The following is a 55679-nucleotide window of genomic DNA, read 5'->3' as shown; positions in this document are numbered from 1 at the left end:
AGCCCGTCGGGCTCGAGACGGAGATGCAGCGTTCCTACCTCGACTACGCGATGTCCGTCATCGTCTCGCGTGCGCTGCCCGACGTCCGGGACGGCCTCAAGCCCGTCCACCGCCGCGTCCTGTACGCCATGTACGACGGCGGCTACCGCCCCGAGCGCGGCTTCTACAAGTGCGCCCGCGTCGTCGGCGACGTCATGGGCAACTACCACCCGCACGGTGACTCCTCGATCTACGACGCCCTGGTGCGCCTCGCCCAGCCGTGGTCGATGCGGATGCCGCTGGTGGACTCCAACGGCAACTTCGGCTCGCCGGGCAACGACCCGGCCGCGGCCATGCGGTACACCGAGTGCAAGATGGCGCCGCTGTCGATGGAGATGGTCCGCGACATCGACGAGGAGACCGTCGACTTCACGGACAACTACGACGGCCGCTCCCAGGAGCCGACCGTCCTGCCCGCCCGCTTCCCGAACCTGCTGATCAACGGATCGGCCGGCATCGCGGTCGGCATGGCGACCAACATCCCGCCGCACAACCTGCGCGAGGTCGCCGCCGGCGCCCAGTGGTTCCTCGAGAACCCGGACGTCTCGCACGAGGAGCTGCTGGACGCGCTCATCGAGCGCATCAAGGGCCCGGACTTCCCGACCGGCGCGCTGGTCGTCGGCCGCAAGGGCATCGAGGAGGCGTACCGCACCGGTCGCGGCTCCATCACCATGCGCGCGGTGGTCGAGGTCGAGGAGATCCAGAACCGCCAGTGCCTGGTGGTCACCGAGCTGCCGTACCAGGTCAACCCGGACAACCTCGCCCAGAAGATCGCCGACCTGGTCAAGGACGGCAAGATCGGCGGCATCGCCGACGTCCGCGACGAGACGTCCTCCCGCACGGGCCAGCGCCTGGTCATCGTCCTCAAGCGGGACGCGGTCGCCAAGGTCGTCCTGAACAACCTCTACAAGCACACCGACCTCCAGACCAACTTCGGCGCCAACATGCTGGCCCTGGTCGACGGCGTGCCGCGCACCCTCTCGCTGGACGCGTTCATCCGCCACTGGGTGACGCACCAGATCGAGGTCGTCGTGCGCCGGACCCGCTTCCGGCTGCGCAAGGCCGAGGAGCGCGCCCACATCCTGCGCGGCCTGCTGAAGGCCCTGGACGCCATCGACGAGGTCATCGCGCTGATCCGGCGCAGTGAGACCGTCGAGGTCGCCCGCGGCGGCCTGATGGGCCTGCTGGAGATCGACGAGATCCAGGCCAACGCCATCCTGGAGATGCAGCTGCGCCGGCTGGCCGCCCTGGAGCGCCAGAAGATCGTCCAGGAGCACGACGAGCTGCAGGCGAAGATCAACGAGTACAAAGAGATCCTCGCCTCCCCGGTCCGCCAGCGCGGGATCGTCAGCGAGGAGCTGGCCGCGATCGTCGAGAAGTACGGCGACGACCGCAAGACCAAGCTGATCCCCTACGAGGGCGACATGTCCATCGAGGACCTGATCGCCGAGGAGGACATCGTCGTCACGGTCACCCGCGGCGGCTACATCAAGCGGACCAAGACCGACGACTACCGCGCCCAGAAGCGCGGCGGCAAGGGCGTGCGCGGGGCGAAGCTGAAGGAGGACGACATCGTCGACCACTTCTTCGTCTCCACCACGCACCACTGGCTGCTGTTCTTCACCAACAAGGGCCGCGTCTACCGCGCCAAGGCCTACGAGCTGCCGGACGCCGGCCGGGACGCGCGCGGCCAGCACGTGGCGAACCTGCTGGCCTTCCAGCCGGACGAGGCGATCGCCGAGATCCTCGCGATCCGCGACTACGAGGCCGTCCCGTACCTGGTGCTGGCCACCAAGGGCGGTCTGGTCAAGAAGACGCCTCTGAAGGATTACGATTCGCCTCGCTCCGGCGGCGTCATCGCCATCAACCTGCGGGAGCGGGAGGACGGCAGCGACGACGAACTGATCGGCGCGGAACTCGTCTCGGCCGACGACGATCTGCTGCTGATCAGCAAGAAGGCGCAATCGATCAGGTTCACCGCCTCGGACGACACCCTGCGCCCCATGGGCCGCGCCACCTCGGGCGTGAAGGGCATGAGCTTCCGCGAGAGCGACGAACTGCTGTCGATGAATGTGGTGCGACCCGGTACGTTCGTGTTCACTGCCACCGACGGCGGGTACGCCAAGCGGACCCGGGTCGACGAGTACCGCGTCCAGGGCCGCGGCGGCCTCGGCATCAAGGCCGCCAAGATCGTGGAGGACCGCGGATCGCTCGTGGGCGCGCTGGTCGTCGAGGAGAGCGACGAGATCCTCGCGATCACGCTCTCGGGCGGAGTGATTCGCACGCGAGTCAGCGGGGTCAGGGAGACGGGCCGTGACACCATGGGCGTCCAACTGATCAACCTGGGCAAGCGCGATGCCGTCGTCGGTATCGCACGTAACGCCGAGGCGGGACGCGAGGCGGAGGAAGTCGACGGCGACGTGGCCGTGGACGAGACCGCCGAAGGTGTCGCGACCACCGGCACGGACGAGGGTGAGGTGCCCTCGGCCGAGTAGCACGAGGAGTGAGTCATCGTGAGCGGAGCCACGGGCGCCGGATCGTCCGGTACCTCCACTGGTACGGAATCGGGCGGCGGCCGTGGCTCCGCCGCGCGTGCGACGGACTCGCACACCACCAACCTCAACGCGATCAAGTCGTCCGCGACCGACTCGCACTCGCCCACGCACAAATCCCAGGGGGGAACGGTGACGGACACCCGAGGCCCGCAGACGCAGGGCCAGCCCGCGGCCGGCCGGCAGGCGGGCTCCCCGCTGCCCGGTGAGCGGCAGTCCCAGCAGCACACGGGCCCGTACCACCCGCCGCAGGCCTACCAGGCGTCCGCCGGGGCCGGGGACCGGTCCGGCACCGTGCGACGGCCGCGCACGGGCGCCCGGACCACCCCGCGCACGCGCAAGGCGCGGCTGCGCGTGTCCAAGGCCGACCCGTGGTCGGTGATGAAGGTCAGCTTCCTGCTCTCCATCGCGCTGGGCATCTGCACCGTCGTGGCGTCCGCCGTGCTGTGGATGGTCATGAACGCGATGGGCGTCTTCTCGACGGTCGGCGGGACGATCTCGGAGGCGACCGGCTCCACCGAGTCGAACGGCTTCGACCTCCAGTCCTTCCTCTCCCTGCCGCACGTCCTGATGTTCGCGACGATCATCGCCGTCATCGACGTCGTCCTGGCGACGGCCCTGGCGACCCTCGGCGCGTTCATCTACAACCTCTCGGCGGGCTTCGTCGGCGGTATCGAGCTGACGCTGGCCGAGGACGAGTAGGACGTCCCGACGACGTGTGGGACGTCTCCCGGCGAGACGTCTGCCGGGAGGCCCGCAAGCGGTGTCAAACCTCCGCCGACGGCCTCCCGGCAACCGATTTTGGGACTGCCCCCCTCGTGCGCTAATCTTCAGGAGTCAGCGCGCGGGACATACACCGCAGAGCACGGCGGGGCTATAGCTCAGTTGGTTAGAGCGCATCCCTGATAAGGATGAGGCCACAGGTTCAAATCCTGTTAGCCCCACAGCAGCAGAACGAAGAGAGCGGGCGTCCCTGGTGGGGCGCCCGCTCTCTTTGCGTCGGGGTGCTCGTGGGCCGCTTGCCCGCTTGCCCGCTTGCCCACGTCCGCACGTGCGCCGCTCGTCCACTCGGCTACGTCCGGTCGTCCCGACGTACCGCAGGCCGCAGGCACGGGAGCGCGCGGACGTCCTGCTGGAGGCGGCGGGGAGCGCTGCTGCCCTGCCGGGGCGCCGTATCCCTGGGGTGTGCGGGCCGGCGGGGCCGTCGGCGGGTGCTGGCTGCCCTGGGGGAGCACCTGTAGCCGGTCATGCCCGTCATCCCGGTCACGTCGTCCTGCCTGTCCCGCCCCAGCCGGTTCGGTCGGTCTCGCGGAGGTCGGTGTCGGGCTGTTCGCGGGCATGGGAAGGCCCCGGTCGGCGGGCCGACCGGGACTCGGTGTCGCTGGTGGTGCGGTGGTGCGGTGGTGTTGTTTCGGTGGTGCAGTACGCGGATCGCCGTTACGTCATGGGTGCTGATGCGGGCCCCGGGGGCGCCGGGGCGGCCCTGTCAGCGCTGGAGCGGGATGTTGGGGCGGGCTGGAGGTTCCGCGGGGTCGCACTCGGGATCGGTGGCGAGCGACGGGGCGTCTGCCGACGGGCGATGGCGGCAACTCGGGGACTTTCCGTGAGCCTCGGCCCGGATCCGCTGTTTCATCGTAGGAGGCAGGGCATGGGACCTGGACCTGGGCCAGGAAGCTGTCGTCTGGGCCGGCACCCTCGCGGTGGTGCTCTTGGGCGCCGTCTCGGGCTGCGGAGCGGCCGTGGCCGCCGTGGCGGTCGTGGTGACGAGTCCGAGCGCCGTGCAGAGCGCGAGGAAGGCGGTGACGATGGCTGTCCACAACTTCATGACCTTGTGCTGGTCCATGGCCCCTCACTTTCGGGTTGGGCGATTTGCGTACTTTGCTCATCATGTGTATGAGCGCCGCGAAGTGGTGGACCGACGCCCGTGGCGCGGGGATCTTCGGATGAACACCACTCGGATGGACGCATGAGCGGCGGAAAGCCGCGGAGCCGGGAGGGAGGCGGCCCGGCAGCACCGTCCGTGAGGGTGTGATCACCCTCCGATCGGCCTGGTTCGACGGGTGTCTACTGCGTTCCCGTACCGGACAGTTGAGGGCCGATGCAGGTCACCGATCGATATCGGTCGGTGTGTATAGTCGGGCGGCAGAGGTCCCCTACGTCAAGGAAAGACGAGGTCGCGCGGTGAAGAAGCTTCTCCTGGTCGCACTGGCCGCCATCGGCGGGCTCCTCGTGTACCGCCAGATCCAGGCGGATCGCGCCGAGCAGGATCTGTGGACGGAGGCGACCGACTCCGTGCCCACCGGTTCGTGAGCAGCGACATCCAGTACTGAACAGAGCAGACCCCGGCCGCCGTAGCGGTCGGGGTTTTGTGTGTGCGGGTGCGGCTTCCGCCCGGGTCACGTGTTGCGGACCCGGGCCGTGTGGGATAGCCCCCGCTCCGGGAGGCGGGTGTTTCGGACGCTCGGGCCGAATGCGCGGACGGCGCAACGCCCGCCGGGGCAGGATGGCCGACGTCCGGAAGGCGGCGGCTGAAGCGAGGGGGCGCGGGATGAGACGGCCCAAGGCTGGACGGCGGGCTCCTGCGGGACGGCCCGGCAGCGTTCCTCGCGGTGGGCACGCGCCCCGGGACCGGGCGGGCCATCGAGATCCGGGCAGCAGCCGTCGAGATCCGGGCAGCGATCGGGACGTGGGCGAGCCGCGGGGACTCCGGGCGTGGGGCGCCATCGGCCCGCGTACGGCCGTCCGCGCGCGGGTGTCGGCCGTGGCGGCGGCCCTGGGGCTCCTGGCCGCCCTCACCGCCGCGGCGGGGCCGAGCGCCGCGGCGGCCCAGGTGCCTGCCCCGTACGCCGTCGCCGCCGGGACGCCGGGCCCGTACGCCTTCGCCGACGGCGTCCCGTCCGTCGCCGGAGCCGCGACCACCGCGGACGCGGTACGGCTCGCCCCCGGCCGCACCTACCGCAGTTCCCTGCCGAGGAACGGGAGGCTGTACTACCGCCTCGACCTCGACGCCGCGTCCGCCGCCTACGTCTCCGCCACGGCCGTCCCCGGCCCCGGCACCACCGTCTCCGCCACGGACGGCCTCAGGGTCTCCGTGCACGATGCCCACGGCGGTTCCTGCTCCTACCAGGCCACCCGGTTCGGCACGAGCCGCAGCCCGCACCCCGTCGCCGCGTGGGGAGCGCGCGAGGCCGCCCCCGGCCACGCGCTGTGCCGGGGCGCCGGCGCGTACTACGTCCTCGTCGAGCGCATCACCGCCACCGGCTCCTCGCCGGACACCTGGCCCCTGGAACTGACCACCGCGTCGGAGCCGCCCCTCGAGCGGAGCGGAGCGACGGCCGCGCCCCGGTCCTGGGACTCGGCCTCCCCCGAGCCGGTCACCGGGAAGGCCGTGGAGCGGGCGGGCGGCGCCGGGTTCGAGCGGGCCACCCCGGTCGGGCAGGGGGTGTGGCGGGGCCGCGTCCGCCCCGGCGGGACGCTGTTCTACCGGGTGCCCGTGGACTGGGCGCAGCGACTGGACGCCACGGCGGACCTCGCGGGTGCGGGCGGCGGCAGCGGCTACGCCGACGGTGCGCTGACGCTGTCGCTGTACAACCCGGTGCGCGGCTCCGTGGAGGAGGCGTACGCCGGTTACAGCGGTCGGCGCACGGCCGCGGCGCTGGCGCCGCTGCCGCCCGTCGCCTACGCCAACCGCTACGGCTTCGCCGACCAGGTCAAGGCCATGCGGTTCGCGGGCTCCTACTACCTGGTCGTGCACCTCGCCGCCCAGACGGCGGACGCGTTCGGTGACGGGCCCTACGAACTCACCCTGCGGGTGCGGGTGAGCGGTGCCGCCGGGGCGGGCCCGGGGTACGCGGGCCGGTCCGAGCCGGGAGGCCTGTTCGAGGTCGCCGCCGGGGACCGGGGAGCGGCGAGTGCCGCCGGCGGTGCCGGGGCGGTGGGCGGCTCCACGGGGCTACGGGTGCTCGCGGCGGGCGGGATCGGCACGGGGACCGCCCTGCTGGCCGTCCTCGGGGTGTGGACGCTGACCGCCCGGCGCCGGGCGGGGGCGGGCGGCCCTCACAGCCGGGTCAGCGCCCACAGGCCCACGGCGTAGCAGGCCAGGGCGAGAACGAGCAGGGGGACGGCCACCGCCACGGGCGGACCCGGGCGGCGCGGACGCTCGGCACGGTGCCGTGAGATGCCCTGCGCGGGAACGGCGGCCTGCGGGGGCTGGGCGGTGTACGAGGAAGTACGGGCATCGGCGTGCGGCTGCGTCACCGCAGTGGGCGGGCCGTCGTGAGGCCGTGGTGCGCGCGGGCCGGGGGAGGGCAGCAGCGCATGGGTGAGGTCGGGGGGCAAGACGTGGACGGAAGGAGGGCCGCCCGCGGGCGGCCGCAGGGGAAAGTCACCGGTGCCCGATGCCGTGGCGGGCCGCCCGGCCCCTCCGGGGGACGAGCGGGCGTCCTGCGGCCCAGCGTCCTTCGGTCCAACGCCGTGCGGCCCAGTGTCGTGCGGCCCAGCGTCCTTCGGTCCAACGCCGTGCGGCCCAGCGTCCTTCGGCTTCTCGGCCACGGCAGAGGCCGCGGGGCCGTTCGGGCCGAAACCCGGGGGAAGGGGGCCGAGTTGGTCGAAGATCTCGATCGGCTCGTCGGTCGGGCCCGGCTCCACAAGGAGCTCGACCGCCGCTGCCAGTGCCTTGCGCGCCCCTGTGGCGGTGCGGAAGCGGGCCTGCGGGTCCGGCTGCAGCAGGCCGGCCACGACCTGCCACAACGGCTCCGGGACGCCCTGCGGCGCGCTCGGCGTCCCGTGCTCGGCGAAGTGCTCCACGAGCGCCCTGGCGTCCGGTTTGGCGCCCTGCAGCAGATAGAGGGCGACCAGACCGGTGGCGAACAGGTCGGCGGGGAAGTCCGGCTCGGCGCCCATCATCTGTTCGGGTGACAGATAACCCGGCGTCCCGACGACCAGGTTCGTCTCGGTGAGCCGTGGTTCGCCCAGCCGCGTCGCGATGCCGAAGTCGGACAGCCGCAGCCTGGGACGCCCGGTCCCGGTGGCTTCCAGGAGCACGTTGGCGGGCTTGACGTCCCGGTGTACGACCCGCTCCGCGTGCACCGCGGCGAGCCCCGCCAGCAACTGGTCCAGCAGGGTGCAGACGAACACCGGGGGCAGCGGTCCGTAGTCCCCGACCAGATGGACCAGCGAGCCACCGGCCACCAGGTCCATCGTGAACAGGACCTTGTCGTCGTCGGCGGCCCAGCTGGCCGGGGCGAGCACATGCGGGTGGTCGATCCGCATCGCCTGTTCCCGCACGAAGCGCAGCAGGGAATGCGCGTCGCTCTGCTGGAGGACCTTTGCGGCCACATACCGGTGGCGGCGGTGGTCCCAGGCGCGCCAGACCGCGCCGACCCCACCGCGTCCGATCGGGTCGGCCAGCTCGTACCGGCCGGCGAAGACCTCACCCATGGCTGTGCGTCGCTCCTCCCCCAGGGGTCCCCCCGTTGCTTCCCCCGCGGCGCGCGGTACGACCCCTCCCGGCGGGGTCAGTTCTGGTGGGACTGGTAATGCGCCACGGCGTCGGAGGTGCGGCCCGCCCCGTACACCCGCAGGAAGTCGGCCAGTTCGGGGTGGGTGGGGGCGAGGCTGTCCGCGGCCTCGATGATGTCGCCGGCCGCGGCGACCGAGCGGAGCAGCGACTGGATCTCGCGGACCACGCGCTTGACGGTCGGCGCCCCTGAACTGCTCGTCGTCTGGGTCGTGTTGCTCAGCACCGAACCCCCCTGCGACCTCTTGATCTCTTCCATGCGCTCGCTCGCCTCGGCCGCGCTGACGCTGCCGTCGGCCACCTGGCCCGCCAGTTCCTGCAGCAGCTGCACCCGCTGGACCACCGCCGGGTTGCCGATCTTCGCCCGCTGGCCGCTCATCAGCTGCGACAGCATCGGTGCGGACAGCCCCAGCACCCCCGCCAGACGCGCCTGGTTGAGCCCGAGATCGTCTATGAGCTTACGGAAGAGCGCCCCCAACGGCTCCCCGTACCAGTTCCGCTGCAGTTCCCGCGCTCTTGCGGTGGCTTCCTGCTGTGCGGCGTCCATTGCGTCTCCCCATCGCTTCCCCAAGTACCGCGGTTCGCTGTAGCGAACCACGCGGAGCATCTTACGGAGAGTGGTCGGCCACGGGGACCCCCAATCTTTTTACAGATCCGGGGGGTGACCCGGTACTCTGGTCTGCGGCACCCGACCGGTGGGCGGTTCCTCCGGCCGGATGTTCCTCTTTCGGGGCCTTAGCTCAGTTGGTAGAGCGCTGTCTTTGCATGGCAGATGTCAGGGGTTCGACTCCCCTAGGCTCCACGGACACCAAGAAGCTCCCCCTCGATCCGGAACGTACGGATCGAGGGGGAGCTTCGTCGTGCCACCCGTGTGAAGCCGGCCGGGGCCGTGGCGAGGCCGGACCAGGTCAGCCGTTCTCGTCGCGGTCCGCCTGCTCCTCGGCCTCCTTAACCTCGACCTCGGGGTCCAGCACGCTCTGGCCGCTGCCGTCGACCGAGGAGAGGCGGCCGGCCTCCGGAACCTCGGTGGCGGCCGGCGGCTCCACCAGCCAGTCGGGATTGGCCTGCTTGTCCCACCACTTCCACGCGGCGAAGGCGCCGCCCGCGAGAGCACCGGCGATCACCAGCACCTTCGCGACGCGGCCGACCCGCGCCTTCCGGCTCCGCCTGCGGGCCAGTTTCTGGATCTTCTGCGCCGGGACCTGGCCGCGCAGCGCGACCAGCGCGGCCGCACCGCGCGCGGCGGCCTCGTCCGCGACCGGCGCCGCGGCGGCCATCGCCTGCTCGATCCTCGGCCTGGAGTACTCGGCGGCCTGCCGGGCGGCCTTGCGGGTGCGCTCGGCGGCTTCCTGGGCGGCCTGGTCGAACTTCGGCGGCACATAGGTCATGGCCTGCGTGCGGGCCTGTTCGAGCCGGGGCGCGACGTAGGCGCCGTACTGGACGCGGGCCTGGTCGGCGGCGAGCGACACCCTCGGCGCGAGCCGTACGCGTGCCTCGTGCGCGTAGTGCGCGGCCCTCTCCTTGGCGGTGTCGGCGTAGGGCGCCACCACTTCCGCGGCGTGCAGCACGCTGTCCTTCGCCGAGCCGGTCGCGGCGCGCACGCTGTCGATGCGGGTCACGGGTTCCTCCTCCTCGGTGGCGTACGGTAATCCGACTGTCCACCCTTTTACGGATCATGCCTGTCAACGAGCCCGGAGGCTTGCGAGAGAGCGCATCCGGGTCATGTGCGCCGCCTCGAATCAGGACGGCTCTTCCGGCCGAGCGGCGTCGGGAGCCGACGACCGACGACCGACCGACGACCGACGAACATGGACACGAATCGTCTGGAACAGTGGATGAAAGGGAACAGGTAGGGGATAAGGGACAACAGGAGCTTGTCGACGACAATGCCACGGATCGTCGCACCGCGCTCCCGTCCCGTGACGACTCGCCCCGATTTCCGCAACCGATTCCTTCGGATCGCCGCCCCGAAGCGGCCGCCGGGCGACTCAGGACGCGCGCCGTGCGAGGATCGGGGAGTCACAGGAAGACAACGGAAGGCAGATCGTGGCTCAGCAGCTCTACGCCACCTTGAAGACCAACCACGGCGACATCAAGGTCCGGCTCCTGCCGGACCACGCCCCGGAGACGGTCCGCAACTTCGTGGAACTCGCCACGGGCCAGCGCGAGTGGACCAACCCCACCACCGGCGAGAAGACCACGGCGAAGCTCTACGACGGCACCGTCTTCCACCGCGTGATCAGCGGCTTCATGATCCAGGGCGGCGACCCGCTGGGCAACGGCACCGGTGGCCCCGGCTACCAGTTCAAGGACGAGTTCCACCCGGACCTCTCCTTCAACAAGCCCTACCTCCTGGCCATGGCCAACGCCGGCCCGGGCACCAACGGCTCGCAGTTCTTCATCACCGTCGCCCCCACCGCGTGGCTGACCCGCAAGCACACCATCTTCGGTGAGGTCGCCGACGAGGCCGGCACCAAGGTCGTCGACGCCATCGCGGGCACGAAGACCAACCCGCGCAACGACCGTCCCGTCAAGGACGTCGTCATCGAGTCGGTCGTCATCGAGACCCAGGGCTGAGCCGAGGGCCACGCCCCGGCAGCCCTCCCCGGGCGACCGGCCCGGGAGGACAGCCCTCCCCGGACGACCGACGCCGGGGGAACCAAACGCCCCGCTCGTCCGTAGGGATGAGCGGGGCGGTGTGTTGCCCACGGTGAGCCGTACTGTGCCCCACCGAGCCGTACACCGCCCGTGACCAACGTGAGGGGACCCCATGGACCAGGCGCCAGGCAGCCCGCAGGTCGGGCAGGACGGCCCGGGCGCGCCCACCTGCTACCGGCACCCGGACCGGGAGACCGGCATCCGCTGCACGCGCTGCGAGCGGCCGATCTGCCCCGAGTGCATGGTCAGCGCCTCCGTGGGTTTCCAGTGCCCCGACTGCGTCCGCAGCGGCTCGGGCACCGGCCAGTCACCCACCGCCTCCCGGCCACGCACCGTGGCGGGCGGCACGGTGACCGCCGACCCGCGGCTGTTCACGAAGATCCTCATCGGGATCAACCTGGCCTTCTACCTGGTCCAACTGTCCGTGGGGAACTCCTTCACCGAGCGGTTCGAGTTGGTGGGCCAGGCCTACCTCCCCACGCTCGGCTCGGTCGGCGGCGTCGCGGAGGGCCAGTGGTACCGGTTGCTGACCGCGATGTTCCTGCACGGCGGCTACCTCCACATCGCGTTCAACATGCTCAGCCTGTGGTGGGTCGGAGGCCCGCTGGAGGCCGCCCTCGGCCGCGCCCGCTACCTTGCGCTCTACTTCGTCACCGGGCTGGCGGGCAGCGCCCTCAGCTACCTGGTCGTCGCCCCGAACCAGCCGTCCGTCGGTGCCTCGGGCGCGATCTTCGGCCTCTTCGGCGCGCTGGCCGTGCTGATGCGCAGGCTGCGCTACGACATGCGTCCGGTGATCGCGCTGCTCGTGATCAACCTGCTGCTCGCCTTCCGGGGCGGGATCGCCTGGCAGGCCCACATCGGCGGCCTCGTCGCCGGGGTGGTGGCCGGGTACGCGATGGTCCACGCGCCGCGCGAGCGGCGCAACCTGGTGCAGTACGGGACCTGTGCGCTGGTGCTGGTGGCCGTCGTCGTGATGACGGTGATCAGAACCGGCCAGCTCACCTGAGGAGTCCGGCCGGGCCCGGAGAACGGGGCCGCGGGACGCCGTTCCGTACGGTTGTCCACAGTGCGTGCCGCATCCTGTGCACTGTGTGCGGGAACAGCTGTGCCCCCTGTCGCTCACCTGTGTCTGTGCAGGTCAGGCAGGGGGCGGGAGGGCCGGCTGTGGGTGGTGTGACAGTCTTACCGGGGTCAACGGGGGATGGGTTATCCACAGATCGTCGTGTTTTCCCCAGGCTTGGTGTGGAAATTTCTACCAGGCTGTGGATAACTCAGCGGATACCCGTGGGCAGAACTGGGTTCACCCCTTGGCGGGCCTTACTTCCACTGCGTGGAGACGCCGAATCCGGCGGCGATGAAGCCGAAGCCGACGACGATGTTCCAGTTGTCGAGCGCGTCGATGGGCAGCGAGCCGTCGGTCACGTAGAAGACGACGATCCAGGCCAGGCCGATGACGAACATGGCCAGCATGACCGGGGCCACCCAGCCGCGGCTCTCCAGTTTGATCACCGTGCCCTGCTTGGCGGGCGGCGGCGTGTAGTCGGCCTTCTTGCGGATACGTGACTTCGGCACGAGGGTCTCTCCTGTCGATGCGCTGCGTGGCCGCGCAGGGAACTGGACTGGCTCCGGGGCAGCGTACAAGGGGACTGCCAGGGGAGAACCAGCGCTCCCCCGGGCGTCCGTTAGCGTAGTGCTTCCGCGGTGCCGAAGGAGATAAGGGTACGTTGAGCAATTCCGCCGACTCCCCGGGGACGGGTGCCGACCCCGGCCGCACACGCCGTTTCCCGCCCGCGCGAATCCTCACCGTGGCCGTCTTCGCCCTCGCCGGACTGCTCTTCATCACCAGTTTCAACACGGCCAAGGGCACCAACATCCGCACGGACACCTCGCTGCTCAAACTGTCCGACCTCGTCCACGAACGCAGCCGCAAGAACAAGGAACTGGACGAGTCCAACGCGTCGCTGCGCGGCGACGTCGAGTCCCGGGCCCAGAGCGACGGCGGCAGCACCAAGGCGCAGGACGAGAAGCTGACGGGCCTGGAGGACGGCGCGGGGACGCGGCCGCTGAAGGGCAAGGCCGTCACCGTCACCCTCAACGACGCCCCGCCGAACGCCACCGCCAAGCTCCCCGGCTACCCCGAGCCGCAGCCGGACTACCTGGTCATCCACCAGCAGGACCTCCAGGCCGTGGTCAACGCGCTGTGGAACGGCGGCGCCAAGGGGATCAAGGTCATGGACCAGCGGCTGATCTCCACCAGCGCGGTGCGCTGCGTGGGCAACACCCTGATCCTCCAGGGCCGCGTCTACTCGCCGCCGTACAAGATCACGGCGGTCGGGGACCCCGGCAGGCTGCAGAAGGCCCTCGCGGACTCCCCGGCGATCCAGAACTACATGGTGTACGTCAACGTCTACGGCCTGGGCTGGAAGGTCACCGAGGACGGGGCGGCCACGCTGCCCGGCTACACCGGCACGGTGGACCTGCACTACGCCCGGCCCGTGGCGTAGCCGGCCAGGGTGATCCGGTCCGGAAGGCCGGAATCCGAGGGCATCGCGCCGTTAGTCTGGTGCGGTACGGCGTGAATCCGGTGCCGTGGGGAGACGGAAGGGACGGCATGTACGGCTGGATCTGGCGGCATCTGCCGGGCAACGCGTGGACGAAGGCCCTGATCTCACTGGTGCTGGCCCTGGCCGTGGTCTACGTCCTGTTCCAGTACGTCTTCCCGTGGGCGGAGCCGCTGCTTCCCTTCAACGATGTGACGGTGGACAACCAGTGAGTGCGCGGATTCTCGTCGTCGACAACTACGACAGCTTCGTCTTCAACCTGGTCCAGTACCTGTACCAGCTGGGCGCCGAGTGCGAGGTGCTGCGCAACGACGAGGTGTCGACCGCGCACGCCCAGGACGGCTTCGACGGTGTACTGCTCTCCCCCGGCCCCGGCACGCCCGAGCAGGCCGGCGTGTGCGTGGAGATGGTCCGGCACTGCGCGGCCACCGGCGTGCCCGTCTTCGGGGTCTGCCTGGGCATGCAGTCCATGCAGGTGGCGTACGGCGGTGTGGTGGACCGGGCGCCCGAGCTGCTGCACGGCAAGACCTCGCCGGTCGAGCACGCGGGCAAGGGCGTCTTCGCGGGGCTGCCCTCCCCGTTCACCGCGACCCGTTACCACTCGCTGGCCGCCGAGCCCGCGACCGTCCCGGCCGAGCTGGAGGTCACGGCCCGTACGCCCGACGGGATCGTCATGGGGCTGCGTCACCGGGACCTCCCGGTGGAGGGCGTGCAGTTCCACCCCGAGTCGGTGCTGACCGAGCACGGGCACCGGATGCTGGCCAACTGGCTGGCGGAGTGCGGCGACGCGGGTGCCGTGGCGAGGTCGGCGGGGCTCGCCCCGGTGGTGGGCAGGGCCACGGCGTGACCGCGCTGCGCCCCGAGCGCGAGTCCGGCGCCGACCGCTACGGCACGGAGGCCTACGCAGCCTCCGGGGACCCGTACGCGGTGGCGCCGTACGACTCGTACGGCTCGGTGGCGCCGTACGGCACGGGCGGTCCGTCGGCGGACCCGTACCGGCTGCCCACCGACGACGAGACGATGGCGCTGCGCGTCGCCGATCCGGCCGGAGCGGCAGGGACGGCGCCCGGGGCTCCGGGGCACTCGGTGGGCTCTGCCGCCCGTTCCGGGGCCGGGGTGGCCGGTGTGCCGTACGGGGGTCGCGCGGCCCGCAGGAAGGCCACCAGGAGCCGTCACAGCCGTCACAGCCGCCGCCGGGGCGCCGGGTCGGCGGCGGCCGGGCCTTCCTCGGAGGACGGCGGGCCGTCGGCGCCGCTGTCCCGGGTGGAGGCCCGTCGGCGGGCGCGGGAGCGCAGGCCCGGTGCGGGCGTCGTCGTCAGCCGGGCCGTGGGCGAGCTGTTCATCACCACCGGTGTGCTGATGCTGCTGTTCGTCACGTATCAGCTGTGGTGGACGAACGTCCGTGCGCACGCGCAGGCGGGCAGCGAGGCGCACCAGTTGCAGGACGACTGGGCGAGCGGCAAGCGCAGTCCGGGCGCGTTCGAGCCGGGGCAGGGATTCGCCATCCTGCACATTCCCGCGCTGGACGTGGTGGTGCCGATCGCGGAGGGCACCAGCAAGACGAAGGTGCTGGACAAGGGGATGGTCGGGCACTACGGCAAGGGTGACCTGGACACGGCGATGCCGGACGCGAGGACGGGCAACTTCGGGCTCGCGGGCCACCGCAACACCCACGGGGAGCCCTTCCGGTACATCAACAAGCTCAAGCCGGGCGACCCGATCGTGGTGGAGACGCAGGACGCGTACTACGTGTACAAGATGACGTCGACGCTGCCGGTGACCTCGCCCGGCAACACCGCCGTCCTGAACCCGGTGCCCAGGGGGTCGGGTTTCACGGGACCCGGTCGCTACATCACGCTCACCACGTGCACACCGGAGTTCACCAGCAAGTACCGCTTGATCGTCTGGGGCAGGATGGTCGAGGAACGGCCGCGCAGCAAGGGGAAGCCGGATGCGCTCGTCAGTTAAAGGGCAGAGGGAACAGTGGCAGCGACCGCGGACGACACGGCAGAGCACACAGAGGACGGCCCCGCACCACGCCCGCGCCGCCGGCGCGGCGGCCGGCTGGCCCTGGCCGTCAGCGTGTTCGGCGAACTCCTCATCACGGCGGGTCTGGTCCTCGGCCTGTTCGTCGTGTACTCCCTGTGGTGGACGAACGTCATAGCGGACCGCAAGGCCGACCGGCAGGGCCACAGGATCCGTGACCAGTGGGCGCACTCCGCCCCCGGCGGGCCCGGCGCGCTGGACACGAAGGACGGCATCGGCTTCCTGCACGTGCCGTCCATGCACAACGGCGAGGTGCTGGTGAAGAAGGGCACCTCGACGGACGTCCTGAACGACGGTGTGGCCGGCTACTACGTGGACCCCGTCAAGGCGGCCCTGCCGGAGACCGGCAAGGAGGGCAACTTCACCCTCGCCGCCCACCGGGACGGCCACGGTGCGAAGTTCCACAACATCGACAAGGTGGAGAAGGGCGACCCGATCGTCTTCGAGACCCGGGACAAGTGGTACGTCTACAAGGTCTACGACATCCTCCCGGAGACCTCGAAGTTCAATGTCGACGTCCTCGCCCAGGTCCCGAAGGAGTCGGGCGTGAAGAAGCCGGGCCACTACATCACGCTCACCACCTGCACACCGGTCTACACCTCGCGGTACCGGTACGTGGTGTGGGGCGAGCTGGTCCGCGTGCAGAAGGTCGACAGCAAGCGGACGCCGCCGGCAGAGCTGCGCTGAGGTGGGCGGGAACGCGGGAGGATTTCGTGCTCTAGCATGGCGGAGGCCCGAAGTCGCAAGCTAGGGATGCGACTTCGGGCCTTGTGCTGCCGCCTGTGGGCTCTACTTCAGGACCGTGAGCATTTCGCCTGCGTCCCACCTTTCCAGCAGGGTGCGGTGCACGGCGGTGATCCCGGCCTCGGCGGCGATGCTCAGGGCTTCCGGTGTGAAGCGGCACGTCGCGACGTAGAGGGCCACGTCCGAGGCGTACAGCACCTTGGCGGACCCGACGAACTTCTGCAGCTCGGGGCTGGTGATCCGCAGGTGGGGCGCGAACCTCTTGCACTGGACGGCGAGACGCCGGCCGTCGGCCGTGAGAGCGGTGATGTCGACGCCCCGGTCTCCGTGGCGCCCCAGGACGGCTACGTCGGTGCAGCCGTCGCGGCGCAGGAGCATGGCGATGTGGTGCTCGAACTCGCGGCCGGTCATGGCGTCCATGGCGGCCATGACTCCGGCGAGAGGGCGGTCCTGGCGGGGGCTTTCCAGCCGGCGCAGGCGGGTGTGGTGCTGCCGCAGCCGCCGCTCGATGTGCTGGACGCCCGTTCGCAGGACGATCAGCTCCCGCTGGTGTTCCCCCGCTGTCTCGATCAGGGCGTTGAACATGGGGACGACGGTCTTGCCGAGGATGTGAGTGATGCGCTGGTCGATGCGGTCGTCGATGCGTGCGTCGAGGGTGGCGATGTCCGGCTGCGGTGAGTTTTCCACAGGCTGTGTGCGGGCCAGGTATTCCATGTCGAGGAGGTACACACGCGCCTGACGTGCGACTTCGCTGTCGCGGAGCAGCATGGCGACGTTGAGGACGGCTCGGCGTGGGTACAGCGCCAGTGATCGGGAACGTGACTGGATCCCACTGACCTCCTTGAAGGAGGTCAGTTCTGTACCTGACAGGACGCGGTACCCGTTGGCCACCAACTCTGTCCGGTGATCGAGCACCAGAGACTCGATGGCCTTCCGGCTCACCTCGAAGTAGGTCGCCACCATCGCCGTCGTCACGTGCATTCCGTCCGGGAGGAGTGACAGGGCCTTCACCCGGTCGAGTACGTCCGTGCGGTCCATGACGCTGTGGCGCAGGCTCCTGGATTCCAGGAGTGCGGAGTCGGTGATCACGGTCTGCCCTTCTGTTCGTGTGCTGAGCACATGGCCAGGGCAGAGCGTTCGGAGTCCCCACCCCATCGGATCAACGAGGGTTCGTGGGCGAGGACACGAGCGAGGTGCGGGCAGGTGTGCGACAGGGCCCCGGCTGCTCTCGGGTGGAGCGCGGCCGGGGCCCGGGTGTCACGGGTGGCGGTGGGGGTCAGCCGAAGAGGCCGCCGTGGTTGTCGCCGCCGTTGCCGCCGTTGCCGTGGTTGTTGCCGCCGCCGCCGTTGCCGCCGATGGTCGTCAGCGTGATCTGTGTACCGGCGGGGTCGTCGACCTGCTGGCCCGGCTGCGGGTTCTGCTGGACGACGTAGGCGTTGTCGTTGTCCCCGCTGCCGTTGAACTGGATGTTGGTGAAGCCGGCGGCGGTCAGGATCTGCTTGGCTTCCGCCACCCTCTTGCCCTGCACACCCGGTACCTGCGTCTTCTGCTGGACCTGCTTGCCGACCTGGATCGTCACCTTGGAGCCCTTGTCGACCTGCTGGCCGGGGCCGGGGACGGTGTTGATGACCTTGCCGGCCTGGTTGGGGTCGCTGTTGTCCACCTCGACGCATTCGCCGGCGAGGTTGTTCGCCTGCATCTGCTGCTTGGCGGCGTCACAGGTCTGGCCGGTGACCGTGGGTACGGTGGCCTTCTCGGCGGCCTTGGCGACCGTCAGGGTGATGGTCGAGCCCTTCTCGACCTCCTGGCCCAGGCGCGGGTCCTGCTTGAGCACCGTGTCCGGATTCTCCGCGGACTCCTCGTACTGGACCTTGACCGTGAGGCCGTAGTCCTTGCCCTCGAGCTGGCTCTTGGCATCGTCGAGGGACTGCCCGATGACACTCGGCACCGCCACCTTCGGCGCCCCGGTCGACAGCACCAGGTTGACCGTGTCGCCCTTCTTGATGTCGGTCTTGGGCGCGGGCTCCTGGGAGCAGACCTTGCCCTTGGGCTGGTCGTCGCAGGTCTTCTTGGTGAAGGCGAGTTTCAGGCTGATGTTGTCCGCGGAGGTCTGGGCCTCGTCCCTGGTCTGGCCCACGAAGTTCGGGGCGGGGATCGTGCCGCTGGCCGAGCTGTGGCCGGTGAAGACGTACTTCCCGATCAGGATGGCGCCGACGAGGACCAGGACGGCGGCGACGATCAGGAGGATCGTGGAGGTGTTGGACTTCTTCTGCTGCTGCCGGCCGCGCCGGTCGGGGCGTTCGTCGTAGCCGTAGCCGCCGTCGTCCGGGTTCATGGGCGGCAGCATCGTCGTGGCGGCGGCCCCCGGGTCGGAGCGCAGCGCGGTCGTCGGCTGGTCGTCGGGGTAGCCGCCGTAGCCGACCGCGCCCATGGCGGCCGTGGCGGCGACGGGCTGGCCGTCGAGGCAGGCCTCGATGTCCATGCGCATCTCGTCGGCCGACTGGTAGCGGTAGTCGGGGTCCTTGACCAGGGCCCGCAGCACGATCGCGTCCATCTCGGGCGTGATCTCGGGGTCGAAAACGCTCGGCGACTGCGGTTCCTCGCGGACGTGCTGGTAGGCGACCGCGACGGGTGAGTCCCCGACGAACGGGGGCCGGACGGTGAGCAGTTCGTACAGCAGGCAGCCCGTGGAGTACAGGTCCGAGCGTGCGTCGACCTGTTCGCCCTTGGCCTGCTCCGGGGAGAGGTACTGGGCGGTGCCGATGACCGCGGCCGTCTGGGTCATGGTCATGCCGGAGTCGCCCATGGCGCGGGCGATGCCGAAGTCCATGACCTTGACCTGGCCGCCCCGGGTCAGCATGACGTTGGCCGGTTTGATGTCGCGGTGGACGATGCCGCTGCGGTGGGCGTACTCCAGGCCCTGGAGGATGCCGATGGTCATCTCCATGGCCCGCTCGGGGAGCAGCTTGCGGCCGCTGTGCAGCAGCTCACGGAGTGTGGATCCGTCGACGTACTCCATCACGATGTACGGGATCGAGACCCCGTCGATGTAGTCCTCGCCCGTGTCGTAGACCGCGACGATCGCGGGATGGTTGAGCGAGGCGGCCGACTGGGCCTCTCGGCGGAACCGGGCCTGGAAGGAAGGGTCGCGCGCCAGGTCGGCGCGGAGCGTCTTCACCGCCACGGTGCGGCCCAGGCGGGTGTCATGCGCGAGGTACACCTCCGCCATGCCACCACGGCCGAGCACGTGGCCCAGCTCGTACCGGCCGCCGAGGCGACGCGGCTCTTCCATAGCTACCTACCAGCCCTCTCCGTCGGTCCCGGCGGGCACCGCTTGTGCCGCCGGAGCTTCCGTCCGGGCCTACCGTACCCGGCTAGTTCTGTGGGACCCGGCCAAGCCCGTCACCCGATACAGGACCGGTATCGCACTGTGCACCGTTGTGAAGGTGCCGTGACGGATGTCACCTCTTGGAGTTGATGACCGCCTGCATGACGCTCTTCGCGATGGGGGCCGCGAGGCCGCCGCCGGAGATTTCCTCGCGGTTGGCCTGCTCGTCCTCGACGACCGCGGCGACCGCGACCGGTGAGCTGCCGTCGCTCGTCTTGGCGTAGGAGATGAACCACGCGTACGGCTTCTCGCTGTTGTCGACGCCGTGCTGGGCGGTACCGGTCTTGCCGCCGACGGTGACGCCGCTGATCTGGGCGTTCTTGCCGGTGCCCTCCTTGACGACCGTCTCCATCATCGACTGGAGGATCTGGGCGTTCTTCGAGGACAGCGGCCGGCTCAGCTCCTCCGGCTGGGTCTGCTCCAGGGTGTCGAGGTTCGGCGACTGGAGCTTGTCGACCATGTACGGCTTCATCAGCTTGCCGTCGTTGGCGACCGCCGAGACGACCATGGCCATCTGGAGCGGGGTCGCCGCGGTGTTGAACTGGCCGATGGAGGACTGCGCGACCTGCGAGGGCTCCATGTTGTCGGAGAAGACGGAGGCGTTGGCGCGCACGGGGGTGAACTGCTCGCTGGTGAAGCCGAACTTCTTGGCCTCCTCCAGCATCTTCTTGTTGCCCAGGTCAGCGCCGATCTTGCCGAAGACGGTGTTGCAGGACCAGCGCAGCGCCACCCGCATGGTGGCGTTCTTGCAGGGGATGTGGCCCTCGTTGGGCAGTGGGGTACTGGTGTGCGGCATGATCCACGGGTCCGGCGATTCGGTGGGCTCGTCGGCCGAGGTGTACTTGCCGTTCTCCAGTGCCGCGGCGGCGGTCACGACCTTGAAGGTCGAGCCCGGCGGGTAGGTCTCGCGCAGCGCCCGGTTCAGGGTCGGGTCGTTCGGGTCGTTCTCCTTGAGGAGCTTGTTGCGGGCCTTGCCGTCCGCCGCGGAGGTGCCGGCGAAGGAGCCGGGGTCGTACGACGGGTAGGAGGCCAGCGCGAGGATCTTGCCGGTGGACGGTTCGAGCGCTACGACGGCGCCCTTGCCGCGGCTCTTGAGCCCGTTGAACGCGGCCTTCTGGGCCGCCGCGTTGAGCGTGGTGACCACGTTGCCGCCCTGCTTCGGCTTGCCCGTGATCATGTCCAGGGTGTTGCGGAAGAAGAGCCGGTCGTCGTTGCCGGTGAGGATCTTGTCGTCCAGGTTCTCCAGCTGCGTGGTGCCGAAGGCCTGCGAGGCGAAACCGGTGACGGGCGCCCACATGGGGCCGTCCTTGTAGGTCCGCTTGTACTTCAGGTCGTCGAGCGCGTTGGTCTTGGTCTCCACGGACCCGGTGATCGGGGAGCCGCCGACGATGATGTCGCCGCGCGGGGTGGAGTAGCGGGCGATGGTGACGCGGCGGTTGTTGTCGTCGTTCTTCAGGGCGTCGGCCTTGGCGTACTGGAGCCAGTTGTCGCGGATGAGCAGCGTGAGGACCAGCAGGCCGCAGAAGATCGCGATCCGGCGCAGGGGCTTGTTCACGGGCGGACCACCTGGGTCATCTCGGCGTCGGGGTTCGAGGCGGGCGCGGGCGCCGGGCGGCGCGCGGTGTCGCTGATCCTGATCAGGATGCCGATCAGGGCCCAGTTGGCGATGACGGAGGAACCGCCGTACGCCAGGAACGGCATCGTCATACCGGTCAGCGGGATCAGGCCCATCACACCGCCGGACACCACGAAGACCTGGAGCGCGAAGGCGCCGGACAGGCCGACGGCGAGCAGTTTGCCGAAGGGGTCGCGGGCGGCGAGTGCGGTGCGGATGCCGCGCTCCACGATCAGGCCGTAGAGCAGGAGGATCGCCATCAGGCCGGCCAGGCCCAGCTCCTCGCCGAAGGTGGCGAGGACGAAGTCGGAGTTGGCGGCGAACCGGATGAGGTCGGAGTGGCCCTGGCCGAGGCCGGAGCCGAGGGTGCCGCCGGAGCCGAACGCCCACAGTGCCTGCTGGAGCTGTTCGGAGTGGCCCTGCACGCCCTTGTGGCTGAGGAGGTACTCGTGCATCGGGTCCAGCCAGGCCTGCACGCGCTGGTGCACGTGCGGTTCGACGCTGGCCACGCCGAAGGCGCCGACCGCCGACATCAGCAGACCGAAGACGATCCAGCTGGTCCGCTCGGTGGCGACGTACAGCATGATGACGAACATTCCGAAGAACAGCAGCGACGTGCCGAGGTCGGTCTCGAAGACCAGGATGAGGATCGAGATGACCCAGACGACCAGGATCGGTCCGAGGTCGCGGCCGCGCGGCAGGTACAGGCCCATGAAGCGGCGGCTGGCCAGGGCGAGTGCGTCCCGCTTCACCATCAGGTAGCCGGCGAAGAAGACCGCGAGGACGATCTTGGCGAACTCGCCGGGCTGGATCGAGAAGCCGCCGACGTGGATCCAGATCTTGGCGCCGTAGACGGGCAGGCCGAGGCCGGGGACCAGGGGCAGCAGCAGCAGGACCAGCGCGCCGACCATCGAGATGTAGGTGTAGCGCTGCAGGACGCGGTGGTCCTTGAGGAAGATCAGGACGACGGCGAAGAGCGCGATGCCCATCGCCGTGTACAGCAGCTGCGTGGGTGCCTTGTCACCGGCCTGCTTGATGTACTGGAGCAGTTTCGACTGGTCCAGCCGCCAGATGATGACCAGTCCGAGGCCGTTGAGCAGGGTGGCCAGCGGGAGCAGCAGTGGGTCGGCGTAGGGGGCGAACTTGCGGACGACGAGGTGGGCGACGCCCGCCATCAGACCCAGGCCCAGGCCGTAGCTCAGCAGGCCCGCGGGCACCTGGTTGTTGATGGCCAGGCCCACGTTGGCGTAGGCGAACACCGGGATGGCGACCGCGAAGACCAGCAGTGCCAGTTCGGTGTTGCGGCGGCTCGGCGCTCCGATGGCGCCGATCGTGGACGTGTGGTGCGTGGGCGAGTTGGTAGTACTGCTCATCGTGTGACAGGGCCTCTCACGGCTTGCCTACTGCTTACCGCACAGCGAGACGACCTTCTGCTCTTCCTCCGAGAGAGTGGGGCCGGGGCTGGATGTGGACGCGGTCGCGGTCGCGGACGTGGACGGAGACTTGGACGACGGGGACGAGAGTGTCTTGGACGTCGTCTTCGACGTCGACGAGTTCGGGGCCGACGGGTTCGACGTCGTCTTGGACGTGTAGGAGGCGGGGGTGGTTCCCGTGGTGCCGCCGTTCCTGCCCTTGCCCGTCTTGCCCTGGTCCGGTTTGTCCTGGTCCGTCTTGGCGCCGTTCTTCGCCTCGGCGGCGCGGCGCTCGGACTCCTTGCGGCACGCGGAGGCCTGCACCGACAGTTCGTCGACCTTCTTCTGCGCCTCCGGCAGGCCGCCCTCGGCGATCGTCGCCTTGACCTGCTTCTGCTGGTAGGGCGGCAGGTACTTGAGTTCGATCTCCGGGTGGTCCTTCTCCACCTTGGACAGCTTCACCCAGGCCAGGTCCTGGCTGATGCCGCGGTAGAGGGCGACGTGCTCCTCGTTGGTGCCGACGTAGTACTGGGTCTGGGTCCAGCGGTAGCCGCCGTAGAGGCCGCCGCCGATGACGGCGAGCGCGAGGACGCTGTACAGGGAGACCTTCAGCCACCCGCGGCCCCTGCGCGGCTTGACGAAGTCGTCGTCGCCGTAGCCCAGGCCGTCGGTGGAGATGAAGCCGGTGGTGTCGCCGGATCCGGGCGGTCCGAACTCGCCGCCCCCGCTGCCCTGCCCGGGGACCTGGCGGCCGAGGCCTGAGGCGCGGCCGGCCGGGGTCTGCATGATGCCGTTGTCGTGCAGGTGGTGCTGGTTCTCGGCGACCGCGCCGACCACGACCGGGGTGTCGGAGAGCTGGGCGGCGAGGGTGTCGCCGGTGTCGAGGTCGAGGACGTCGGCGACGATGACGGTGATGTTGTCGGGGCCGCCGCCGCGCAGCGCGAGCTGGATCAGTTCCTGCACGGTCTCCTGCGGGCCCTGGTAGCTGGCGAGGGTCTCCTCCATCGTCTGGTGGGAGACGACGCCGGAGAGGCCGTCGGAGCAGATCAGGTACCGGTCGCCGGCCCGCACCTCGCGGATGGACAGGTCGGGTTCGACGTGCTCGCTGCTGCCGAGGGCGCGCATCAGGAGGGCGCGCTGCGGGTGGGTGGTGGCTTCTTCCTCGGTGATGCGTCCCTCGTCGACGAGGCGCTGCACCCAGGTGTGGTCCTGGGTGATCTGGGTGAGGACGCCGTCGCGCAGCAGGTAGGCGCGCGAGTCGCCGACGTGTACGAGGCCGAGGCGCTGGCCGGTCCACAGCAGGGCGGTGAGCGTGGTGCCCATGCCTTCGAGCTGGGGGTCCTCCTCGACCATGGCGCGCAGCTGGTCGTTGGCGCGCTGCACGGCCGTGGCGAGCGAGGTGAGGATGTCGGAGCCGGGGACGTCGTCGTCGAGGGCGACGATGGTGGAGATCACCTCGGAGGAGGCGACCTCGCCGGCGGCCTGGCCGCCCATGCCGTCGGCGATCGCGAGGAGGCGGGGGCCGGCGTAACCGGAGTCCTCGTTGCCCTCGCGGATCATGCCCTTGTGCGATCCGGCGGCGAAGCGCAGTGACAGACTCATGCGCACCTCGCCCGTCGGCTCCGGGTACAGCCGATCGTGTCGAGCCACACTGCCCACCCTCCGGTCGGGAGCGCGCCGCGGCCCTGGGTGCAGGCCGCCGCTGCGTGCTCGCTCCGCTCGCTCATGTTCGTACTACTTCCGCAGCTCGATGACGGTCTTGCCGATGCGGATCGGCGCGCCCAGCGGGATCGGTGTGGGGGTCGTCAGCCGGGACCGGTCCAGGTAGGTGCCGTTGGTGGATCCGAGGTCCTCGACGATCCACTGGCCGCCCTGGTCCGGGTAGATCCTGGCATGGCGGCTGGAGGCGTAGTCGTCGTCCAGCACGATCGTGGAGTCGTGCGCGCGGCCCAGGGTGATCGTCTGGCCCTGCAGCGCGACGGTGGTGCCGGTGAGGGTGCCTTCGGTCACCACCAGCTTTGCGGGGGCGTTGCGGCGCCGGCCGCTGCCCTGCTGGCCGCGCTGCGGCGGCGGCGCGGCGGCGGTCTGGCGTGCCGCTTGCCGGCCTGCCTGTCGCCCGGTCTGCTGGGGCCGTGCGGCCTCCCGGCGGGACCCCCGCTGGGTGACGCGCGTACCGAACAGGTCGCTGCGGATGACCTGCACGGCCACGATCACGAACAGCCACAGTACGGCCAGGAAACCCAGCCGCATGACCGTGAGGGTCAGCTCTGACATTGCCCCCGGTTCACCCTTCGGCTTGCCTATAGATAACGGTGGTGCTGCCCACGACGATCCGCGAGCCGTCGCGGAGCGTAGCGCGGGTGGTGTGCTGCCCGTCCACCACGATGCCGTTGGTGGACCCGAGATCCGCGATCGTCGAGGGCGTTCCGGTCCGGATCTCACAGTGCCGGCGGGAGACGCCGGGGTCGTCGATCCGCACGTCGGCCTCGGTGCTGCGGCCCAGCACCAGCGTCGGGCGGGAGATCTGGTGGCGGGTGCCGTTGATCTCGATCCAGTAGCGGGTGCGGCCGCCGGCGGCCGGGGCCTGCGGGGGCCGGGCGGCGGCGGGCGGCGGGTAGCCGTACCCGCCGGGCGGCGGCGTGGCGGGCATGGGGGGTGCTGCCGCGGGCGGCGCGGCGGGCGGATAGCCGTAGCCGCCCTGGGCGCCGGGGCGGCCGGGCGCGGCGGACGGGCCGGGCGGGGACGCCTGGGGCGGGGACTGGGGGGCCTGCTGGCTGCTGGTGGAGGCGAGCGTGCGGCTGCGCACCCGGTACAGACCGGTGTCGAGGTCGTCCGCCTTCTCCAGGTGGACCTTGATCGGTCCCATGAAGGTGTAGCGCTGCTGCTTGGCGTAGTCGCGCACCATGCCGGCCAGCTCGTCGCCGAGCTGTCCGGAGTAGGGGCTGAGCCGCTCGTAGTCGGGCGCGCTCAGTTCCACGATGAAGTCGTTGGGTACGACCGTGCGGTCGCGGTTCCAGATCGTCGCGTTGTTGTCGCACTCGCGCTGGAGCGCACCCGCGATCTCCACGGGCTGGACCTCGGACTTGAAGACCTTTGCGAAGGTGCCGTTGACCAGACCTTCGAGGCGCTGCTCGAACTTCTTCAGGACTCCCATGGGGCACCTCCTCCGTCGTGGCCGTCGTTTCGGGTCTTGCCGGTGTTGCCGATGTTGCGGGTCTTGCCGTCGTGCTGATGCGTTCTGCTTGCCTGGTACTGCTTACTGATCGTATCCACGCGCCGGTAAATCGGCTGGTTCCCCCTGTCGGCCTCGTCGACGGGTCGTCGGCGTCTGCTGCCTCGGCGGCTGGTAGCGCTGAGTACTGCTCCGTACTCCTCCGTACTTGTGCCGTACTCCTGCCGTACTTCTGCCCAGGATCGTAGAGGCGGCCACGGACCAGTGTCCCGCACCCGGCGGCGGACCCGCCCCGGCTCCTGGGGAGACGGGCCGGACCGGTACGAGGTTGATACGTGAACAGGCACGGGTTGATACGTGAGCGGCGGGCGGCCGGGCCGGCGGGGCCGCGGGGCCGGGGCGGGCAGGTCGGGCCGGACAGGGGCGGAGGGCCCCGGGCCTGGGCACCTGCCCCGGGAAAGGGGTGTGAATCCACCCTGCGCGGCGTGCTAATGTTCTGCATGTCGGAAGGCGCCGGGCCCGAAAGGGAGCGGAGCCGGAGGACACACCCAATGCGCGGGTGGCGGAATAGGCAGACGCGCTGGATTCAGGTTCCAGTGCCCGCAAGGGCGTGGGGGTTCAACTCCCCCCTCGCGCACAGCTGAAAGCCCCGCAGGTCTCTGACCTGCGGGGCTTTCGCGTTCCCCCGGTCGGCGCCTACTCGGCCTGCTCATGTCACGTACTGCGACCGCCGGCCTTGTGAGGAAGGTCTCAGGAGGGGCAGGTCACTCGGCGCGCCACAGGGCGGGGACGTTGGGCGGCTCCCAGCCCGCCATCGAGGTGTGGGCCTGGACACAGGTGTAGCCGGCGCCGTTGTACGTCACCCGGTCGCCCGCCGTGTAGGAGTGCCCGGGGGCCCAGGTGCCGCCCGGCGGGTCGGTCGGCGGGTCGGTGGGGCCACCGGGTCCGGGTGTCCCGTCGACGTTCAGCACGAAGTCGAACGTGCCCTCCCTGCCGTTGCCGGCGCCGCGCACGTTCATCAGCAGCGCGGGGTCGAAGAGGGTGTCCGTGTTGTTGCGTGGCTCACCCGGGAAGTACAGCTGGGTCGTGAGCACCGGCTGACCCGGCGCCTGCGCCTTGACGTGGATGTGCCGGGTGCGGCCCGGGTAGAGCCCCGGGACGATCGTGGTGAGGGAGAAGGCTCCCTTGGCGTCCGTGAACTGGTGGCCGCGCAGGGTGAAGCCGGCCATGTCGTAGTTCCCGGCGTCGTCCGCCTGCCAGAAGTCCAGGAGGACCCCGGGGAGCGGGACGCAGTTGCGGCCGAAGACGTAGCCGCTGACGGTCAGCGGGGTGCCGTTGGTGCCCGAGGTCACCAGGTTCGTGCGCAACGGGGAGTTCGGCTTGAAGTAGGGGCCCTCGATCTGGTCGTGGGTCGGGCCGTCGCCGTCGCCGCAGGTGGGGGTCGCGGACAGGGAGCTCCCCCGGCCGGCGGAGTCCCGGGCGAGGGCCACCGTGCCCGTGAGCAGCGGGATGGCGGCACCGGCGGCGACGGCCGCCTTCAGCAGGCTCTTGCGGCTGATCACGCGGTCGGCCGCGGGGCCGGGGCCGGGCCGGGGACTGGGGCCGGGGCCGTCCGGAGCGGTTGGTGTCATGGCGGGTTCCTCGGTCTCCTCGGTGGGGGAAGAAGGACGGGACGTGCATGACAGGAGCGCGCCCGCCGCGCGGGGCAGGCTGTGTCTTGTCGGGCGGACGCGCTCCGTTGGTGATCGCGGACGATCGCGGACGACTGTAATCGCGCTGGTGGCGGGTGGAGGAGATACCGGTCGGCCCTCTGCACGGCGTTATGCAGCGTGGTGGGAGGGGGCGGTGGGGGGCGGTCGCGCGGGCGCGGGGGCGAGGTTGTGGTGTGCGGTGGGGTGGATGAGGTGTGCGGTGGGGGCTTCGGTGCGGGTGCCGGGGGCTTCGGTGTGGTGGCTGCGGGGGGCGCGGGTGGGTGGGGCGGGGGTTCGGTCTGGGGGGTACGGGTGGGAAGGGGGGTTCGGTCTGAGGTGTACGGGTGGGGTGAGGGTCCGGGCCGGGTGTGCGGGTGGGGTGGGGTTCTGTCTGCGTGCAGCGGTGGGCCGGGGTTCTGTCTGCGTGCAGGGGTGGTGCGGGCCGCTTCGCTGTAGCGTCGGGGCGCGCCGCGTGGGCGGGCAGGGCAGCAACGGGAGCGGGAGGGGCGGTTCTTGATGACCGAGGGCAGTGGGGCCGGGGCGGGATCGGGTACGGCGGCGGCCGGAAGCGACGAGGGCCAAAGCGGGGGCGATCCCGGGAGCGGGGCGGCTGCGGGGCGGGTGCCGGGGGTGCCCGGGTTCGCGCGGTGGCCCGCCGGCGGGTCGCCCAAGGCGGAGGGCAAGGCACTGCGCCGGCGCGTCGCACGGGCCGCGCACGCCGTGTTCGAGGCGGACGCGGGCCGGCCGGACGCCGTCACGGCCGTCGAGGAGTCCAACCATGGGCGGATACCCGACCTGATACCGATCAGGGTGGGCAGGATGGCGGCCACGCCGTTCGCCTTCCTGCGCGGCGCGGCCGGCCTCATGGCCTACGACCTCGCACGCACCCCCATGACCGGTGTCGCCGCCCAGATCTGCGGCGACGCCCACGCGGCCAACTTCGGTCTGTACGGCGACGCCCGCGGCGGCCTCGTCATCGACCTGAACGACTTCGACGAGACCGTGCGCGGTCCCTGGGAGTGGGACGTCAAGCGGCTCGCCGCCTCCCTGGTGCTCGCGGGCCGCGAGGCGGGCTGCGACGAGGACAGCTGCCGCGAGGCGGCCCAGGACGCGGTGGGAGCCTACCGGCGCACGATGCGCCTGCTGGCCCGGCTCCCGGTCCTGGACGCCTGGAACGCCATCGCCGACGAGGAACTCGTCTCCCACTCCGACGCCCACGACCTGCTCGGCACCCTGGAACGGGTCTCGGAGAAGGCGCGGGCCAACACCAGCGGGCGGTTCGCGGCCAAGTCGACCGAGCGGGCGGAGGACGGCGGGCGGCGCTTCGTGGACGCCCCGCCGGTGCTGCGGCGGGTGCCGGACGCGGAGGCCGCGGCGGTGGCGGCGTCGTTGGAGCAGTACCTGGCCACCCTCCCCGAGGACCGTCTTCCGCTGCTGGCCCGGCACGCGGTGCACGACGTCGCGTTCCGGGTGGTCGGCACGGGCAGTGTGGGCACGCGGTCGTACGTGGTGCTGCTGCTGGACCACCGCGGTGAGCCGCTGGTGCTCCAGGTGAAGGAGGCCCGGCCGTCGGCGCTGCTGCCGCACCTGCCGGAGGCTTCCGGGGCCGGAGAGGCCGGCTCTGCCGAGGTGGTCCACGAGGGCCGGCGCGTGGTGCTCGGGCAGAAGCGGATGCAGGTGGTCAGCGACATCTTGCTGGGCTGGACCACCGTCGACGGGCGGCCCTTCCAGGTACGGCAGTTCCGCAACCGCAAGGGCAGCGTCGACCCGGCGGCGCTGCCCGCCGACCAGATCGACGACTACGGCCGGATGACCGGCGCGCTGCTGGCGCGCGCCCACGCTCACAGCGCCGATCCGCGGCTGATCGCCGGCTACTGCGGCAAGAACCAGGAACTGGACGAGGCGATCGGCGCGTTCGCCGTCGCCTACGCGGACCGCACCGAGGCGGACCACGCGGACCTGGTCGCGGCGGTCCGCACGGGGCGGGTCGCGGCGGAGATGGGCGTCTAGGGCCGAGGCGGAGATGGGCGTCCAGGGCCGAGGCGGAGATGGGCGTCCAGGGCCGAGGTGGAGATAGGCGTCCAGGGCCGAGGTGGACCGGGCGCGAGGCCGGGGACCCGAGGGGGAGGGGGCTCGGTCTCGGTCTCGGTCTCGGGCTTGGGCTTGGTCTTGGTCGGTGGGCGGCGCGGGGGTGCCTCGCGTGTGGGGCCGTGGGGGTGCCTCTCGGACGGGGCCGTGGGGTCTCGGGCGGGGAGGCCGACGCGGGCATCGGGGTCTCGGGCGGGGAGGGCGGGCGTCCGCGTGGCCTACGCTGGTCGGGTGACGACTCCGGAAGCTGAGCAGGGTGGCGTCGCCGGAGCGGACCGGGCGACGTCCGAGAACGCTGCCGCGCGGCCCGAAGAGCGGTTGGAGCGGGCCGTCAGGGCCGCCGAGCAGGCGCTCATCGAGTTCGAGATCGCGGTGGAGACCTTCCGGGTGGAGATCGAGAACTTCTCCCGGCTGCACCACCAGCGGCTCGGCCCGCTCTACGCCCGCCTGGAGGAGCTGGAGGCGCAGATCGCCGAGGCGCGCGCCGCCCGCAGCGGCGATCCCGAGGACCTGCGCAAGGCCCAGGAGGCGCGGGCCCGGCTGGCGCCGATCCCCGGTGTGGAGGACCTGCTGCACGGCTGGATGGACGGGGACGGCCTGTTCCCGGAGGCCGTGGCGATGCTCACCGACCAGCCCGTGCGGCCCCCGCAGCGGGTGCGGCCCAGCGAGGAGGCCCGCGGTCTCTACCGTGACCTGGTGCGCAAGGCCCACCCCGACCTGGCCCAGGAGGAAGGCGAGCGGCAGCGGCGCGAGGAGTTCCTCACCCGGGTCAACGCCGCCTACGCCCGGGGCGACGAGAAGGAGCTGCGCGAGCTGGCCGAGGAGTGGGCCGCCGGGCCGGCCCCCGCCGAGCAGGAGCCGAGCCGCGCCGAGGAGCTGTACGCCCGCCTGGAGTGGCTCGCCCAGCGCAAGGAGATGCTCGCGCTCTTCGCCAAGGAACTGGAGGACAGCGCGATCGCCGCGATGCTCAGGCTCGCTCCGGACGACCCCGACGGCCTGCTCGACGAGATCGCCGGGCAACTGCGCGACGACGTGGCGGAACGCGAGTCGCAGCTCGCGCGGTTCCAGGACGGGACCGACTCCTGACCGGAAGCGGCCGGGTCCCCGTGCGCGGCGATCGCTGAACCGGGCGCGTCGGGTAGCGTCGGACCCATGGGTTTCGGAGCTGGTGTACCGACGGTCGAGGTCAAGGACCTCAAGGACGGCGACTTCCTGCTGGACGTCCGCGAGGACGACGAGTGGCAGGCGGGGCATGCCGAGGGGGCCCTGCACATCCCCATCAGCGACTTCGTCGCCCGCTACGGTGAACTCACCGAGGCGGCGCCGCAGGACGGGCGGGTCCACGTGATCTGCCGTTCCGGCGGCCGTTCGGCACAGGTCACGATGTACCTGGTGCAGCAGGGCATCGACGCGGTGAACGTCGACGGCGGCATGCAGGTCTGGGCCGCCTCCGGCCGCGCCGTGGTGACCGATGGCGGCGGCTCGGGCCACGTCCTCTGACGCAACGGGGCCCTGACAGAGCAGGACTCCGGCTGGGCGGGCCCTGACAGAGCAGGTTCCTGGCAGGCAGGGTCCTGACAGAGTAGGGCCCTGACAGGGCAGGCTCCTGGCGGAGCAGGACTTCGGTGGAGACGTGCGCCGGCGTAGGAGGGTGCTGCGTCTTCGTCTCCGGTGGGCGGGGCCCGTCGGCGCCCCGCCTTCTGACAGGGCGGGCGCGCCGTGCCGCCGACGGGGCCGCTGAGGCGGCCCCGCCGGTGCCGTGCCGCTCGGCGGGGCCGCGGTGGTCAGCGGTCGAAGTCCAGCTCCACCTGTTCCGTCGCCGGGTGCGACTGGCACGCCAGGACGTATCCCGCGTCCGTCTCCTCCGGCTCCAGCGCGAAGTTGCGGTCCATGCGTACCTCGCCCGCGACCAGGAAGGCCCGGCACGTTCCGCACACGCCGCCCTTGCAGGCGTACGGAGCGTCGGGCCGGTTGCGCAGGACCGTCTCCAGCAGGGTCTCCCCCTCCTGGACCGGCCAGGTCCCGCCGCGGCCGTCGAGCCGCACGGTGACCGTGCTGTGCGCGGGCGCCGTCGCCGGTGCCGCAGGGCCGGACCCCGTACCGGCGTCCACGTGGAAGATCTCCTCGTGGACCCTGGCCCGGGGCACCCCCAGGCCGCGCAGGGCCCGCTCGGCGCCCTGCACCAGCCCGTACGGCCCGCACAGGAACCAGCCGGCCACGTCGGGCAGCGGCAGCAACGCGGGCAGCAGCGCCGTGAGCCGCTCCTGGTCGAGCCGTCCGGAGGGCAGTCCCGCCTGCTGCTCCTCCCGGGAGAGCACCGTCACCAGTTGCAGCCGCGCGGGATAGCGGTCCTTCAGGTCGGCGACCTCCTCCAGGAACATCGTCGACGCGGTCGTCCGGTCGCTGCGTATCAGGCAGAACCGGGCGGCGGGTTCGCGGGCCAGCAACGTCGAGGCGATGGACAGCACGGGTGTGATGCCGCTGCCCCCGACGACCGCCGCGTACAGCCCGGGCGCGGGCTCCAGCGTGAACCGGCCCGCCGGGGTCATCACCTCCAGCTCGTCACCGAGGCCGATCTCTTTGAGGGCGTACGTCGAGAAGGCCCCGCCCTCCACCAGCCGCACGCCGACCCGCAGGGTCCGCGGTCCCTCGTCGCCGGGGGCGGGCGCCGGTGAGCAGATCGAGTACGTCCGCCGTACGTCGACCCCGTCGGCGCCCTCGGCCGCCCGGCGCAGGGCGAGGTGCTGGCCCGGCGCGTGCCGGTACTCCTCGCGCAGCTCGGGCGGTACCGCGAAGGTGAGGGCCACGGAGTCGTCGGTGAGCCGGTCGACCGCCGTGACGGGCAAGGGGTGGAAGCGGGCCATCACACCTCCTTGAAGTGGTCGAACGGTTCCCGGCAGGCCAGACAGCGGCGCAGCGCCTTGCACGCGGTGGAGGAGAACCGGCTGAGCAGCTCGGTGTCGGCGGAGCCGCAGTGGGGGCAGTGGACGGGCTCGGGTGGAGCGGTGTCCTCGGCGGGTGTCTGGTTCGTGGATGCGTTGTCCGCCGGTGTTCCGTCCGGCGGTGTGCGGTCCGCCGGGGCTCGGTCCGTGCGGGTGCGGGTCGGGCCGAGTGCCAGCGGGACGGGGGCCGAGGGCGACGTGCTCACGCGCGGGGGCGCTATGCCGAACTCACGGAGCTTGCGCCGTCCTTCGGCGGAGATGTCGTCCGTGGACCAGGCAGGGGAGAGCACCGTGCGGACGGCGACCTCGCGCATGCCGTGGCCGCGCAGCACCCGCTCGATGTCCAGCGACATGGCCTCGATCGCCGGGCAGCCGGTGTAGGTGGGGGTCAGTTCGACCTCCACGGCGTCCGTACCGCGCACGTGCACCGCCCGGACCACGCCCAGTTCCTCCAGGGTCAGCACGGGCAGCTCGGGGTCGGGGACCGAGCCGGCCAGACGCAGCAGTTCGGCTTCGAGCCCGGCTTCGAACGGGGTCGTCGTGGTCACCATGTCGCCCCCGGATGACTGCGGTGCAGGTGCTGCATCTCGGCGAGCATCCGCCCGAACGGCTCGGTGTGCAGGCCCTGTCGGCCCGCGCCCGCGGACCACGCCCCGGTCCTCGGGCCCTCGGGCAGCGTCAGCGTGGCCCGCTCCAGCACATCGGTGACGGATTCCAGCCAGGCTGCCTCCAGGCCGGTCCAGTCGACGTCCAGGCCCGGCACCGGTTGGAACATCTCGCCGGTGAACCGCCACAGCGCGGTGAGGGCGCGCCGCATGCGTTCGTGGCTGACGTCGGTGCCGTCACCGAGGCGCAGCGTCCACTGCTCGGCGTGGTCGCGGTGGTAGGCGACCTCCTTGACGGCCTTCCCGGCGAGCGGCGCGAACGCGCCTTCCCCCTCGGCCAGGCGGCCGTACAGCAGGTGCTGGTAGGTGGAGAAGAACAACTGGCGGACGATCGTGTGCGCGAAGTCGCCGCCGGGCTGCTCGACGAGCTGGAGGTTGGTGAAGGCGCGCTCCTCGCGCAGATACGCCAGCTCGTCCTCGTCGCCGACCAGGGACAGCAGCACGCGGGCCTGGCCCAGCAGGTCGAGGGCGATGTTGGCGAGGGCGACCTCCTCCTCCAGGACGGGCGCGCTCCCCACCCATTCCCCCAGGCGGTGGGAGAGCACCAGGGCGTCGTCGCCCAGGGCCAGGGCGGCGGTGGCGGGGACGGTGGCAGGGGCGGCCGTGGCGGTGGGGGCGACCGCGGAGTTGGCGGGGGCGGTGGGCGTCACAGGTGCTTCACCCCTTCCGGGATCTCGTAGAAGGTCGGGTGCCGGTAGGGCTTGTCGGCGGCCGGCTCGAAGAACGGGTCCTTCTCGTCCGGCGAGGAGGCGGTGATCGCCGCCGAGGGGACGACCCAGATCGAGACGCCCTCGCCGCGCCGGGTGTACAGGTCCCGGGCGTTGCGCAGGGCCAGTTCCGCGTCCGGGGCGTGCAGGCTGCCGGCGTGGGTGTGGGACAGTCCGCGCCGCGAGCGCACGAAGACCTCCCACAGGGGCCAGTCGGTGTTCGTCATGCCTGCTCCGCTTCCGTCGTGCCGGCGTGCTTGGCCGCGTGGGCCGCGGCCGCCTCCCGTACCCAGGCGCCCTCGTCGTGGGCCCGTCGGCGCTGGGTGATGCGCTGGTCGTTGCACGGGCCGTTGCCCTTGAGGACGTCCCAGAACTCGGTCCAGTCGATGGTGCCGAAGTCGTAGTGGTCCCGTTCCTCGTTCCACTTCAGGTCCGGGTCAGGCAGCGTGAGGCCGAGCGACTCGGCCTGGGGGACGCAGATGTCGACGAAACGCTGGCGCAGCTCGTCGTTCGAATGGCGTTTGATCTTCCATTCCATCGACTGCGCGGAGTGCTGGGAGGCGTCGTCGGGCGGTCCGAACATCATCAGCGACGGCCACCACCAGCGGTCCACGGCGTCCTGTGCCATCGCGTGCTGTTCGGGCGTGCCCCGGCTCAGGGTGAGCAGCAGCTCGTACCCCTGGCGCTGGTGGAACGACTCCTCCTTGCAGATGCGGACCATCGCGCGGGCGTAGGGGCCGTAGGAGCAGCGGCACAGCGGGACCTGGTTGGTGATCGCCGCGCCGTCCACCAGCCAGCCGATGGCGCCCACGTCCGCCCAGGTGAGGGTGGGGTAGTTGAAGATCGAGGAGTACTTCTGGCGTCCGCTGTGCAGTTTGTCGAGCAGTTCTTCGCGGCTGGTGCCCAGGGTTTCGGCCGCGCTGTAGAGGTAGAGGCCGTGACCGGCCTCGTCCTGGACCTTGGCCAGGAGGATGGCCTTGCGGCGCAGGGACGGCGCCCGCGTGATCCAGTTGGCTTCGGGCTGCATGCCGATGATCTCGGAATGGGCGTGCTGCGCGATCTGCCGGACCAGGGACGCCCGGTAGGCGTCGGGCATCCAGTCCCGCGGCTCGATGCGCTCGTCTGCGGCCAGTGTCGCGTCGAACGCGCGCTCACGGGTGTCGGCTCCCGCGGCGGCGTCCGGCGCGTCGCACGCCGGGGCGCCGGCCGTCTGCTCTGCGGCTGCTGTCGCCATGCGGTCCCCCTCGACCTTCGGCTGCTCCGTACTTCGGACTTCGTACTCCGGGTCCGGACTCCGTACTCCGTGGACTCCGCACTCTCCCGACCGATCGTTCGGTTCGGTCGAATTCCATGGTGCGGCCCGCCGCCGTAGGGTGTCAACCGCTGTGGACAACCGTGGACGCCTCCTGTGGACAGGGCGGACGTGCCGTGGGCGGCGCGCCGCCTCGGGGGCCATGCGGGCGAAGGGCCGTAGAGCGGTACGAAAAGCGGTACGAAAAGCGGTACGAAAAGCGGTACGAAAAGCGGTACGAGAGCGGATCACGGCCGCGCGGGCGCGGGACCGGGGCTGTGCCGCGCGGGCGGCCCTGAGTACCGTTCCGTGCGGCGCCCGGGAGTGGGCGACGCGGGCGCGGCGCTGCGACGGCGTCCGGAGTCCTCCGGGCGGCCTGGCGGCCGCAGGGCCGGGACGCGGACCGGAATCGGGAAACGGGGCGGAATGAAAGCGTATGACGGGGATGTGAACGCCCCGGACGGGGCGTCGGACGGGCCGGGCCGTACGTCCACCGGGCCCGCCGCGCAGACCGAACCTGTCACGGACGCCGAGGCTGCCGCGCCGACCGGGACCACCGCGCCGACCGGGACCACCGCGCCGACCGGGTCTCTGGCATCGGCCGAATCCACCGCGGCGGACCCCTCGGCTTGCATCGCTCCCTCTTCCTCTCCTGCTCTCTCCTCGCTCTCGCCCTCGCCCTCGCCCTCGCCCTCTCCGGGCGTCCGTCCGGGGATCGTCGTCGCCGGGCTGTCCCCGCGCTACGGGATCTGTGCGGTCCTGGCGCTGGCGGTCGTCGCGGTGGTCGCCTGTGTGCACGTCGGAATGGTGTTCCTGCACGTCGCGCCGTCGAACACGCTGACGAAACAGCACGGCCGAGCCATCGACGAATGGATCTACCCGGAGTTCGAGCAGAACTGGAAGCTGTTCGCGCCGAACCCGTTGCAGCAGAACATCGCCGTCCAGGTGCGGGCCGAGACCCGCAGGACGGACGGCGGCGACCGCACCACCGGCTGGTACGACCTGTCCGCGCAGGACGGCCGGGCCATCGACGGCAATCTGCTGCCCAGCCACACGCAACAGAACGAGCTGCGGCGCGGCTTCGACTTCTACGCCTCCTCGCACGACCGGCAGAACCGCCCCCTGGGTTTGCGCGGCACGCTGTCGCAGGAGTACCTGCGCCGCATCGTCGTCCTGCGCCTGGACCGTGACCACGTGGCCGGCCCGGGCGACGTCGTCGAACGCGTCCAGGTCCGCATCCGCACCGCCGCCGTTCCGCCGCCCGCGTGGAGCGGGGAGAAGGTGTCGGACGCGGCCTCGTACCGCATGCTGCCCTGGTGGTCCGTCCCGGCCGGCGAGGCCCGGGGAGGTGTGAAGTGACCGGTCTTTCGCTCGGCGTCTCCCGGGGGATCGCCCGGGTCACCGAAGCGGCCCTGGGGCCCTGCCAGGCGGCCGTGATACGCATCGGCTTCTCCGGTACCTGGCTGCTGTTCCTGCTGCGCGAGCTGCCGCACCGGCAGGAGATGTACGGTCCCGACGGTCCGTGGAACTGGGACCTCGCCCGGCAGCTGACCGACGACAACGGCGCCTTCACGGCCCTGATGTGGTTCCGGGGCCAGTTCTGGTTCGAGACCGTCTACTTCCTCGCCGTGCTGTCCAGCCTGCTGCTGCTGCTGGGCTGGCGCACCCGCACGACGTCCGTGCTCTTCATGCTCGGCGTGCTCTCGCTGCAGAACCGCAGCATCTTCATGGGCGACGGCGGGGACAACGTCCTGCATCTGATGGCGCTGTACCTGGTCTTCACCCGGTGCGGCCGGGTGTGGTCGCTGGACGCGCGCCGGGCCGTGCGGGCGCGGGCGGCACGCGCGCGTGGGGAGCGGGTGCCCGACCGGGTCGGGCCCGTGCTGTGGAGCGTGCTCGGGGCGGCCCTGATCGCGGTCACCTTCGCGGGCCGCACGCAGGGCGAGTGGCTGGTCGCCGCCCTGCTGTGGTGCGTGTGGGCGGCCCAGGGGGTGTACTGGCTGGTCGGGCGGCGGGCGCGGTCGGCCGAGCCCAGGGTCCTGCTGGACGTCGTCGGCAACATCGTGCACAACGCCGCCCTGGCCGTGATCATGGCCGAGGCGTGTCTGATCTACGCGACGGCCGGCTGGTACAAGATCCAGGGGTCGCGGTGGCAGGACGGCACCGCCGTCTACTACCCGCTCCACCTGGACTACTTCTCGCCGTGGCCGGCGCTGGCCGATCTGCTGTCCTCCAGCGGGACGATGATGATGCTCGTCACCTACGGCACGGTGATCGTGCAGGTCGCCTTCCCGTTCACGCTGTTCCACCGGCGGGTGAAGAACGTCCTGCTCGTGGCCATGATGACCGAGCACGCCGTGATCGCCGTCGTGCTGGGGCTGCCGTTCTTCTCCCTGGCGGTGATCGCGGCGGACGCGGTGTTCCTGCCGACGCCGTTCCTGCGCGGGCTGGGGCGCGCGGCGGCACGCGCGCGTGCCCGGCTGCCGCGGCGCGCGGGCCGCCCCCTGCCCGAGCAGCCGCGCTCCCCGGAGGAGAGCGAACCCGCCCGCGTAGGCTTCCCCGCATGAACGACCCCGTGGGCACCTGGCGCCGACTCGCCGGCGGTGCCGTGCTGCTCGACGGTTTCCACGCCCTCAAGCACGCGCTGCGCTTCGGTGCCGAGGTGCCGGTGGCGGTCGCCGCCGACCGGGAGGCGGCGCTCGCCCTCGCCGACGAGCTGGCCCCGGACGTCCGGGACGCCCTGGACGCCCTGCTGGTGGAGGTGGGGCGCGAGACGTACGCGTCGCTCGTGCCGCGTCCGCATCCCACGGCCGTGGCCGCGCTGGCCGTACGGCCCTCCCGCGAGGCCGGACTGCGGGCGCTGGCGCACATGCCCCGCAGCGCGCCCGTCGTCGTACTGGACGAGCCGCGCAACCTGGGCAACGCGGGCGCGGTGATCCGGCTGGCGGCCGGTTTCGGGGCGACCGGGGTGGTCACCACGGGCACGCTGGACCCGTGGCACCCGACGGTGGTGCGCGGCGGGGCCGGGCTGCACTTCGCGACCGTCGTGGAGCGGCTGAGCGTGCGGACGCTCCCGCGCGGGCCGCTGTTCGCGCTCGATCCGGAGGGCGAGGACATCCGCGGGCTGAAGCTGCCCGACGACGCCGTCCTCGCCTTCGGCTCCGAGCGCAGCGGGCTGAGCGCCGAGCTGCGCGAGCGCGCCGACCACCTGGTGGCGCTGCCGATGCGCCCCCAGGTCTCCAGCTACAACCTCGCCACCAGTGTGGCGATGACGCTGTACCACTGGAGCGCCGGCGGGGGCGCACCCGCGCGTTGCGGGGCCTGAGGCCCGTCCCCGTGAGGACTCAGGCCTGGCGGCGGACCTCCACCACCCGGAAGCGGTTCGCCACGAACGCCCCGTCGGTGAGGGCCGCGTTGGCCGCCGGGTTGCCGCCCGAGCCGTGGAAGTCGGAGAACGCGGCCGTCTGGTTGACGTACACGCCGCCCGTGAGGTTCAGGGACAGCTGGGCGGCCTCCTCCAGGCACACGTCCTGGACCGCCTGTTCGACCTCGTCGTCGGTCGTGTAGGCGCCCACCGTCATCGCGCCCTTCTCGCGGACCGTGCGCCGCAGCAGCTCCACCGCGTCGGCGGCCGAGTCGACGGCGACCGCGAAGGAGACCGGTCCGAAGCACTCGCTCAGGTAGGCGGCCTCGGCGTCCGGCTTGGCGCCGTCCAGCTTCACGATCACCGGCGTGCGGACCACCGCGTCCGGGAAGTCGGGGTGGGCGACCTCGCGGGAGGCGAGGGCGACCTCACCGAGGGCCGCCGCGGCCTCCAGGCGGGCCTTGACGTCCGGGTTGACGATCGCGCCGAGCAGCGCGTTCGCGCGTGCGTCGTCACCGAGCAGGCCGTCGACCGCCTGCGCGAGGTCGGCGGTCACCTCGTCGTAGGACTTGGGGCCCTGGTCGGTGCGGATGCCGGTGCGGGGGATCAGCAGGTTCTGCGGGGTGGTGCACATCTGGCCGCTGTAGAGGGACAGCGAGAACGCCAGGTTGGCGAGCATCCCCTTGTAGTCGTCCGTGGACTCGACGAGCACGGTGTTGACGCCGGCCTTCTCCGTGTACACCTGGGCCTGGCGGGCGTGGGCCTCGAGCCAGTCGCCGAAGGCGGTGGAGCCGGTGTAGTCGATGATGCGGATCTCGGGGCGGGTGGCCAGGGTCTTCGCGATGCCCTCGCCGGGCCGCTCGGCGGCCAGGGCCACCAGGTCGGCGTCGAAGCCGGCTTCGGCGAGCACCTCGCGGGCGGTCTTCACCGTGAGCGCGAGCGGCAGCACCGCGCGCGGGTGCGGCTTGACCAGGACCGCGTTGCCGGTGGCGAGGGAGGCGAACAGGCCCGGGTAGCCGTTCCACGTCGGGAAGGTGTTGCAGCCGATGACCAGGGCGATGCCCCGGGGGACGGCGGTGAACGCCTTGGTCAGGGCGAGCGGGTCGCGCTTGCCCTGCGGCTTGGTCCATTCGGCGGTGTCCGGGGTGCGCACCTGCTCCGCGTACGCGTACGCCACCGCTTCCAGGCCGCGGTCCTGGGCGTGCGGGCCGCCCGCCTGGAACGCCATCAGGAAGGCCTGGCCGGAGGTGTGCATCACCGTGTGCGCGAACTCGTGGGTCCGCTCGGCGATCCGCTTGAGGATCTCCAGACAGACCGCCGCACGGGCCTCGGGGCCCGCGTCGCGCCAGGCCCGCTGTCCGGCCTTCATGGCGGGCAGCAGTACGTCGATGTCCGCGTGCGGGTAGGTCACGCCCAGTTCGATGCCGTACGGCGAGACCTCGCCGCCCACCCAGTCGTCGGTGCCGGGCTGGCCGAGGTCGAGGCGGGTGCCGAGGAGGGCGTCGAAGGCGGCCTTGCCCGCGGCGGCGTCCAGGCTGCCGTGCTCGCCGTAGGCCTTGGGGTGCTCGGGGTGGGGCGACCAGTACGCGCGCGTGCGGATCGCCTCCAGCGCCTGGTCGAGAGTGGGCCGGTGGCGGGCGATCAGCTCGTGCGTCGTCGGTTCGGCGGCCATGCGGGACCAACTCCTTGTCTCGAGAGCTCCTCGTCGAGCTCATGACCTGGCAGAAACATGGGCAGGGACGGCCGGTCAGAGTTAGAGTAACCGAACGATCGGTCGGGACAAGGGGGTCCGCCGCATCTGTGGAGAAGTCGGGCCAGGGGGGTCCGCCGCGTCTGTGGAAAACGCCGTGCGGGAGGATCGCGCACATGACAGCACTGGACCTCAGCAGCCCCGTGGCCGTCGTCGGCACCGGCACCATGGGCCAGGGCATCGCCCAGGTCGCGCTGGTCGCGGGCCACGTCGTGCGTCTGTACGACGCCCTGCCCGGGCGGGCCGCGGAGGCGGCCGCCGCGATCGGCGCCCGGCTCGACCGGCTCGTGGCGAAGGACCGGCTCACGGGCGCCGACCGGGACGCGGCCCGCGCCCGTCTGCAGCCCGCCGCCGGCCTCACCGAGCTGGCCGACTGCTCCCTGGTCGTGGAAGCCGTCCTCGAAGAGCTGGACGCCAAGCAGGAACTGCTGACGGAACTGGAAGGCATCGTCCCCGACGACTGCCTGCTCGCCACCAACACCTCCTCCCTGTCGGTCACCGCCATCGGCGGCGCGCTGCGCAACCCCGGCCGCCTGGTCGGCCTGCACTTCTTCAACCCGGCGCCGCTGATGCCGCTGGTCGAGGTCGTCTCCGGGTTCGCCACCGACGTCACGTCGGCCACGCGCGCGTACGAGACGGCCCGCGCGTGGGGCAAGACGCCGGTCGCCTGCGCCGACACCCCCGGATTCATCGTCAACCGCATCGCGCGCCCCTTCTACGCCGAGGCGTTCGCCGTCCACGAGGGCCAGGCCGCCGATCCCGCCACCATCGACGCGGTGCTGCGCGAGTGCGGCGGATTCAGGATGGGCGCCTTCGAACTGACCGACCTGATCGGCCAGGACGTCAACGAGTCGGTGACGCACTCCGTGTGGCGTTCCTTCTTCCAGGACGTGCGGTTCACCCCCTCCCTGGCGCAGCGGCGCCTGGTGCAGTCGGGACGGCTCGGCCGCAAGAGCGGTCACGGCTGGTTCGACTACGGCGACGGGGCCGAGCGCCCCGAGCCGCACACCGCGGAGCCCGCGCAGCCGCCCGTCCACGTCGTCGCCGAGGGCGACCTGGGCCCGGCGGCGGAGCTGCTCACGCTCATCCGGGAGGCGGGCATCCCCGTCCGCGAGGAGGACGAGGACCACGGCACCCGCCTGGTGCTGCCGAGCGGCGGACAGCTGGTCCTCGCCGACGGGCAGACCTCCGTGGAGTTCCGCGACGTCGTCTACTTCGACCTGGCGCTCGACTACCGCCGGGCCACCCGCGTCGCCCTGTCCGCCTCCCAGGACACCTCCCCGCAGACCCTCGCGGAGGCCACCGGTCTCTTCCAGGCGCTCGGCAAGGACGTCAGCGTCATCGGCGACGTCCCGGGCATGATCGTCGCCCGTACGGTCGCGCGGATCGTCGACCTGGCGCACGACGCCGTGGCCAAGGGCGTGGCCACCGAGGAGGACATCGACACCGCGATGCGCCTGGGCGTCAACTACCCGCTGGGCCCCTTCGAATGGAGCCGCCGCCTGGGCCGCACCTGGGCCTATGGCCTCCTGGACGACCTGCACCTGCGCGACCCGTCCGGCCGCTACGCCCCCTCCCTCGCGCTGTACCGCCACGCGTACGCCACCGACAAGCGGGAGTCCGCCTCATGACCACCGCCAGACGCGACACGTACACGCCGCAGACGCTGCTCTCGGTGGCCGTGCGGGTCTTCAACGAGCGCGGCTACGACGGCACCTCCATGGAGCACCTGTCCAAGGCGGCCGGCATCTCCAAGTCGTCGATCTACCACCATGTCGCAGGCAAGGAGGAGCTGCTGCGCCGGGCGGTCACCAGGGCACTCGACGGCCTCTTCGGGATCCTCGACGAGGACCACGCGCGCGCGGGAAGTGCCGCCGCCCGCCTGGAGTACGTCGTACGGCGCATGGTCGAGGTGCTCATCGCCGAACTCCCGTACGTGACCCTGCTGCTGCGGGTGCGCGGCAACACCGCGACCGAGCGCTGGGCGCTGGAGCGGCGGCGGGAGTTCGACCACCGGGTGGCCGAGCTGCTGAAGGCGGCGGCGGCCGACGGCGAGGTGCGCGGCGACGTGGAGGTACGGCTCGCGACCCGGCTGGTCTTCGGGATGATCAACTCGATCGTGGAGTGGTACCGGCCCGACGGGCGCGGGGCGAGCGAGCGGGAAGTGGGCGACGCGGTGGTACGGCTGGTGTTCGGCGGACTGCGGCAGTCCGGCTGACCACCGGGCCCGGCGGGCTGAGCAGCCGCACGGACCGCGGCTGCGTAGGGCAGGCATCACCGGATGAGTACGGCGCCCGATGCCGCGGCCTGCCGCCCGGTGATGGGCTGGGCGCATGCCTGACAACGACAAGGACAACGACAACGGTCTGCGGCCCAGGGGCGCTCACCCCACCTGGTGGAAGGCGCCGTTCGCGGCCACCGTGCTCGGTCTGCCGTTCCTCGTATGGGAGTACCGCTGGTTCGCCTCCGGCGACGGCGTCGGCTCCTTCGGCGGCGTCCTGTACTGGGCGTGCGGCCTGCTCGCCGTCGCCTGGGTGCTGCCGCACCGCCGGGCCGTGCGGACGGCGCGGGTGCTGACCGCCGGTGCCGGACTCGGCTGCGCGCTCCTGCCGGGGCTCATGGCCATGCTGCTGATCGGCGCGATGGCCGCCTCGTCCTGACGCGGGGCCCGCCCCCAGGCCTGACGCACGCGCGCCCTCGCTCCCGACGGCGGACCCGCACCCTCACCCCTGCGGTTCGAGATCCTCCTCCTCGAACACCAGCAGCGTGCGGGTGCTGAGTACCTCGGGGATCGCCTGGAGCCGGGTGAGCACCACCTCGCGCAGTGCCCGGTTGTCCGGCGTGTGCACCAGGAGCAGGACGTCGTAGTCGCCCCCGACCAGGGCGATGTGGGAGGCCCCGGGGAGCCGGCGCAGCTGGTCGCGCACCGTGCGCCAGGAGTTCTGCACGATCTTCAACGTGATGTACGCGGACGTGCTCTGCCCCGCGCGCTCGTGGTCGACCCGGGCACCGAAACCGCGGATGACGCCGTCCTCGACGAGGCGGTTGATGCGGGCGTAGGCGTTGGCGCGCGAGACGTGGACCCGTTCGGCGACCGACCGTATCGAGGCGCGGCCGTCCGCCTGGAGCATCCGCAGGATGTCCTGGTCGATGGCGTCCAGCGGGCGGGCCGGCGGGGCGGAGCCGGTGGCGTCCTCCGGGCGCCCGGTGTGCTCCGGGCGCTCGGTGTTCTCGGCGTTCTCGGCCATTCGTTCAGCCGGCATGTCCCCCCGCCTCTCCGTCATGGACGTACTGCATCCATACCAAGCTGTGGAGAACCGTTTGTCCACAGCCTGGGGGCGCCTGTAGCCAAAATGTGCCGACGACCGAACAATCGGTAGGTGAGGCGAGTCACAGCCGACGCGCCTCCCGTAGCCGCTCCCACGAGGAGGTGCCCGTCATGACGGTCATGGAGCAGCGGGGTGCGTACCGGCCATCGCCGCCGCCCGCCTGGCAGCCCCGTACCGACCCCGCACCGCTGCTGCCCGACGCGGAGCCCTACCGCGTCCTTGGCACGGAGGCCGCCGCGAAGGTCGATCCGGAGCTGCTGCGCAGTCTGTACGCGCACCTGGTGCGCGGGCGCCGGTACAACACGCAGGCCACCGCCCTCACCAAGCAGGGCCGGCTCGCCGTCTATCCGTCCAGCACCGGCCAGGAGGCCTGTGAGGTCGCCGCCGCGCTCGCACTCCAGGAGCGCGACTGGCTCTTCCCGAGCTACCGCGACACGCTCGCCGTGGTGGCCCGCGGCGTCGACCCCGTCGAGGCCCTCACCCTGCTGCGCGGCGACCGGCACACCGGCTACGACCCCCTCGCGCACCGGGTCGCCCCGCTGTCCACCCCGCTGGCCACCCAGTTGCCGCACGCCGTGGGCCTCGCCCACGCCGCCCGTCTCAAGGGCGACGACGTGGTCGCGCTGGCGATGGTCGGGGACGGCGGCACCAGCGAGGGCGACTTCCACGAGGCGCTGAACTTCGCCGCCGTCTGGCAGGCCCCGGTCGTCTTCCTGGTGCAGAACAACGGCTTCGCGATCTCCGTCCCGCTCGCCAAGCAGACGGCGGCGCCCTCCCTGGCCCACAAGGCCGTCGGGTACGGCATGCCGGGCCGCCTGGTCGACGGCAACGACGCCGCCGCCGTCCACGAGGTGCTCAGCGACGCCGTACGGCACGCGCGCGCGGGTGGCGGTCCGACCCTGGTCGAGGCGGTGACGTACCGCATCGACGCCCACACCAACGCCGACGACGCCACCCGCTACCGCGGTGACACCGAGGTCGAGGCCTGGCGCGCCCACGACCCGGTCGAACTGCTGGAGCGCGAGCTGACCGGCCGCGGCGTGCTCGACGAGGACGCCGTCGCGGCCGTGCGCGAGGACGCCGAGGCGATGGCCGCGCGGCTGCGCGAGCGCATGAACCAGGACCCCGTGCTCGACCCCATGGACCTGTTCGAACACGTCTACGCCGAGCCGACCCCGCAGCTGCGCGAGCAGCAGGCGCTGCTGCGGGCCGAGCTGGTGGCCGAGTCGGAGGAGGGCACGGCCCGATGACCACCGTGGCGCTCAAGCCGGCCACCATGGCCCAGGCCCTCACGCGCGCGTTGCGCGACGCCATGGCCGCCGACCCCACCGTGCACGTCATGGGCGAGGACGTCGGCACGCTCGGCGGTGTCTTCCGGGTCACCGACGGCCTCGCCGCCGAGTTCGGCGAGGACCGCTGCGCCGACACACCGCTGGCCGAGGCCGGCATCCTCGGCACCGCCGTCGGCATGGCGATGTACGGGCTGCGCCCGGTCGTCGAGATGCAGTTCGACGCGTTCGCCTACCCGGCGTTCGAACAGCTCGCCAGCCATGTGGCGAAGATGCGCAACCGCACGCGCGGGAAGCTGCCCCTGCCCCTGACCGTCCGCATCCCCTACGGCGGCGGCATCGGCGGTGTCGAGCACCACAGCGACTCCTCCGAGGCGTACTACATGGCGACTCCGGGGCTCCATGTCGTCACGCCCGCGACCGTCGCCGACGCCTACGGGCTGCTGCGCGCGGCCATCGCCTCCGACGACCCCGTCGTCTTCCTCGAACCCAAGCGGCTGTACTGGTCGAAGGACTCCTGGAACGCCGAGGAGCCCGAGCCCGTGGAGCCGATCGGCCGCGCGGTGGTGCGGCGCACCGGCCGCAGCGCCACACTGATCACCTACGGCCCGTCCGTGCCCGTCTGCCTCGAGGCCGCCGAGGCCGCCCGCGCCGAGGGCTGGGACCTGGAGGTCGTCGACCTGCGCTCGCTGGTGCCGTTCGACGACGAGACGGTCTGCGCGTCGGTGCGGCGCACCGGGCGCGCGGTCGTCGTCCACGAGTCCGGCTCCTTCGGCGGGCCGGGCGGGGAGATCGCCGCCCGTGTCACCGAGCGCTGCTTCCACCACCTGGAGGCCCCGGTGCTGCGCGTGGCCGGTTTCGACATCCCCTACCCGCCGCCGATGCTGGAGCGGCACCACCTGCCCGGCGTCGACCGGGTCCTGGACGCCGTCGCGCGTCTGCAGTGGGAGGCGGAGGGCTGATGGCACAGGTACTGGAGTTCAGGCTCCCCGACCTCGGGGAGGGGCTCACCGAGGCGGAGATCGTCCGCTGGCTGGTCGAGGTGGGCGACGTCGTCGCCGTGGACCAGCCGGTCGTCGAGGTCGAGACGGCCAAGGCCATGGTCGAGGTGCCCTGCCCGTACGGGGGTGTGGTCACGGCCCGCTTCGGCGCGGAGGGGGCCGAGCTTCCGGTGGGCGCGCCGCTGCTCACCGTCGCGGTCGGCGAGCCCGCCGCGCCGCCCGCGCCGAGCGCCCCGCCCGCCGCGGGAGGAACCGGCGGCTCGGGTGGCACGGACGGCCCGGGTGGCACCGGGGGCTCGGACGGCCCGGGTGGCACCGGGGGCTCGGACGGCCCGGGTGGCACCGGGGGCGCGGGCGGCGGTTCCGGCAACGTCCTGGTCGGGTACGGCACGGCAAAGGCCCCGGCGCGCCGCCGCAGGGTCCGGGCGGTTCCGGGCGCGACGGCCACCGCGGCCGCCGCGGGGTCCGCCGGCGTCCCGGCGCCGTCTCCGGACGCCCGGGGTGCCTCGCGCGCGGCCTCCGCCTCCGTGTCCGCCTCTGCCTCAGGTGCGGGCACGGCCGGTCGGCCGGCCGACGGTCCGGTCCCGGTGATCTCGCCGCTCGTGCGCAGGCTCGCCCGCGAGCACGGCCTGGACCTGCGGACCTTGCCGGGCTCCGGGCCCGACGGACTCATTCTGCGCGCGGACGTCGAAGGAGCCCTCAGGTCCGGCGGCACGGCGCAGGACCGGGCCACGGCGGCGGCCGGCGCGCTCCCCTCCGAGCCCGGCGCGTCCGCGCCCGCCTCGGTGCGGGGGCCGGCCACCGGCGCCCGGGTCCCCCTCAAGGGCGTGCGCGGGGCGGTGGCCGAGAAGTTGTCCCGCAGTCGCCGCGAGATCCCCGACGCGACCTGCTGGGTGGACGCCGACGCGACGGAACTCCTGCGCGCCCGGGCGGCCATGAACGCCGCGGGCGGCCCGAAGATCTCCCTGCTCGCCCTCCTCGCCCGGATCTGCACCGCGGCCCTCGCCCGTCACCCGGAGCTGAACTCCACGGTCGACACGCAGGCCCGGGAGATCGTCCGACTCGACCACGTCCACCTGGGCTTCGCCGCGCAGACCGGACGTGGGCTCGTCGTACCCGTCGTACGGGACGCGCACGCACGCGATGCCGAGGCGCTGACGGCCGAGTTCGCCCGGCTCACCGAGGCGGCCCGGGCCGGCACGCTCACGCCGGCGGAACTCACCGGCGGGACCTTCACGTTGAACAACTACGGCGTGTTCGGCGTCGACGGCTCCACCCCGATCATCAACCACCCCGAGGCGGCCATGCTTGGCGTCGGACGTATCGTCCCCAAGCCCTGGGTGCACGAGGGCGAGCTGGCGGTCCGGCAGGTCGTCCAGCTCTCGCTCACCTTCGACCACCGGGTGTGCGACGGCGGCACGGCGGGCGGATTCCTGCGCTACGTGGCGGACTGCGTGGAACAGCCGGCGGTGCTGCTGCGCACCCTGTGACGCCAGTGCGCCCGGCGGCCCCCGCGACCCGCCCGTGTTCCTCACGGTCACGGGCGGGACGCATACTCGGGGGGTGACCGCCTACGAGCATTCCGGCGCCCGGGACGTCCCGTTCGGCGACCCGCCGCCGGACCACGACGCCGTCGTGCTCGCCGGGGGAGCGGCGCGCCGGCTCGGTGGCGCGGACAAACCCGGTGTGCGCGTCGGCGGCCGGGCCCTGCTCGACCGGGTGCTCGGGGCCTGCGCCGGGGCGCGCACCACCGTCGTCGTGGCCGGCCCCCGGCCCACGGCGCGGCCCGTGCGCTGGGCGCGCGAGGAACCGCCCGGCGGCGGTCCGCTCGCCGCGCTCGCCGCGGGGCTGCGCCACACCACGGCCGGTCTGGTCGTCGTCCTCTCCGCCGACCTGCCCTTCCTGCGGCCGGACGCGGTGCGGCACCTGCTCGCCGCCCTGGACGCGGGGAGTGCCGACGGAGTGCTGCTCACCGACGCCGACGGCCGCGACCAGCCGCTCGTGGCGGCCTACCGCGCCCCCGCGCTGCGCCGCGAACTGACGGCGCTCACCCGGGAGCACGGCACCCTCACCGGTCTGCCCCTGCGCCGGCTGACCGCGGCACTCGACCTCACCCGCGTCCCCGACGACGTAGCCTCCTTCGACTGCGACACCTGGGACGACATCGCCACCGCCAGGGCACGCATCAGGGAGCATGGGCACGTGCTGGATGAATGGATTTCCGCAGTCAAGGACGAACTGGGCATCGACCTGGACGTCGACACCGCCGTACTGCTCGATCTCGCCCGCGACGCGGCCCACGGAGTGGCCCGGCCCGCGGCGCCCCTGACCACCTTCCTCGTCGGCTACGCCGCCGCCCGGACCGGGGCGGGCCCCGAAGCGGTCGCCGAGGCCGCCCGCAAGGCGGCGGCACTGGCCCTGCGCTGGGCGGACGAGGAGAGCACGGGCAGTGCGGGGGCGCAGGGCGACGTGGCCCCCGATGCCACGCCCGACACGCGCCCGGACGCCGGATGACGGCCCGCGGTGTGCGAACGGGCGAGGACGCCGAGGACCTCGACGTCGAGGAGGCGCTCGCGCTGGTGAACGAGAGTGCCGGCCACTTCCCCGGCGACGGCGACAGCAACGGCCCCGGAAACGGCCACGGTGACACGCCGGCCCCCGGCGGCGCGGCGTCCGCCGGCCACGCCACCCCCGGCCACGGCCTCTCCGGTCACCCCTCAGGGTGTCGTACCTCCGCCGGGGCACAGTCGGCCGGGCACGGCCCAGGCCCCGGAACCGGACCCGCCACGGCCCCGCACGCGCACGGCGCGCAGGCGGACCCGCACGGCCACGCGCGGGCCGTCGCCTGGCCGGCGGCCCGTGAGATCGCCGCCCGCGCCGTCCGTGCCGCCGCCCGCCGCTCCCCCGTCTCGGTCCCCCTGGACGCGGCCCTGGGCCTGGTCCTGGCCGGCCCCCTCGCCGCCCTCACCGATCTGCCCTCCTTCGACACCTCCGCGATGGACGGCTGGGCGGTCGCGGGGCCCGGGCCCTGGGACGTGCGCGAGGGCGGTTCCCTGGCCGGGCACGCGCAGCCCGAGCCGCTGACCGACGGCGAGGCCGTACGGATCGCGACCGGTGCCCGCATCCCGCAGGACACCACGGCCGTGCTGCGCACCGAGCACGGCCGGACGGACGCCAAGGGGAAGCTGCACTCCGTCCGCGACCCCGGCCACGGCCAGGACATCCGCGCCCGCGGACAGGAGTGCCGCACCGGCGACCAGTTGCTGCCCGTCGGCACCCTGGTCACCCCGGCCGTGCTGGGCCTGGCCGCCGCGGCCGGCTACGACACCCTCACCGCCGTGCCCCGGCCCCGGGTCGACGTGTTCGTGCTCGGTGACGAGCTGCTCACCGAGGGCCTGCCGCACGACGGCCGGATCAGGGACGCGCTCGGCCCGATGCTGCCGCCGTGGCTGCGCGCCCTCGGTGCCGAGGTGGCCGCGGTGCGGCGGATCGGCGACGACGCCAAGGCCCTGCACCGGGCGCTCACCCGGTCCGAGGCCGACCTCGTCGTCACCACCGGGGGGACCGCCGCCGGCCCCGTCGACCACGTCCGCCCCACCCTGCGCCGCATGGACGCCGAGCTGCTGGTGAACGGCGTCCAGGTGCGTCCCGGCCACCCCATGCTCCTGGCCCGCACCAAGGAGAACCAGCACCTCGTCGGCCTCCCCGGCAACCCCCTCGCCGCCGTCTCCGGACTGCTCACCCTCGCCGAGCCGCTGCTGCGCACCCTCGCCGCGCGCCCGGCCCCGGAGCCGTACACGCTGCCGCTGCGGGACGCGGTGCACGGGCACCCCGGCGACACCCGGCTCGTCCCCGTCGTCCTGCGGGGTGATCACGCGGTCCCGCTGCACTACAACGGCCCCGCCATGCTGCGCGGTGTCGCGGCGTCCGACGCGCTGGCCGTCGTACCGCCGGGCGGTCTCCGCGCGGGCCAGGAGGCCGAACTGCTGGACCTGCCCTGGGCCGCCGCCGGAATCGGAGTGTGTTTCACGTGAAACTTCCGGGCCATGACGCGATCGCCCGCCAGGCGGACGAGCATCTCGTGACCCATCGGGTGAAACTCCCGAGGAAAGTGGTCGACCGTCCCATACGCCAGGTCGGGAAGCGACTGGCCATGGCACTGCTCGTACTGGTCGTGACCGTCGTGGTCGTCTACGCCGACCGCGACGGCTACCACGACAACGCCGACAGCTCCGTGGACCTCCTCGACGCGGCGTACTACGCGACGGTGACCCTCTCCACCACCGGGTACGGCGACATCACGCCCGTCAGCGACAGCGCCCGGCTCACCAACATCCTCGTCATCACGCCGCTGCGCGTGCTGTTCCTGATCATCCTCGTCGGCACCACGCTCGAAGTCCTCACCGAGCGCACCCGCGAGGAGTGGCGTCTGAGCCGCTGGAGGTCCACCTTGCGCGAACACACCGTCGTCATCGGTTTCGGGACGAAGGGAAGGTCGGCGATCCAGACCGTCTGCGCGACCGGGCTGAAGAAGCAGCAGGTCGTCGTGGTCGACCCCAGCGCCAAGGTGATCGACGCCGCCACGGCGGAGGGATATGCGGGCATCGTCGGCGACGCCACCCGCAGCGAGGTGCTGAAACGGGCGGAGGTCCAGCGGGCGCGGCAGATCATCATCGCCACGCAGCGGGACGACACGGCCGTCCTGGTGACCCTGACGGCCCGGCAGCTCAACCGGGCGGTGAAGATCGTCGCCGCGGTGCGGGAGGAGGAGAACGCCCCGCTGCTCAAGCAGTCCGGGGCGGACGCCGTGATCACCAGCGCGAGCGCGGCGGGAAGGCTGCTGGGCCTCTCCGTGCTCAGCCCCGCCGCCGGCATGGTCATGGAGGACATCATCCAGCAGGGCAGCGGGCTGGACATCGTCGAACGGCCCGTCATAAAGGCCGAGGCGGGCCGCAGTCCACGTGAGATCGACGACCTGGTGGTGAGCGTCGTCCGCGGTCACCGGGTCCTCGGGTACGACGATCCGGCCGCCGCCTCCCTGCAGTTGACGGACCGCCTGATCACGATCGTGCGGGCCACCCCCGGCACCCAGGTCACCCCGGACACCCGCCCGCTGCCGCTGGACTGACCTCGGGGCCCGCGCGCACGGCCCGCGACCGTCCCACGGCACGCGACCGGTGCACCGCCCGCGATCGGTGCACCGCCCGCGATCGGTGCACCGCCCGCGATCGGCGGGCCGACCCGCGGCACGCGCGCGGGCCGGGGCCCGCGGCGCGGGGCCGGGCGAGGAGTAGCGTCGGCCCCATGCATGCGATCACGATTCCCGAACCCGGTGGGCCCGAGGCGCTGGTGTGGGACGAGGTACCGGATCCCGTCCCCGGCGAGGGCGAGGTGCTGGTCGAGGTGGTGGCCGGCGCCGTCAACCGGGCCGACATCATGCAGCGCCAGGGCCACTACGACCCGCCGCCCGGCGCCTCCCGCTACCCCGGCCTGGAGTGTTCCGGCCGGATCAGCGCCCTCGGGCCGGGGGTGTCCGGCTGGGCGGTCGGCGACGAGGTGTGCGCGCTCCTCGCGGGCGGCGGCTACGCCGAGAAGGTCGCCGTCCCGGCCGGCCAGCTGCTGCCCGTCCCGCCGGGCGTGGACCTCAAGCAGGCGGCGGCCCTGCCCGAGGTGACCTGCACCGTCTGGTCGAACGTCTTCATGGTCGCCCATCTCCGCCCCGGCGAGACCCTGCTCGTGCACGGCGGCTCCAGCGGCATCGGCACCATGGCGATCCAGCTGGCCAAGGCCGCCGGCGCGCGGGTCGCGGTCACGGCGGGCACCGAGGAGAAGCTGGAGAAGTGCGCCGAGCTGGGCGCCGACATCCTGATCAACTACCGGGAGCAGGACTTCGTCGAGGAGATCCGGCAGGCCACGGACGGGGCAGGCGCCGACGTCATCCTGGACAACATGGGCGCCAAGTACCTGGACCGCAACGTCCGGGCGCTCGCCGTGAACGGGCGGCTCGCGATCATCGGCATGCAGGGCGGCACCAAGGCCGAACTGAACATCGGCGTCCTGCTGGGCAAGCGGGCCGCGGTCAGCGCGACCTCGCTGCGGGCCCGCCCGCTCGACGAGAAGGCGGCCATCGTGGCGGCCGTCCGAGAGCACGTGTGGCCGCTGTTCGCTCAGGGGCACGTCAGGCCGGTCGTCGACCGGGAGGTGCCGATGCGGGAGGCCGCGTCCGCCCATCGGCTGGTGGAGGAGAGTTCCCACGTCGGCAAGGTGCTGCTGGTGGCCTCCTGAGCGGCGCCGCGACACCGTGCGGTTCCGGCGCACCGAGCCCGGCGCCGGGTCCGCACCACGGGGTGGGGGAGGTCACCGCAGCGGCAGGCGGTCTTGATCCCGGGGACGCTGGTACGGCCGTCCTGGCCGCCCGGCAGGAAGGGTTCGGGCGTCTTCGCCCCGGGCCGCCCGCGACAGACGGAGCCGTCGGCCATGTCGGCGGTGTACACGTAGTGCTGGTCGGCCGCCACGTTCTCGGTGGAAGACCTGGCTGCCGTCGACCTTGATCGAGTGGCCGCTGTCCTGGCGGTGCCGGTCCGGCGCGGCGGCGGCGGGCAGCGAGAGGGCGGCCAGGGCGGTGACCGTCGCGGTGAGGGTGAGGGCCGCGCGCCGCCATGAGGCGTGCGCGGTGGCGCGCGTGGACATCGTGAAGCACCTTTCCGGGCGAGCGGGCCGGGGCGAGCGGGCCGGAGCGAGCGGGCCGGGGCGAGCGGGCCGGGGCGAGCGGGCCGGGGCGAGCGGGCCGGAGCGAGCGGGCCGGGGCGAGCGGGCCTCGGGGTTCAGACCAGGAGCGCGGCGTGCTCCCGCGCGGATTCGGCGGCACGCTCCAGCGACTCGCGTTCCGACTCCTCGGCCTGCGGTACCAGGGCGGCCATGGCGGGGTTGACCGGGGCCATCGTCAGTTCGCGTGTGATGACCTCGACCTGCAGGCCGAGCCCGCCGCCCAGCACCGTCTCCAGGTAGTTGGTGTCGTGCTCGAAGCCGGCCCGCGGGGTGCCGGGGCGGTAGGAGCCGCCGCGCGAGGCCGCGACCACGACGCGCTTGCCGGACGGCGGCACGCCCTCGCCGAAGGTGCGCCCGGCCAGGATGATCTGGTCCAGCCAGGCCTTGAGGGTGGAGGGGATCGTGAAGTTGTACATGGGGGCGCCGATGACGATGACGTCGGCCTTCTCGAACTCGGCGATGAGTTCCTCGCGCAGCGGGGGGAGGGACTCGGCGGTGACGGTGGCGGCGTCCAGGTGCGGCACCGGGGCGGCGGCCAGGTCGCGGTAGATGACGCTGCCCTGCGGGTGCGCCTCCTGCCAGGTCTTGCGGAAGGCGTCGGTGAGCCGGCGCGAGCCGGAGTTCTCCAGCGGGAAGAGGGACGAGTCGAGGTGCAGCAGGACGGCCATGGAAGGTGCTCCTCGGGAGGGCCGCGCGGGGCGCGGCAGGGGTGGTCCGGGCGTGCGGAGGCACCCGGTTTCATACGGCAGCTTCGTCAGCTACTTACGAAATTACAGTACCCTACTTTTCCGCAGTAAATGAACGGTGGGCGGTACCATGGGCGCATGACAGTGGAGCGACAGGACGCGGGGCAGTGCTCGGCGGTGGGCGGCGCGGTCGAACGCGTCTTCCTGCTTCTCGGCAAACGCTGGAACGGCGTGATCCTCGCCAGCCTCATGAGCGGTCCCGGCCGCTTCGCCGAACTGCGCCGCGCCGTCAGCGGGATCAGCGAGCGCATGCTCTCCGACCGCCTCGCCGAACTCGGGGAGGCCGGCCTGGTCCGCCGCGAGGTGGACGCCGGCCCGCCCCTGCGCGTCTCCTATCGACTCACTCCCGCGGGCGAGGCCCTGAGGCCGGCCCTCCAGGAACTGGGCGGCTGGGCCGAGCGGTTCCTCGGGACGTCCGAGCAGGACGGCTGCCCCTCCCTGCGGCAGCGGGAAACCGAGGACACCCGGAACGCGTGACGCCCCCGCCCTACGTGCCTACGTGCCTACGTGCCTACGTGCCTACGTGCACCACGGTCCGGCTAGGCCCGGCGGACCCGCAGGGCGATGAACGCCAGTCCCAGGCCGAGCCCGATCAGGACCAGCCCGCTGCCCAGCGGCAGCATCTCCAGTACGGGACCGGTCGCCGGCCCGTCCTCGACCGCGGGCCGGGGGACGGGCGCGGTCCGCGGCGCGGAGGGCGAGGGGGCGACGGCCGCCGGCGCCTGGGGCGCGGCCGTCGGTGTGCCGCGCGCGCCGGAATCCGCGCCGTCGTCCCGGTCATGACGCGGCCGGCCCCGGTCGGCGCCCTCCACCTCGCTCTCGTGCCGATGGGGGCGGCCCGGCCGCTGCCGCCCCTCCTCCGCCGCGCTGCCCGCCCCTGACGGCTCGTGGAGCAAGGGGGCGGCGGCCGACGGGGCGATGGCGGCGGCCACCGGGGAAGGGGTGGAGGCGGCCGACGAGGAGAGCGGCGGGGGCGTGCCGTGCGACGCGGGGGGCTGCGTACGTGGGGGCGGCGTAGGGGACGGGCTCGGCGGGTCCGGCGAGGCGACGGTGTCCGGGCCGGGCGCCGTGGCGGAGGGCGGCGCCGTGGGGGTGCGCTCCGACGCGGAGGAGGATGGCTCGTACGCGGGGGCGCACGCCCGGGCGGGAGCACCGTGCAGGGCGAGCGCGCCCAGCACGACCAGTGGTCCCGCCGTACGCAGTGCGACGCGCAGCCATGGAGTCACCCGGGGACCCCCTCACGGTGGCCGATCGGTGCCGATCAGTGTCGGTCAATACCGATCAGCGGTGTGCAGTGCCACCACAGTCACATCGCCGGGCCGATCCGGCACTCCGGGTTCAGCCGCCAGGCCGAATCCACTGCACAATCCGGTTATGGCGATACCGCACGCGCTGCTGGCACTCCTGGCGACCGGCCCCCGCTCCGTCTCCCGGCTGCGCGCCGAGTTCGAGGCCCGCACCGCGGCGGCGTGGCCCCTGCACCTCGGCCGGGTCTGCGCGGCCCTGGGCCGTCTGGAACGGGACGGCCTGGTCGTCCGTGAGGGCGTGGACCGGGCCGGACGGGCGACGTACGCGCTGACCGAGGCGGGCCGCGTCGAACTGGGGTCCTGGTACACGCGGCCCGTGGAAGGCGCCGAGGAGCGGGGCGCGGAGCCGCCGGGCGAGCCGGCGCCCGACGAACTGACCGCCAAGCTGGTGCTGGCCGTGGGAGCCCCCGGCGTCGACGTGCGCGAGATCGTCGATGCGCAGCGCCGGCACGTGTCCGAGGCGCTGCAGGACCGCGTACGGCAGCGGGCGGAGGTCCTCGCGCGGCTGCCCGAACACGCCGGGGAGGTGGCCCGGCTGCTGGTCCTGGAGCAGTCGATCTGCCGCGCGGAGGCCGAGTCCCGCTGGCTGGACCACTGCGCGGCCCGCCTGGAGCGGCTGGCCCGTCCGGCGGACTCCGGCGGCGTTCACACGGTGGATCACCCTCCCCGGGGGGCACCAAGGAGATGAGAACTGCCGGTACGAGAGAATGGCCGCATGGAGATGCCGAGGAACGAACGGTCGCCGGAGAATCCGCAGATCCTGGTCGTGGGCCAGGACGGTATGGCGCTCGGGGGCGGCGGAGACGACGACTCGCGCGAGACCCCGGTGACGGAGCAGGTGGAGCAGCCCGCCAAGGTCATGCGGATCGGCAGCATGATCAAGCAGCTGCTCGAAGAGGTGCGGGCCGCTCCTCTGGACGAGGCCAGCCGGGTCCGGCTCAAGGAGATCCACGCCAGCTCGGTCAAGGAGCTGGAGGACGGTCTCGCGCCCGAGCTGGTCGAGGAGCTGGAGCGGCTCTCCCTGCCGTTCACCGAC

Annotated in this window: 53 protein-coding genes and 3 tRNA genes (2 of these 56 cut by a window edge); 33 read left to right on the top strand and 23 right to left on the bottom strand. The window is 72.1% G+C overall.

What is annotated here, in order from left to right; genetic code table 11:
• From gyrA to AB0G56_RS10100, 3 genes are all read left to right on the top strand, one after another.
• A protein-coding gene (gene gyrA, locus AB0G56_RS10110) for a DNA gyrase subunit A (RefSeq protein WP_360966463.1) crosses the window boundary here: on the top strand, positions 1–2534 show its 3' portion. The gene continues 61 nt to the left of window position 1, outside the view; 2534 of the gene's 2595 nt are visible here — the last part of the coding sequence; the start codon falls outside the window, past its left edge; it ends in the stop codon at positions 2532–2534.
• 18 nt (positions 2535–2552) lie between these two features.
• Positions 2553–3293 (top strand): DUF3566 domain-containing protein, encoded by a 741-nt coding sequence (locus AB0G56_RS10105; protein ID WP_360966460.1) that lies wholly within the window; start codon positions 2553–2555, stop codon positions 3291–3293.
• 168 nt (positions 3294–3461) lie between these two features.
• Positions 3462–3535, top strand: a tRNA-Ile gene (locus AB0G56_RS10100).
• A 542-nt stretch (positions 3536–4077) separates the two neighbouring features.
• Here AB0G56_RS10100 and AB0G56_RS10095 read toward each other — a convergent pair.
• The gene (locus AB0G56_RS10095; protein ID WP_360966457.1) at positions 4078–4434 is read right to left on the bottom strand and encodes a DUF6344 domain-containing protein; all 357 of its coding nucleotides are present in this window, start codon (positions 4432–4434) and stop codon (positions 4078–4080) included.
• 338 nt (positions 4435–4772) lie between these two features.
• Here AB0G56_RS10095 and AB0G56_RS10090 point away from each other — a divergent pair, with 338 nt between their 5' ends.
• Together AB0G56_RS10090 and AB0G56_RS10085 are read left to right on the top strand one after the other, a co-directional pair.
• A complete protein-coding gene (locus AB0G56_RS10090) occupies positions 4773–4901 on the top strand; it encodes a DLW-39 family protein (RefSeq protein ID WP_003999697.1) in 129 nt (42 codons plus the stop codon).
• A gap of 376 nt (positions 4902–5277) precedes the next feature.
• Positions 5278–6684, top strand: a complete 1407-nt coding sequence (locus tag AB0G56_RS10085; RefSeq protein ID WP_360966454.1) for a hypothetical protein — start codon at positions 5278–5280, stop codon at positions 6682–6684.
• Here the strand turns inward: AB0G56_RS10085 and AB0G56_RS10080 are convergent.
• Both AB0G56_RS10080 and AB0G56_RS10075 read right to left on the bottom strand, forming a co-directional pair.
• Complete coding sequence (locus AB0G56_RS10080) at positions 6648–8030, bottom strand: protein kinase (protein WP_360966451.1); 1383 nt, start codon at positions 8028–8030, stop codon at positions 6648–6650. The genes AB0G56_RS10085 and AB0G56_RS10080 overlap by 37 nt on opposite strands.
• A 77-nt stretch (positions 8031–8107) precedes the next feature.
• A complete protein-coding gene (locus AB0G56_RS10075; RefSeq protein WP_360966449.1) occupies positions 8108–8656 on the bottom strand; it encodes a DNA-binding protein in 549 nt (182 codons plus the stop codon).
• A 182-nt stretch (positions 8657–8838) separates the two neighbouring features.
• Here AB0G56_RS10075 and AB0G56_RS10070 point away from each other — a divergent pair.
• Positions 8839–8911 (top strand) — tRNA-Ala (locus tag AB0G56_RS10070).
• A 106-nt stretch (positions 8912–9017) separates the two neighbouring features.
• Here AB0G56_RS10070 and AB0G56_RS10065 read toward each other — a convergent pair.
• The gene (locus AB0G56_RS10065; protein ID WP_360966446.1) at positions 9018–9728 is read right to left on the bottom strand and encodes a DUF5324 family protein; all 711 of its coding nucleotides are present in this window, start codon (positions 9726–9728) and stop codon (positions 9018–9020) included.
• Between the two features lie 427 nt (positions 9729–10155).
• On the opposite strand from AB0G56_RS10065, the gene AB0G56_RS10060 reads away from it, so the two are divergent.
• Positions 10156–10686 carry a peptidylprolyl isomerase gene (locus tag AB0G56_RS10060; protein ID WP_360966443.1) on the top strand — a complete coding sequence of 177 codons (531 nt, stop codon included), beginning with the start codon at positions 10156–10158 and terminating at the stop codon, positions 10684–10686.
• Between the two features lie 193 nt (positions 10687–10879).
• Positions 10880–11773 (top strand): rhomboid family intramembrane serine protease, encoded by an 894-nt coding sequence (locus tag AB0G56_RS10055; protein WP_360966440.1) that lies wholly within the window; start codon positions 10880–10882, stop codon positions 11771–11773.
• Between the two features lie 311 nt (positions 11774–12084).
• Here AB0G56_RS10055 and crgA read toward each other — a convergent pair whose 3' ends face one another.
• Entirely contained in the window at positions 12085–12339 is a 255-nt protein-coding gene (crgA, locus tag AB0G56_RS10050; protein WP_018569173.1) for a cell division protein CrgA, read from the bottom strand.
• A 152-nt stretch (positions 12340–12491) separates the two neighbouring features.
• On the opposite strand from crgA, the gene AB0G56_RS10045 reads away from it, so the two are divergent.
• The 5 genes from AB0G56_RS10045 (at position 12492) to AB0G56_RS10025 (ending at position 16061) form a co-directional block, all read left to right on the top strand.
• A complete protein-coding gene (locus AB0G56_RS10045) occupies positions 12492–13271 on the top strand; it encodes a DUF881 domain-containing protein (protein WP_360966436.1) in 780 nt (259 codons plus the stop codon).
• A 107-nt stretch (positions 13272–13378) separates the two neighbouring features.
• A complete protein-coding gene (locus AB0G56_RS10040) occupies positions 13379–13540 on the top strand; it encodes a hypothetical protein (protein ID WP_360966433.1) in 162 nt (53 codons plus the stop codon).
• Positions 13537–14175 carry an aminodeoxychorismate/anthranilate synthase component II gene (locus AB0G56_RS10035; RefSeq protein ID WP_360966430.1) on the top strand — a complete coding sequence of 213 codons (639 nt, stop codon included), beginning with the start codon at positions 13537–13539 and terminating at the stop codon, positions 14173–14175. Before AB0G56_RS10040 ends, AB0G56_RS10035 begins: the two co-directional genes overlap by 4 nt.
• The gene (locus AB0G56_RS10030) at positions 14172–15296 is read left to right on the top strand and encodes a class E sortase (RefSeq protein WP_360966427.1); all 1125 of its coding nucleotides are present in this window, start codon (positions 14172–14174) and stop codon (positions 15294–15296) included. The genes AB0G56_RS10035 and AB0G56_RS10030 overlap by 4 nt, the downstream gene beginning before the upstream one ends.
• Before the next feature lie 15 nt (positions 15297–15311).
• Complete coding sequence (locus AB0G56_RS10025; RefSeq protein ID WP_360966424.1) at positions 15312–16061, top strand: class E sortase; 750 nt, start codon at positions 15312–15314, stop codon at positions 16059–16061.
• 102 nt (positions 16062–16163) lie between these two features.
• On the opposite strand, the gene AB0G56_RS10020 is transcribed toward AB0G56_RS10025, so the two are convergent.
• The 7 genes from AB0G56_RS10020 to AB0G56_RS09990 all read right to left on the bottom strand — a co-directional run bounded on the left by AB0G56_RS10020 (position 16164) and on the right by AB0G56_RS09990 (position 25687).
• The gene (locus AB0G56_RS10020; RefSeq protein ID WP_360966421.1) at positions 16164–17207 is read right to left on the bottom strand and encodes a restriction endonuclease; all 1044 of its coding nucleotides are present in this window, start codon (positions 17205–17207) and stop codon (positions 16164–16166) included.
• A 187-nt stretch (positions 17208–17394) separates the two neighbouring features.
• The gene (pknB, locus tag AB0G56_RS10015; protein ID WP_360966418.1) at positions 17395–19410 is read right to left on the bottom strand and encodes a Stk1 family PASTA domain-containing Ser/Thr kinase; all 2016 of its coding nucleotides are present in this window, start codon (positions 19408–19410) and stop codon (positions 17395–17397) included.
• 169 nt (positions 19411–19579) lie between these two features.
• Positions 19580–21061: a penicillin-binding protein 2 gene (locus tag AB0G56_RS10010; protein WP_360966415.1), complete on the bottom strand. Its 1482-nt coding sequence runs from the start codon at positions 21059–21061 to the stop codon at positions 19580–19582.
• On the bottom strand, positions 21058–22494 hold the full coding sequence (locus AB0G56_RS10005; protein WP_360966412.1) for an FtsW/RodA/SpoVE family cell cycle protein: 1437 nt from the start codon (positions 22492–22494) through the stop codon (positions 21058–21060). Before AB0G56_RS10005 ends, AB0G56_RS10010 begins: the two co-directional genes overlap by 4 nt.
• 27 nt (positions 22495–22521) lie before the next feature.
• Entirely contained in the window at positions 22522–24135 is a 1614-nt protein-coding gene (locus AB0G56_RS10000; RefSeq protein WP_360966409.1) for a Stp1/IreP family PP2C-type Ser/Thr phosphatase, read from the bottom strand.
• A gap of 132 nt (positions 24136–24267) precedes the next feature.
• Entirely contained in the window at positions 24268–24807 is a 540-nt protein-coding gene (locus AB0G56_RS09995; RefSeq protein WP_360966406.1) for an FHA domain-containing protein, read from the bottom strand.
• Between the two features lie 10 nt (positions 24808–24817).
• Entirely contained in the window at positions 24818–25687 is an 870-nt protein-coding gene (locus AB0G56_RS09990) for a DUF3662 and FHA domain-containing protein (protein ID WP_360966403.1), read from the bottom strand.
• A gap of 571 nt (positions 25688–26258) precedes the next feature.
• Between AB0G56_RS09990 and AB0G56_RS09985 the strand changes: the two genes are divergently transcribed.
• Positions 26259–26342, top strand: a tRNA-Leu gene (locus AB0G56_RS09985).
• Between the two features lie 127 nt (positions 26343–26469).
• Here the strand turns inward: AB0G56_RS09985 and AB0G56_RS09980 are convergent.
• Positions 26470–27336: a carbohydrate-binding protein gene (locus AB0G56_RS09980; protein WP_360966400.1), complete on the bottom strand. Its 867-nt coding sequence runs from the start codon at positions 27334–27336 to the stop codon at positions 26470–26472.
• 576 nt (positions 27337–27912) lie between these two features.
• On the opposite strand from AB0G56_RS09980, the gene AB0G56_RS09975 reads away from it, so the two are divergent.
• The 3 genes from AB0G56_RS09975 (at position 27913) to AB0G56_RS09965 (ending at position 30984) form a co-directional block, all read left to right on the top strand.
• Positions 27913–29406: a DUF2252 domain-containing protein gene (locus tag AB0G56_RS09975; protein ID WP_360966397.1), complete on the top strand. Its 1494-nt coding sequence runs from the start codon at positions 27913–27915 to the stop codon at positions 29404–29406.
• 309 nt (positions 29407–29715) lie between these two features.
• Entirely contained in the window at positions 29716–30570 is an 855-nt protein-coding gene (locus AB0G56_RS09970; RefSeq protein WP_360966394.1) for a hypothetical protein, read from the top strand.
• A 66-nt stretch (positions 30571–30636) separates the two neighbouring features.
• Positions 30637–30984, top strand: coding sequence for a rhodanese-like domain-containing protein (locus tag AB0G56_RS09965; RefSeq protein ID WP_360966391.1), 348 nt, complete (start codon positions 30637–30639; stop codon positions 30982–30984).
• A gap of 284 nt (positions 30985–31268) precedes the next feature.
• On the opposite strand, the gene AB0G56_RS09960 is transcribed toward AB0G56_RS09965, so the two are convergent.
• The 5 genes from AB0G56_RS09960 to paaA are packed head-to-tail and all read right to left on the bottom strand — an operon-like array spanning position 31269 to position 35032.
• Positions 31269–32348 (bottom strand): 2Fe-2S iron-sulfur cluster-binding protein, encoded by a 1080-nt coding sequence (locus tag AB0G56_RS09960; protein WP_360966389.1) that lies wholly within the window; start codon positions 32346–32348, stop codon positions 31269–31271.
• Positions 32348–32977, bottom strand: coding sequence for a 1,2-phenylacetyl-CoA epoxidase subunit PaaD (gene paaD, locus AB0G56_RS09955; RefSeq protein WP_360966386.1), 630 nt, complete (start codon positions 32975–32977; stop codon positions 32348–32350). Before paaD ends, AB0G56_RS09960 begins: the two co-directional genes overlap by 1 nt.
• Entirely contained in the window at positions 32971–33741 is a 771-nt protein-coding gene (paaC, locus tag AB0G56_RS09950; RefSeq protein ID WP_360966383.1) for a 1,2-phenylacetyl-CoA epoxidase subunit PaaC, read from the bottom strand. Before paaC ends, paaD begins: the two co-directional genes overlap by 7 nt.
• Complete coding sequence (paaB, locus tag AB0G56_RS09945) at positions 33738–34025, bottom strand: 1,2-phenylacetyl-CoA epoxidase subunit PaaB (protein ID WP_037614825.1); 288 nt, start codon at positions 34023–34025, stop codon at positions 33738–33740. Before paaB ends, paaC begins: the two co-directional genes overlap by 4 nt.
• Positions 34022–35032: a 1,2-phenylacetyl-CoA epoxidase subunit PaaA gene (paaA, locus tag AB0G56_RS09940; protein ID WP_360966380.1), complete on the bottom strand. Its 1011-nt coding sequence runs from the start codon at positions 35030–35032 to the stop codon at positions 34022–34024. Before paaA ends, paaB begins: the two co-directional genes overlap by 4 nt.
• A 483-nt stretch (positions 35033–35515) precedes the next feature.
• Here paaA and AB0G56_RS09935 point away from each other — a divergent pair, with 483 nt between their 5' ends.
• From AB0G56_RS09935 to AB0G56_RS09925, 3 genes are read left to right on the top strand one after another with little or no spacing between them, the layout of a single operon-like run.
• Entirely contained in the window at positions 35516–36448 is a 933-nt protein-coding gene (locus AB0G56_RS09935; RefSeq protein ID WP_360966377.1) for a DUF5819 family protein, read from the top strand.
• Positions 36445–37656: an HTTM domain-containing protein gene (locus AB0G56_RS09930; RefSeq protein WP_360966374.1), complete on the top strand. Its 1212-nt coding sequence runs from the start codon at positions 36445–36447 to the stop codon at positions 37654–37656. The genes AB0G56_RS09935 and AB0G56_RS09930 overlap by 4 nt, the downstream gene beginning before the upstream one ends.
• Positions 37653–38414, top strand: coding sequence for a TrmH family RNA methyltransferase (locus AB0G56_RS09925; RefSeq protein WP_360966372.1), 762 nt, complete (start codon positions 37653–37655; stop codon positions 38412–38414). The genes AB0G56_RS09930 and AB0G56_RS09925 overlap by 4 nt, the downstream gene beginning before the upstream one ends.
• A gap of 19 nt (positions 38415–38433) precedes the next feature.
• Here the strand turns inward: AB0G56_RS09925 and paaN are convergent, their stop codons facing one another.
• Positions 38434–40125, bottom strand: a complete 1692-nt coding sequence (gene paaN, locus AB0G56_RS09920) for a phenylacetic acid degradation protein PaaN (protein ID WP_360966369.1) — start codon at positions 40123–40125, stop codon at positions 38434–38436.
• Positions 40126–40319: 194 nt separating this feature from the next.
• Here paaN and AB0G56_RS09915 point away from each other — a divergent pair, with 194 nt between their 5' ends.
• The 3 genes from AB0G56_RS09915 (at position 40320) to AB0G56_RS09905 (ending at position 42863) form a co-directional block, all read left to right on the top strand.
• The gene (locus AB0G56_RS09915) at positions 40320–41834 is read left to right on the top strand and encodes a 3-hydroxyacyl-CoA dehydrogenase (RefSeq protein WP_360966366.1); all 1515 of its coding nucleotides are present in this window, start codon (positions 40320–40322) and stop codon (positions 41832–41834) included.
• Positions 41831–42421 carry a TetR/AcrR family transcriptional regulator gene (locus tag AB0G56_RS09910; RefSeq protein WP_360966363.1) on the top strand — a complete coding sequence of 197 codons (591 nt, stop codon included), beginning with the start codon at positions 41831–41833 and terminating at the stop codon, positions 42419–42421. The genes AB0G56_RS09915 and AB0G56_RS09910 overlap by 4 nt, the downstream gene beginning before the upstream one ends.
• A 115-nt stretch (positions 42422–42536) precedes the next feature.
• Positions 42537–42863 carry a hypothetical protein gene (locus AB0G56_RS09905; protein ID WP_360966360.1) on the top strand — a complete coding sequence of 109 codons (327 nt, stop codon included), beginning with the start codon at positions 42537–42539 and terminating at the stop codon, positions 42861–42863.
• A 63-nt stretch (positions 42864–42926) separates the two neighbouring features.
• Here the strand turns inward: AB0G56_RS09905 and AB0G56_RS09900 are convergent, their stop codons facing one another.
• Positions 42927–43466 carry an Lrp/AsnC family transcriptional regulator gene (locus tag AB0G56_RS09900; RefSeq protein WP_360966357.1) on the bottom strand — a complete coding sequence of 180 codons (540 nt, stop codon included), beginning with the start codon at positions 43464–43466 and terminating at the stop codon, positions 42927–42929.
• A 176-nt stretch (positions 43467–43642) separates the two neighbouring features.
• On the opposite strand from AB0G56_RS09900, the gene pdhA reads away from it, so the two are divergent.
• The 7 genes from pdhA (at position 43643) to AB0G56_RS09865 (ending at position 52107) form a co-directional block, all read left to right on the top strand.
• Entirely contained in the window at positions 43643–44782 is a 1140-nt protein-coding gene (gene pdhA, locus AB0G56_RS09895) for a pyruvate dehydrogenase (acetyl-transferring) E1 component subunit alpha (RefSeq protein ID WP_360966354.1), read from the top strand.
• Positions 44779–45783 carry an alpha-ketoacid dehydrogenase subunit beta gene (locus AB0G56_RS09890; protein ID WP_360966351.1) on the top strand — a complete coding sequence of 335 codons (1005 nt, stop codon included), beginning with the start codon at positions 44779–44781 and terminating at the stop codon, positions 45781–45783. Before pdhA ends, AB0G56_RS09890 begins: the two co-directional genes overlap by 4 nt.
• Positions 45783–47312, top strand: coding sequence for a dihydrolipoamide acetyltransferase family protein (locus tag AB0G56_RS09885; RefSeq protein WP_360966348.1), 1530 nt, complete (start codon positions 45783–45785; stop codon positions 47310–47312). The genes AB0G56_RS09890 and AB0G56_RS09885 overlap by 1 nt, the downstream gene beginning before the upstream one ends.
• 73 nt (positions 47313–47385) lie before the next feature.
• On the top strand, positions 47386–48336 hold the full coding sequence (locus AB0G56_RS09880; RefSeq protein WP_360966346.1) for an NTP transferase domain-containing protein: 951 nt from the start codon (positions 47386–47388) through the stop codon (positions 48334–48336).
• Positions 48333–49856, top strand: a complete 1524-nt coding sequence (locus AB0G56_RS09875) for a molybdopterin molybdotransferase MoeA (protein WP_360966343.1) — start codon at positions 48333–48335, stop codon at positions 49854–49856. The genes AB0G56_RS09880 and AB0G56_RS09875 overlap by 4 nt, the downstream gene beginning before the upstream one ends.
• The gene (locus AB0G56_RS09870) at positions 49853–50950 is read left to right on the top strand and encodes a potassium channel family protein (RefSeq protein WP_360966340.1); all 1098 of its coding nucleotides are present in this window, start codon (positions 49853–49855) and stop codon (positions 50948–50950) included. Before AB0G56_RS09875 ends, AB0G56_RS09870 begins: the two co-directional genes overlap by 4 nt.
• A 176-nt stretch (positions 50951–51126) precedes the next feature.
• Positions 51127–52107, top strand: coding sequence for an NAD(P)H-quinone oxidoreductase (locus AB0G56_RS09865; RefSeq protein ID WP_360966337.1), 981 nt, complete (start codon positions 51127–51129; stop codon positions 52105–52107).
• Positions 52108–52179: 72 nt separating this feature from the next.
• Here AB0G56_RS09865 and AB0G56_RS09860 read toward each other — a convergent pair whose 3' ends face one another.
• Positions 52180–52512 (bottom strand): hypothetical protein, encoded by a 333-nt coding sequence (locus AB0G56_RS09860; RefSeq protein WP_360966335.1) that lies wholly within the window; start codon positions 52510–52512, stop codon positions 52180–52182.
• Positions 52513–52646: 134 nt separating this feature from the next.
• Complete coding sequence (locus AB0G56_RS09855; protein ID WP_360966332.1) at positions 52647–53258, bottom strand: NAD(P)H-dependent oxidoreductase; 612 nt, start codon at positions 53256–53258, stop codon at positions 52647–52649.
• A 156-nt stretch (positions 53259–53414) separates the two neighbouring features.
• On the opposite strand from AB0G56_RS09855, the gene AB0G56_RS09850 reads away from it, so the two are divergent.
• Complete coding sequence (locus AB0G56_RS09850) at positions 53415–53813, top strand: helix-turn-helix domain-containing protein (protein WP_360966329.1); 399 nt, start codon at positions 53415–53417, stop codon at positions 53811–53813.
• A 62-nt stretch (positions 53814–53875) separates the two neighbouring features.
• On the opposite strand, the gene AB0G56_RS09845 is transcribed toward AB0G56_RS09850, so the two are convergent.
• On the bottom strand, positions 53876–54562 hold the full coding sequence (locus AB0G56_RS09845; RefSeq protein ID WP_360966326.1) for a hypothetical protein: 687 nt from the start codon (positions 54560–54562) through the stop codon (positions 53876–53878).
• A 148-nt stretch (positions 54563–54710) separates the two neighbouring features.
• Between AB0G56_RS09845 and AB0G56_RS09840 the strand changes: the two genes are divergently transcribed.
• Positions 54711–55331 (top strand): helix-turn-helix transcriptional regulator, encoded by a 621-nt coding sequence (locus tag AB0G56_RS09840; RefSeq protein WP_360966323.1) that lies wholly within the window; start codon positions 54711–54713, stop codon positions 55329–55331.
• A gap of 27 nt (positions 55332–55358) precedes the next feature.
• A protein-coding gene (locus AB0G56_RS09835) for a bacterial proteasome activator family protein (protein WP_360966320.1) crosses the window boundary here: on the top strand, positions 55359–55679 show its 5' portion. It continues 219 nt past the right edge of the window; only the first 321 of its 540 coding nucleotides appear in the window; its start codon is at positions 55359–55361; its stop codon lies off the right edge, out of view.

Source organism: Streptomyces sp. NPDC021356, assembly GCF_040641015.1.
In the GTDB taxonomy this organism is placed as follows: domain Bacteria; phylum Actinomycetota; class Actinomycetes; order Streptomycetales; family Streptomycetaceae; genus Streptomyces.
The sequence above is the reverse complement of the archived record's forward strand: the minus strand, read 5'-3'. Positions and strand labels throughout refer to the sequence as shown.

Coding starts and splice junctions, on each gene's coding strand:
- AB0G56_RS10095 (WP_360966457.1), bottom strand. CDS start 4,434: ATGGACCAGCACAAGGTCATGAAGTTGTGGACAGCCATCGTCACCGCC.
- AB0G56_RS10080 (WP_360966451.1), bottom strand. CDS start 8,030: ATGGGTGAGGTCTTCGCCGGCCGGTACGAGCTGGCCGACCCGATCGGA.
- AB0G56_RS10075 (WP_360966449.1), bottom strand. CDS start 8,656: ATGGACGCCGCACAGCAGGAAGCCACCGCAAGAGCGCGGGAACTGCAG.
- AB0G56_RS10055 (WP_360966440.1), top strand. CDS start 10,880: ATGGACCAGGCGCCAGGCAGCCCGCAGGTCGGGCAGGACGGCCCGGGC.
- AB0G56_RS10040 (WP_360966433.1), top strand. CDS start 13,379: ATGTACGGCTGGATCTGGCGGCATCTGCCGGGCAACGCGTGGACGAAG.
- pknB (WP_360966418.1), bottom strand. CDS start 19,410: ATGGAAGAGCCGCGTCGCCTCGGCGGCCGGTACGAGCTGGGCCACGTG.
- AB0G56_RS10005 (WP_360966412.1), bottom strand. CDS start 22,494: ATGAGCAGTACTACCAACTCGCCCACGCACCACACGTCCACGATCGGC.
- AB0G56_RS10000 (WP_360966409.1), bottom strand. CDS start 24,135: ATGAGTCTGTCACTGCGCTTCGCCGCCGGATCGCACAAGGGCATGATC.
- AB0G56_RS09995 (WP_360966406.1), bottom strand. CDS start 24,807: ATGTCAGAGCTGACCCTCACGGTCATGCGGCTGGGTTTCCTGGCCGTA.
- AB0G56_RS09990 (WP_360966403.1), bottom strand. CDS start 25,687: ATGGGAGTCCTGAAGAAGTTCGAGCAGCGCCTCGAAGGTCTGGTCAAC.
- AB0G56_RS09980 (WP_360966400.1), bottom strand. CDS start 27,336: ATGACACCAACCGCTCCGGACGGCCCCGGCCCCAGTCCCCGGCCCGGC.
- AB0G56_RS09975 (WP_360966397.1), top strand. CDS start 27,913: ATGACCGAGGGCAGTGGGGCCGGGGCGGGATCGGGTACGGCGGCGGCC.
- AB0G56_RS09965 (WP_360966391.1), top strand. CDS start 30,637: ATGGGTTTCGGAGCTGGTGTACCGACGGTCGAGGTCAAGGACCTCAAG.
- AB0G56_RS09960 (WP_360966389.1), bottom strand. CDS start 32,348: ATGGCCCGCTTCCACCCCTTGCCCGTCACGGCGGTCGACCGGCTCACC.
- paaD (WP_360966386.1), bottom strand. CDS start 32,977: ATGGTGACCACGACGACCCCGTTCGAAGCCGGGCTCGAAGCCGAACTG.
- paaB (WP_037614825.1), bottom strand. CDS start 34,025: ATGACGAACACCGACTGGCCCCTGTGGGAGGTCTTCGTGCGCTCGCGG.
- paaA (WP_360966380.1), bottom strand. CDS start 35,032: ATGGCGACAGCAGCCGCAGAGCAGACGGCCGGCGCCCCGGCGTGCGAC.
- AB0G56_RS09935 (WP_360966377.1), top strand. CDS start 35,516: ATGAAAGCGTATGACGGGGATGTGAACGCCCCGGACGGGGCGTCGGAC.
- AB0G56_RS09925 (WP_360966372.1), top strand. CDS start 37,653: ATGAACGACCCCGTGGGCACCTGGCGCCGACTCGCCGGCGGTGCCGTG.
- paaN (WP_360966369.1), bottom strand. CDS start 40,125: ATGGCCGCCGAACCGACGACGCACGAGCTGATCGCCCGCCACCGGCCC.
- AB0G56_RS09915 (WP_360966366.1), top strand. CDS start 40,320: ATGACAGCACTGGACCTCAGCAGCCCCGTGGCCGTCGTCGGCACCGGC.
- AB0G56_RS09910 (WP_360966363.1), top strand. CDS start 41,831: ATGACCACCGCCAGACGCGACACGTACACGCCGCAGACGCTGCTCTCG.
- AB0G56_RS09905 (WP_360966360.1), top strand. CDS start 42,537: ATGCCTGACAACGACAAGGACAACGACAACGGTCTGCGGCCCAGGGGC.
- AB0G56_RS09900 (WP_360966357.1), bottom strand. CDS start 43,466: ATGCCGGCTGAACGAATGGCCGAGAACGCCGAGAACACCGAGCGCCCG.
- pdhA (WP_360966354.1), top strand. CDS start 43,643: ATGACGGTCATGGAGCAGCGGGGTGCGTACCGGCCATCGCCGCCGCCC.
- AB0G56_RS09890 (WP_360966351.1), top strand. CDS start 44,779: ATGACCACCGTGGCGCTCAAGCCGGCCACCATGGCCCAGGCCCTCACG.
- AB0G56_RS09885 (WP_360966348.1), top strand. CDS start 45,783: ATGGCACAGGTACTGGAGTTCAGGCTCCCCGACCTCGGGGAGGGGCTC.
- AB0G56_RS09875 (WP_360966343.1), top strand. CDS start 48,333: ATGACGGCCCGCGGTGTGCGAACGGGCGAGGACGCCGAGGACCTCGAC.
- AB0G56_RS09865 (WP_360966337.1), top strand. CDS start 51,127: ATGCATGCGATCACGATTCCCGAACCCGGTGGGCCCGAGGCGCTGGTG.
- AB0G56_RS09860 (WP_360966335.1), bottom strand. CDS start 52,512: ATGTCCACGCGCGCCACCGCGCACGCCTCATGGCGGCGCGCGGCCCTC.
- AB0G56_RS09855 (WP_360966332.1), bottom strand. CDS start 53,258: ATGGCCGTCCTGCTGCACCTCGACTCGTCCCTCTTCCCGCTGGAGAAC.
- AB0G56_RS09850 (WP_360966329.1), top strand. CDS start 53,415: ATGACAGTGGAGCGACAGGACGCGGGGCAGTGCTCGGCGGTGGGCGGC.
- AB0G56_RS09840 (WP_360966323.1), top strand. CDS start 54,711: ATGGCGATACCGCACGCGCTGCTGGCACTCCTGGCGACCGGCCCCCGC.